General features: G+C 65.0%; 43 protein-coding genes, 1 tRNA gene, 1 pseudogene and 1 CRISPR repeat array (1 of these 46 running past the window's edge). Of the genes and pseudogenes, 25 read left to right on the top strand and 20 right to left on the bottom strand.

Annotation, left to right across the window (positions count from 1 at the left end; genetic code table 11):
- On the bottom strand, positions 1-1,468 hold the 5' portion of the coding sequence (locus Q1M07_RS07745) for an XrtA system polysaccharide chain length determinant (RefSeq protein ID WP_300452724.1). Its footprint begins 95 nt before the window's first position; the window shows 1,468 of its 1,563 coding nt (coding positions 1-1,468); its start codon is at positions 1,466-1,468; its stop codon lies off the left edge, out of view.
- Between the two features lie 98 nt (positions 1,469-1,566).
- A complete protein-coding gene (locus Q1M07_RS07740; protein ID WP_300452722.1) occupies positions 1,567-2,196 on the bottom strand; it encodes an XrtA/PEP-CTERM system exopolysaccharide export protein in 630 nt (209 codons plus the stop codon).
- A gap of 613 nt (positions 2,197-2,809) precedes the next feature.
- On the opposite strand from Q1M07_RS07740, the gene Q1M07_RS07735 reads away from it, so the two are divergent.
- The 13 genes from Q1M07_RS07735 to Q1M07_RS07675 all read left to right on the top strand — a co-directional run bounded on the left by Q1M07_RS07735 (position 2,810) and on the right by Q1M07_RS07675 (position 18,627).
- Complete coding sequence (locus Q1M07_RS07735; protein ID WP_300452720.1) at positions 2,810-3,619, top strand: protein-glutamate O-methyltransferase CheR; 810 nt, start codon at positions 2,810-2,812, stop codon at positions 3,617-3,619.
- A gap of 121 nt (positions 3,620-3,740) precedes the next feature.
- The gene (locus Q1M07_RS07730) at positions 3,741-4,946 is read left to right on the top strand and encodes an OmpA family protein (RefSeq protein ID WP_300452718.1); all 1,206 of its coding nucleotides are present in this window, start codon (positions 3,741-3,743) and stop codon (positions 4,944-4,946) included.
- Between the two features lie 23 nt (positions 4,947-4,969).
- A complete protein-coding gene (locus tag Q1M07_RS07725; RefSeq protein ID WP_300452716.1) occupies positions 4,970-7,909 on the top strand; it encodes a caspase family protein in 2,940 nt (979 codons plus the stop codon).
- Positions 7,910-8,121: 212 nt separating this feature from the next.
- A complete protein-coding gene (locus Q1M07_RS07720; RefSeq protein WP_300452714.1) occupies positions 8,122-8,856 on the top strand; it encodes a methyl-accepting chemotaxis protein in 735 nt (244 codons plus the stop codon).
- Positions 8,857-8,871: 15 nt separating this feature from the next.
- Positions 8,872-10,572 (top strand): phosphate ABC transporter substrate-binding/OmpA family protein, encoded by a 1,701-nt coding sequence (locus Q1M07_RS07715; protein ID WP_300452712.1) that lies wholly within the window; start codon positions 8,872-8,874, stop codon positions 10,570-10,572.
- A 15-nt stretch (positions 10,573-10,587) separates the two neighbouring features.
- Entirely contained in the window at positions 10,588-11,385 is a 798-nt protein-coding gene (locus Q1M07_RS07710) for an ABC transporter permease (RefSeq protein WP_300452710.1), read from the top strand.
- The gene (locus tag Q1M07_RS07705) at positions 11,382-12,248 is read left to right on the top strand and encodes an ATP-binding cassette domain-containing protein (RefSeq protein ID WP_300452708.1); all 867 of its coding nucleotides are present in this window, start codon (positions 11,382-11,384) and stop codon (positions 12,246-12,248) included. The genes Q1M07_RS07710 and Q1M07_RS07705 overlap by 4 nt, the downstream gene beginning before the upstream one ends.
- A gap of 2 nt (positions 12,249-12,250) precedes the next feature.
- On the top strand, positions 12,251-13,123 hold the full coding sequence (locus Q1M07_RS07700) for a hypothetical protein (protein WP_300452706.1): 873 nt from the start codon (positions 12,251-12,253) through the stop codon (positions 13,121-13,123).
- An 86-nt stretch (positions 13,124-13,209) separates the two neighbouring features.
- Positions 13,210-13,917 (top strand): PspA/IM30 family protein, encoded by a 708-nt coding sequence (locus Q1M07_RS07695; RefSeq protein WP_300452704.1) that lies wholly within the window; start codon positions 13,210-13,212, stop codon positions 13,915-13,917.
- A 13-nt stretch (positions 13,918-13,930) separates the two neighbouring features.
- Positions 13,931-15,775 carry an ATP-binding protein gene (locus Q1M07_RS07690; RefSeq protein ID WP_300452702.1) on the top strand — a complete coding sequence of 615 codons (1,845 nt, stop codon included), beginning with the start codon at positions 13,931-13,933 and terminating at the stop codon, positions 15,773-15,775.
- 10 nt (positions 15,776-15,785) lie between these two features.
- Positions 15,786-16,238 carry a TerB family tellurite resistance protein gene (locus tag Q1M07_RS07685; protein ID WP_300452700.1) on the top strand — a complete coding sequence of 151 codons (453 nt, stop codon included), beginning with the start codon at positions 15,786-15,788 and terminating at the stop codon, positions 16,236-16,238.
- 69 nt (positions 16,239-16,307) lie between these two features.
- The gene (gene yfcF / locus Q1M07_RS07680) at positions 16,308-16,952 is read left to right on the top strand and encodes a glutathione transferase (RefSeq protein ID WP_300452698.1); all 645 of its coding nucleotides are present in this window, start codon (positions 16,308-16,310) and stop codon (positions 16,950-16,952) included.
- A 235-nt stretch (positions 16,953-17,187) separates the two neighbouring features.
- On the top strand, positions 17,188-18,627 hold the full coding sequence (locus Q1M07_RS07675) for a DUF294 nucleotidyltransferase-like domain-containing protein (protein WP_300452696.1): 1,440 nt from the start codon (positions 17,188-17,190) through the stop codon (positions 18,625-18,627).
- Between the two features lie 66 nt (positions 18,628-18,693).
- Here Q1M07_RS07675 and Q1M07_RS07670 read toward each other — a convergent pair whose 3' ends face one another.
- Complete coding sequence (locus Q1M07_RS07670; protein WP_300452674.1) at positions 18,694-18,969, bottom strand: ArsR family transcriptional regulator; 276 nt, start codon at positions 18,967-18,969, stop codon at positions 18,694-18,696.
- 184 nt (positions 18,970-19,153) lie between these two features.
- On the opposite strand from Q1M07_RS07670, the gene Q1M07_RS07665 reads away from it, so the two are divergent.
- From Q1M07_RS07665 to Q1M07_RS07650, 4 genes are all read left to right on the top strand, one after another.
- Positions 19,154-19,534 (top strand): group II truncated hemoglobin, encoded by a 381-nt coding sequence (locus Q1M07_RS07665; RefSeq protein ID WP_300452774.1) that lies wholly within the window; start codon positions 19,154-19,156, stop codon positions 19,532-19,534.
- A gap of 85 nt (positions 19,535-19,619) precedes the next feature.
- On the top strand, positions 19,620-21,461 hold the full coding sequence (gene typA, locus Q1M07_RS07660) for a translational GTPase TypA (protein WP_300452672.1): 1,842 nt from the start codon (positions 19,620-19,622) through the stop codon (positions 21,459-21,461).
- A gap of 102 nt (positions 21,462-21,563) precedes the next feature.
- The gene (locus Q1M07_RS07655) at positions 21,564-23,177 is read left to right on the top strand and encodes a 4-hydroxyphenylacetate 3-hydroxylase N-terminal domain-containing protein (RefSeq protein ID WP_300452670.1); all 1,614 of its coding nucleotides are present in this window, start codon (positions 21,564-21,566) and stop codon (positions 23,175-23,177) included.
- Between the two features lie 203 nt (positions 23,178-23,380).
- Complete coding sequence (locus Q1M07_RS07650) at positions 23,381-24,274, top strand: transporter (RefSeq protein ID WP_300452668.1); 894 nt, start codon at positions 23,381-23,383, stop codon at positions 24,272-24,274.
- Here the strand turns inward: Q1M07_RS07650 and Q1M07_RS07645 are convergent.
- The 13 genes and pseudogenes from Q1M07_RS07645 to acnA all read right to left on the bottom strand — a co-directional run bounded on the left by Q1M07_RS07645 (position 24,271) and on the right by acnA (position 40,042).
- Complete coding sequence (locus Q1M07_RS07645) at positions 24,271-24,867, bottom strand: ACP phosphodiesterase (RefSeq protein ID WP_300452666.1); 597 nt, start codon at positions 24,865-24,867, stop codon at positions 24,271-24,273. The genes Q1M07_RS07650 and Q1M07_RS07645 overlap by 4 nt on opposite strands.
- Entirely contained in the window at positions 24,864-25,235 is a 372-nt protein-coding gene (locus Q1M07_RS07640; RefSeq protein ID WP_300452664.1) for a DUF3301 domain-containing protein, read from the bottom strand. Before Q1M07_RS07640 ends, Q1M07_RS07645 begins: the two co-directional genes overlap by 4 nt.
- A 67-nt stretch (positions 25,236-25,302) precedes the next feature.
- Positions 25,303-25,494, bottom strand: coding sequence for a hypothetical protein (locus Q1M07_RS07635; RefSeq protein WP_300452662.1), 192 nt, complete (start codon positions 25,492-25,494; stop codon positions 25,303-25,305).
- Between the two features lie 393 nt (positions 25,495-25,887).
- Positions 25,888-27,663: a CRISPR direct-repeat array (repeat unit 37 nt; unit sequence GTTTCAATCCACGCGCGCCCCGTGAGGAGCGCGCGAC).
- A gap of 179 nt (positions 27,664-27,842) precedes the next feature.
- Positions 27,843-28,133: a CRISPR-associated endonuclease Cas2 gene (gene cas2 / locus Q1M07_RS07630; protein ID WP_300452660.1), complete on the bottom strand. Its 291-nt coding sequence runs from the start codon at positions 28,131-28,133 to the stop codon at positions 27,843-27,845.
- A gap of 11 nt (positions 28,134-28,144) precedes the next feature.
- Positions 28,145-29,173 carry a type I-C CRISPR-associated endonuclease Cas1c gene (gene cas1c / locus Q1M07_RS07625; protein ID WP_300452658.1) on the bottom strand — a complete coding sequence of 343 codons (1,029 nt, stop codon included), beginning with the start codon at positions 29,171-29,173 and terminating at the stop codon, positions 28,145-28,147.
- A gap of 7 nt (positions 29,174-29,180) precedes the next feature.
- A complete protein-coding gene (cas4, locus tag Q1M07_RS07620) occupies positions 29,181-29,804 on the bottom strand; it encodes a CRISPR-associated protein Cas4 (RefSeq protein WP_300452657.1) in 624 nt (207 codons plus the stop codon).
- Positions 29,805-29,814: 10 nt separating this feature from the next.
- Positions 29,815-30,810: a type I-C CRISPR-associated protein Cas7/Csd2 gene (gene cas7c, locus Q1M07_RS07615; protein WP_300452655.1), complete on the bottom strand. Its 996-nt coding sequence runs from the start codon at positions 30,808-30,810 to the stop codon at positions 29,815-29,817.
- Positions 30,807-32,570: a type I-C CRISPR-associated protein Cas8c/Csd1 gene (gene cas8c, locus Q1M07_RS07610; RefSeq protein ID WP_300452653.1), complete on the bottom strand. Its 1,764-nt coding sequence runs from the start codon at positions 32,568-32,570 to the stop codon at positions 30,807-30,809. The genes cas7c and cas8c overlap by 4 nt, the downstream gene beginning before the upstream one ends.
- A gap of 2 nt (positions 32,571-32,572) precedes the next feature.
- Positions 32,573-33,358, bottom strand: a complete 786-nt coding sequence (cas5c, locus tag Q1M07_RS07605) for a type I-C CRISPR-associated protein Cas5c (protein WP_300452651.1) — start codon at positions 33,356-33,358, stop codon at positions 32,573-32,575.
- A gap of 24 nt (positions 33,359-33,382) precedes the next feature.
- Entirely contained in the window at positions 33,383-35,707 is a 2,325-nt protein-coding gene (locus tag Q1M07_RS07600; RefSeq protein WP_300452649.1) for a CRISPR-associated endonuclease Cas3'', read from the bottom strand.
- Between the two features lie 163 nt (positions 35,708-35,870).
- Positions 35,871-36,068: pseudogene (locus Q1M07_RS07595) on the bottom strand (IS21 family transposase); the annotation flags it as partial.
- 36 nt (positions 36,069-36,104) lie between these two features.
- Positions 36,105-37,274: a GNAT family N-acetyltransferase gene (locus Q1M07_RS07590; protein ID WP_300452647.1), complete on the bottom strand. Its 1,170-nt coding sequence runs from the start codon at positions 37,272-37,274 to the stop codon at positions 36,105-36,107.
- Between the two features lie 53 nt (positions 37,275-37,327).
- Positions 37,328-40,042, bottom strand: a complete 2,715-nt coding sequence (acnA, locus tag Q1M07_RS07585) for an aconitate hydratase AcnA (protein WP_300452645.1) — start codon at positions 40,040-40,042, stop codon at positions 37,328-37,330.
- 305 nt (positions 40,043-40,347) lie between these two features.
- Between acnA and Q1M07_RS07580 the strand changes: the two genes are divergently transcribed.
- The 3 genes from Q1M07_RS07580 (at position 40,348) to Q1M07_RS07570 (ending at position 44,251) form a co-directional block, all read left to right on the top strand.
- Positions 40,348-41,784 carry an HDOD domain-containing protein gene (locus Q1M07_RS07580; protein ID WP_300452643.1) on the top strand — a complete coding sequence of 479 codons (1,437 nt, stop codon included), beginning with the start codon at positions 40,348-40,350 and terminating at the stop codon, positions 41,782-41,784.
- A 116-nt stretch (positions 41,785-41,900) separates the two neighbouring features.
- Positions 41,901-41,977, top strand: a tRNA-Asp gene (locus tag Q1M07_RS07575).
- Positions 41,978-42,178: 201 nt separating this feature from the next.
- Positions 42,179-44,251, top strand: a complete 2,073-nt coding sequence (locus tag Q1M07_RS07570; RefSeq protein WP_300452641.1) for a LysM peptidoglycan-binding domain-containing protein — start codon at positions 42,179-42,181, stop codon at positions 44,249-44,251.
- Between the two features lie 59 nt (positions 44,252-44,310).
- Here Q1M07_RS07570 and Q1M07_RS07565 read toward each other — a convergent pair whose 3' ends face one another.
- From Q1M07_RS07565 to Q1M07_RS07550, 4 genes are read right to left on the bottom strand one after another with little or no spacing between them, the layout of a single operon-like run.
- Positions 44,311-46,356, bottom strand: a complete 2,046-nt coding sequence (locus Q1M07_RS07565; RefSeq protein WP_300452639.1) for an ABC transporter ATP-binding protein — start codon at positions 46,354-46,356, stop codon at positions 44,311-44,313.
- Positions 46,353-47,777, bottom strand: a complete 1,425-nt coding sequence (locus Q1M07_RS07560; RefSeq protein WP_300452637.1) for an ABC transporter permease — start codon at positions 47,775-47,777, stop codon at positions 46,353-46,355. The genes Q1M07_RS07565 and Q1M07_RS07560 overlap by 4 nt, the downstream gene beginning before the upstream one ends.
- Positions 47,777-48,754 carry an ABC transporter permease gene (locus Q1M07_RS07555; protein WP_300452635.1) on the bottom strand — a complete coding sequence of 326 codons (978 nt, stop codon included), beginning with the start codon at positions 48,752-48,754 and terminating at the stop codon, positions 47,777-47,779. Before Q1M07_RS07555 ends, Q1M07_RS07560 begins: the two co-directional genes overlap by 1 nt.
- Positions 48,755-48,770: 16 nt before the next feature.
- A complete protein-coding gene (locus tag Q1M07_RS07550) occupies positions 48,771-50,930 on the bottom strand; it encodes an ABC transporter substrate-binding protein (protein WP_300452633.1) in 2,160 nt (719 codons plus the stop codon).
- Between the two features lie 176 nt (positions 50,931-51,106).
- Here Q1M07_RS07550 and fabI point away from each other — a divergent pair, with 176 nt between their 5' ends.
- The 5 genes from fabI to Q1M07_RS07525 all read left to right on the top strand — a co-directional run.
- On the top strand, positions 51,107-51,907 hold the full coding sequence (fabI, locus tag Q1M07_RS07545) for an enoyl-ACP reductase FabI (protein WP_300452631.1): 801 nt from the start codon (positions 51,107-51,109) through the stop codon (positions 51,905-51,907).
- A complete protein-coding gene (locus Q1M07_RS07540) occupies positions 51,904-52,692 on the top strand; it encodes a hypothetical protein (RefSeq protein ID WP_300452629.1) in 789 nt (262 codons plus the stop codon). Before fabI ends, Q1M07_RS07540 begins: the two co-directional genes overlap by 4 nt.
- Before the next feature lie 96 nt (positions 52,693-52,788).
- Positions 52,789-53,169 carry a hypothetical protein gene (locus Q1M07_RS07535; protein WP_300452627.1) on the top strand — a complete coding sequence of 127 codons (381 nt, stop codon included), beginning with the start codon at positions 52,789-52,791 and terminating at the stop codon, positions 53,167-53,169.
- An 86-nt stretch (positions 53,170-53,255) separates the two neighbouring features.
- Positions 53,256-54,803, top strand: coding sequence for an AAA-like domain-containing protein (locus Q1M07_RS07530; protein ID WP_300452625.1), 1,548 nt, complete (start codon positions 53,256-53,258; stop codon positions 54,801-54,803).
- Positions 54,796-57,671 (top strand): AAA-like domain-containing protein (locus tag Q1M07_RS07525; protein WP_300452623.1); only part of this gene is annotated, 2,876 nt, incomplete at its 3' end. The genes Q1M07_RS07530 and Q1M07_RS07525, both read left to right, overlap by 8 nt.

Genomic DNA, 57,671 nt, shown 5'->3' with positions numbered 1-57,671 from the left:
CCTTTCTCTCCCGACGTTTCCTCGCGTCGTCCACAAGCAGCGACACCGTTCCCAGAAGAGGCAGACCACAGGCTTCACGAAGGGAGCGCGAATCGAAAAACACCGGGCGGATTTGACTGGCCGCGAAAGTCACGGCAACCCCGGCGCCGAGCGCCAGCAGCAGCGTCAGAGGCAACAGCAGAGTACGATTCGGGGCCACCGGCTTCGGCGAAACGCGCGGCGGGTCGATCAAACGGAAGTCCACGCCGGCGGTGCTGTCCATTTCGCTGCCCATGCTGGCGGACTCGCGGCGCTGGACCAGTTGTTCGTAGTTCTTCTTGTTGATGTCGTAGTCGCGATTGAGCTGCGCATACTCCGCTTCGATTTGGGGAACCAACGTCACCTGACCTTTCATGCGCTCATAACGCGCCTGATACTCGGCAACGCGTGTCTGCAGGGCGGCCACTCTCGCTTCGGTTTCCGAGAGCGATATCTTGAGCTGCTGCTGAACCGGGTTGATGGTCGTGGTTGACGTCGGATTGCTCGCCGCCGCCTTCCGCCGGGCGGCGATCTCCTCGCGCTTCTTGTCTTCCAGCTCCTTGATCAGACGGCGCGTGCTGACCACATCCGGATGCTTGTCGGTAAAGCGCTGCAACATGGCGTCGAGGTTGCGCTGCAGAGTGTCTATCCGGCTGTCGATCTCGGGAATCGAAACCCCGGCGATCGCCTCCTGGCTCGCGTCGGGCAGCAACGAAGGCTCCTCACCCCCCAGCAGTTGACGCTTCAAGGAATCGCGCGACTGCTCGGCCTCGCGCAATTCCAGCCGGCTCTGCTCGAGCAGGGTGCCGGCCTCGCTCATGCGAGCGAAGTGATCCTTCCCTTCCGAGCCTTGTGCCGCCATGTTGCGAAGCTTGAACTCCTTGAGTCGCGCCTCGGCTTCTTCCAGCTTCTTCTCGTACGCCTTGATTTGTTCGTCGAGGAACTTCCTGGCCGATTCCGAATCCTTGCGCGCGTCGCCGAGGTTGGATTCGACGAAGATGGACACCAGGGACTGCACGACCCGTTTCGCGTGGTCCGGCTGGGTGTCGCGATAGGTGATCGTATAGATGTTGTCACGCGTTGTGTTCTGAATCTTCAGCGACGCCATCAGCATTTCGGCCAGTGCATCACGATCGGCCTTGGACTGGATCTTGAGGTCCAGATCCGCCATGCGGATCAACTTTTCGACATTCGGCCGCGTGATCAGGGTACGACTCAGCATCATCACCTGCTGGTCGACGTTGGGCTGCGTGACAAGGCCGGACATCAGCGGTCGGAGGATCGACTGGGTATCGACGAAGATACGCGCCGACGCCTCATATTTGTCCGGAATGGCGAGAACGGCCGCGACGCTGGCCAGTCCGACGACCCAGGCGACGATGATCCCCAGCCAGCGACGTTTCCACATTCCGCGCAGGATCGTGAGCGCTTGTCGAAGCAGTTCATCCATCGGATTCAGACTCTATCAGTAGCGGTTTGGGGAGCGCCGCAGCTGGGCCGCGACGCGACTAAGCCAACGATCTGGTGTCAGCACGGTCCGAACGTCGTTCAGAACCAGCTCTGCGGAATGATCAGGACGTCACCCGGCTTCACATCGACGTTGGCGGACACATCGCCACGGCGGATCAGGTCGCTCAGCCGGACGCTGTACTGCTTGTTGCCCTCGGCGGCCCGGAGAAGCGTCGCGCCGTTGCCGTCGGCAAAATCGGTCAAACCACCGACGGCGATCATCACGTCAAGCAAGGTCATGTTCTGTCGATAAGGCAGAGCCTGCGGCTTGGAGGCTTCGCCCACCACACGAATCTGCTCGCTCTGGTTTCCCACGAAACCGGTTACCACGACGGTCACCACAGGATCCCGGATGAAGGTGCCCAACGCTTTTTCCATATCGCGTCCAAGCGCCGTCGGCGTCTTGCCCATCGCCGGCATGTCCTCGATCAGCGGTCCGGCAATCATTCCATCCGGACGTACGGGCACCGACATCGACAGCTCAGGATTGCGCCAGACGATGATATTGACGTTGTCTCCGGGGCCGATGAGATAGCGGTAATCAGGCGAGGCCGCGACGGTCGGCGCCGGCGGAAGCGAAGCGCAGCCGACAGCCAGCGCCGCCAGCGCGGCAGCGGCGAACCAACGAAACGCGGCGCCAAGTACCTCATGCAGGCGTGTAAACCACATAACTCTCTCCTTGTTTTGGTCACCAGCTTGGACACGAATTGCTGCCGACGCCCGCCATACATCACCCCGTCAGGCATCACAAAAACGCGCCACAGTATAGTGGAATTGACTCTCGCCACGAAAGTAGCTTCCCTCGCCCCGCCGTACCATGGCTCTCGACGACAGGCAAAGTTCTTTGACCTGCTGCCTTTATGCCAGTGACCCGACGGCCCGCCTGGTCGCCGCCCAGCGACGTTCCTCGAATAGCCGCAGAATACTTGCTTCCACGGCGAGGAGACGACAAATAACGCACACTTCCACGCCCTTACTACGCTCAATGTGGCAAAACAACACTAGCGAGGGCTTGCCCAAGGGAAATAAATCAAGCTCTTTCGACGATGCCCGATGCGCCACGCCCCCCCCGGACAAGGCACCGTGCCTCGCCCGGCATCCGTGGCGACAACCAAGCGGACGAACAGCACCTCGCCCGTCGAAGCGGCGCCCAGGCTTGCGCCGACAAGGATCTTTGCCGCAGGATGACGCGTGCGCACGGCCGAACCGCCGCTGCGCACCCGACAACCACTCGCCCCGCCCGCGGTGCGGCCCGCCGGCGACAGAATCGAGACCATTGCCCATGGACGCACCGGCGATCACCGACCAGGAGTTTTCTCTTTTCCAGCGTTTGGTCCACCAGATAGCCGGTATCAAGCTGGCGGACAACAAAAAAGCGCTGCTGGTCGGCCGCCTGCAAAAGCGGCTGCGCGAACACCAACTCGGCAGCTTCGGGGACTATTACCGGATGGTGTCCAGCGGTCGGCAGCCAGCTGAGCTGCAGACCATGGTCGACCTGCTGACGACCAACGAAACCTACTTTTTCCGTGAAGCTCGCCATCTTGAGTTCCTGCGTGACGAAATTCTCGGCCAGCGTCCGACGGGCGGCACCTTACGCCTCTGGAGTGCCGCCAGTTCGAGTGGCGAGGAAGCCTACAGCCTAGCCATGGTGATCGCCGACACCGTGCCAGGCAACGCCCGATGGGAGGTCTTCGGTTCCGACATCAGCACGCAGGTGCTCGCCAAGGCACGTGCCGGTCGCTACCCCCTGGAGCGCAACGAGGGTATTCCCGAAGCCTGCCGGCGCAAGTACTGCGTGAAAACAAGCGACGATCCGCACGGCTTCCTGGTCGCACCGGCGATTCGCCAGCACGTCCGCTTCGCCCAGGTCAACCTGACCCGGCCGATCGATCCCCGCCTCGGCTTGTTCGACGTCATCTTCCTGCGCAACGTGATGATCTATTTCGACAGCGAAACCAAGCGCCAGGTCATCGCCAACCTCCTGCCCCAACTGCTTCCGGGCGGCTACCTGATAGTTGGCCATTCAGAGTCGTTGAACGGCATCACCGATCGGCTGAAGTCGGTCAAACCGACGATCTACCGTAAACCCTGAGCGACGACCGCCGGAAGCCTGGCCGGCGAGTTGTACAATCCGCTTGCCGTATCGACGAACGCGCTGGGCAATCCTCGGTCAAACGATGACGGAAAACCACGGAAAACCATAGGGAGTATTCATGATGCCATTCCAATCGCGCCTGTTATTCAGCGCTTGCCTTGCTCTAGTAGCCCTGGCCAGCGCTTGCAGCAGCACCGAGGAGAAGCCCACCGCAGCGGCGCCCGCGCCGGCTGCCCTGACCGCCCTGCCCTACGACCAGGCGGTGCGCAAGGCGGCACAAGACCTGCTGGCCAACGCCAATCTGGCCAGGGATCAGAAATACAGCATGGTGGTCGACCCGCTGGTAGACGGTAACACCGGCGTGCAAACCGAAGCGACGGCATCGATGGAGCAGTCGGTCGTTCAGCTGGTGAAGGAAAACTACCAGCAGGTCGATGTCAAGCCCTTTACCAGTGAGACCGTCTCGACGCTGCCCTTGCTGATGGTCGGCACCTTCACGCCGATCAACTTGCAGGGCAAGGCCGACGGCGAGCGCGACGCCTACCGCATCTGCTTCGCGCTTGCCGATCTGAAAACCGGCAAGATCATCAGCAAGGGGCTGGCACGCTCGCTACCCGACGGTTTCGATCCGACCCCACTGCCTTTCTTCCGCGAAATGCCGGTATGGGCCAAGGACACGGCGGTCGACGGCTACATCAAGACCTGCCAGGGAACGAAAGCCGGTGATCCGATCAATCCGGCCTACATCGACGCCGTGCTCGCCGCGTCGACCATCAGCGAAGCGATAAAAGCCTACCAGGCAAGGAATTACAAGGACTCGCTGGCCCTCTACCAATCGGTTCTGAAGAATCCGGCCGGCAACCAGGCACGCGTCTACGCCGGCATCTACCTCGACAACCAGAAACTGGGCCGCAGGAAGCCCGCCATGCAGGCGTTTGGGCAGCTCGTCGAAATGGGCCTGGCGAGCGACCGGCTCGCCGTGCGTTTCGACTTCAAACCCGGCGCGACCGCTTTCAGTCAGGAGCAGGCGCCGCAACCGTATGCCCAGTGGTTGTCGGAGATTGGCCGTCAGTCGCTGCGCCAGAACTCGTGCATCGAAGTCGCCGGACACACCCGGCGCGGCACTTCCGAGCAGATGGACGAAAGACTGTCGCTGCAGCGCGCCGAATTCGTCCGCCAGAAGATGGTGGCGGCCAATCCGGCCCTGGCCAAACGGTCGACGGCCAAGGGTTATGGTTCGCAGCGCGCGCTCGTCGGCACCGGCAGGGGCAACGAGTCGGATGCGCTGGACCAGCGCATCGAGTTCAAGAAGGTTTCCTGCTGACCACGCGGCTGGAATTGAGCGACGTGCTGAGACTTCGGGACTGCCTGCGCCAAGTTCAAGTTCTGCTCTGCGGCTTCCTTCTGATGAGCGGTACGGCTGCCGGCCAAGCGGCGGCAGAAGCCGTACCCAGCCTGCGCATCGAAACCGGCAGCCATGTGGCGCCGATTCGCGCGGCCAGCCTGGACCGTGACGGCCGCTACGCCGTCACCGCCGCCGAGGACAAGACCGCCCGCCTCTGGGATGCCGGTAGCGGCACGCTGCTGTCGGTATTTCGGCCGCCGTCCGGCGCCGGCAACGATGGCAAGCTCTACGCCGTGGCCATGACACCGGACGGCAGCGTCTATGCGGCAGCCGGCTGGTCGTCGGGCAATGACCTCTACCTGGTGCGCCGCCACGACGGCCAGATCATCCACCGCGTGACTGGCCTGCCCGACGTCGTCACCCACCTGTCCTTCTCTCCCGACGGCAGAAAGCTGGTCGCCGGTCTGTGGGGCAGACAGGGCGTACGTATCTTCGCCAGTGCTGACGCCTGGACGGCGGCCCGCGAACTGCCAGGCGACGCGGACTATTCCGACGAAGTGAATGCGACCGCCTGGTCGCTGGACGGCAAGATGCTCGTCGTGAGCAGCGCGGACGGTTTCGTCCGCAGCTACGAAGCAACCGCGAAAGGTCTCCAGCGGCTCGCCCGGAGTACGCCGGCCGGCACCGGGGTGCCCTTTGGCCTTGCTTTTTCGCCCGACGGGCAAACGGTCGCCGTTGGCGCGGCGGACCAGGCGCAGGTCGTTCTGCTCGAGGCCAAGACGCTGAAAGCCTCGAGAACTCTTGCGCCGCCCAGAAGCAGCCCCGGCCGCAGTTTGAGTGTCGTCGCCTGGTCGACCGATGGCCAGCGGATCTACGCCGCTGGTAGCTGGAGCAACGACAAGGGACAGTTTGCCATTTTGACCTGGCCCGACGCCGGACGTGGAGAGCCATCGATACTGCCCGTGGCGCGCAACACGATCACGGCGCTGCACGCCGCGCGCGATGGCCGCCTGCTGTATGCCACGGCCGATCCGGCATGGGGCATGCTCGCCGCCGGAGGACAGGCTCTGCTCAACGTCGGCCATGGCCTGCTCGATTTCCGCAACCAGCGCAGCCGCTTCCGCCTGGCCACCGATGGCGGCGCGCTATCCTTTCAAGAAGCGCGGCCAGGCCGTTCGGCCGAGGCCTTCGACCTCCGCCAGCTCGCCTGGGCAAAACCCGGCAAGGACTGGCAGGCGCCGCGCACGACGGCCGCCAAGACCGTGGTCGACAATTGGTTCGAAAGACAGAACCCATCGATCAACGGCAAGACACTCGTCCTCGACGCCGGCGAGTGGTCGCTGTCGGCCAGCGTGGCCCGCGACGGCGGCCGTGTGGTTGTGGCGACGAATTTCCGGATCCGCCTGTATGACCGCAACGGCAGCGAGCTCTGGCGTGCCGCCGCGCCGGCGACGCCCTGGCAGGTCAACCTGAGCGACGACGGACGCTGGGTCGTCGCCGGTTTCAGCGATGGCAGCTTGCGCTGGTACCGTCAAAACGACGGAAGCGAGCAACTCGTTTTCTTTCCTCAGGCCGACGGACGCCGCTGGGTCATGTGGACGCCAGGCGGTCATTTCGCGGCCAGCCCGGGCGGCGAAACGTTGGTCGGCTGGCAGGTCGACCGAGGTCCGGCGCAGGCGGCCGATTTTTATCCGGTATCGCGTTTCCGCGCCGAGTACTACCGGCCCGAACTGCTCAGCGAAGTGGTCGGCAAAGGCAGCAGCCAGGCCGCCCTCGCCGCCCTGCCGGCGATTGCGGCAACACCGCTCGGCGGCAAGGCGATTCGTGAGCGCCTGCCGCCGACGGTTCGCATCGTCTCGCCCGACGTCGCGCCGACGTCGCGCGGCAGTGAAGTCAAGCTGCAAGTGGCGGTTCGCACGCCGGTGGACGCACCCACGACCAGACTGCGCGCACGCCTGAACGGGCAGCCGGTGGCCGTGCCGCCGCTGGCTTCGCTGCGCACTTCGCGGGCAAGCGACAACGAAACGATCTACGAGGTACCGCTAGCGCTACCGGATTACGATGCGCAGCTCCTGCTGTTTGCCGAAAACAAACATGGCGTGTCGCCCGAGGCAACGCTGCTGCTCAAGCGGCCGCCGGCAGCCGTGGCGGAGCCCGCCAGCCCGTCGCTGGCCACCGGCTCCGCCGACCTGCGGCCTGCGCTCTATGTACTGGCAGTGGGCGTTAGCAAGTACCAGGATCCTTCTATCCAGCTCGAGTTCGCTGCCAAGGATTCGACCGATCTGACGAATTTTCTCAAGACGCAGGAGGGCGGTCTGTACCGCAAGGTCGCAGTTCGCCTGCTGACCGACAACGGCGCCAAACGCGACGACGTTCTGGATGGACTGGAATGGATCCGCCGCGAATTGACTTCACGCGACGTAGCGATCGTCTTCATTGCCGGGCACGGTGTGAACGATGCCGACGGCACCTATTACTTTCTGCCGCAGGATGTCAACATCAAGGCGCTGAAGCGCAGCGGCGTGATCTTCAGCGAAATCCGCAACACGCTCGTATCTCTGCCCGGCAAGGCGCTGTTCTTCATCGACACCTGCCACGCCGGCAACGTGCTGGGCACCGGAACGCGTTCGCTGCGCCTCGACACGACCGCCGTCATCAACGAATTGTCGAGTGCCGACAACGGAGTGATCGTCTTCGCCGCCGCGACCGGACGCCAGTACGCCCAAGAATCGTCCGACTGGGGCAATGGCGCGTTCACCAAGGCCATTCTCGAGGGCTTGCGCGGCAAAGCCGACTACAACAGATCGGGCCGCATCACGCACAAGATGCTTGATCTCTATGTTTCCGAACGGGTCAAGGCATTGACGGAAGGCGCGCAATCACCAGTGACCATCGTCCCGAGCGGCGTCCCGGACTTTCCGCTCGTTTTCGGCCAACGCTAGGCCAGCCGGCAAGGCCGGACTGGCGGGACGAGGCCGCGGGGCGGACCTCGCCGGTTCGCCCGAGCGCAGCTTGACGGCGCCGGCCAAGGACAGAGATACTCTGCCCCTGACGTTTTCCGGGGCTTTTCTGCCATGTGCCGTTTCTTCCCCCTCATCCCCCGAACTCACTGCCAACCCCATCGCACGGCGCTGCCACTCTCCCGGGAGTCGGCATGAAGGGCATCCTGAATTTTCTCGCGCGGGCGAAACTGGTCGAACTCTCGGAGGACGAGAAACTGGTAACCGCCGACCGTGCAGCGGAACCTGGCCCGCACATTGCCGACGCCGGTCCGCCGGATGGACCACCGGACCAAATGCGATCGACGCCAAACGACGTCACGATCCCACCGCCGGCACCGGCCGCCGCTTCACCGGAGCCGATGGCCGGCGAGGACCACGCCACCCCGCTGGCGGACATCTTCACGGCGGCTGGCGTGCCGGGTTCGCCGTATCCGGCCGAGAAGCTGCTGCGCCTGCTCGACGGTTTGCGCGCCATGGACGCGGTAACCCGCAAGGCTGCGGTTCTGGCGATGGACGCGGCGGACGACAACTGGCAGATCGAGGACTGCGTCAGCGATGCCGAGTTCAAGATCGCCGCGCTCGACGCCTACAAGCAACAACTGGCCGTGCAACTGCAAGCCCGCGAGCAGCAATCGGCCGAAGTGATCCAGCACATCAAGCTGGCACTCGACAACTCGACGGCGGCGATTCGCCAGCAGATCAGCGAGCTCGAAGGTTTGCTCGAACGCGAAGTGACGCGCGCCGCGCAGGAAACGACCAGCGTCGAGGCCGGACTGCGGGCGGCCCGCGAGTCAAGCGCCCGCGAAACTCGCCGCATGGACGCCGAAATCGAACGGCTGCGCGAAATTCCGACCAACTTCAAGGCTTCGCAGGTCGCCGCGCACTGAGCAAGGAGAAAGCAGATGGCTCAACTCACACCATTGGCCAAGGGCCTGATCACCGTCATCGTGCTCGGCGTCGCCGGCTCGCTCGCCTGGAATTTCGGCCTCAAGGAACGCTTCGGCGGCAGCGAACCTACAGCCTCGTCGGCAAAACCGTCCGCCGCAACTCCGGAACCCCCCGCCAAGACCAAACCCGCGGCGGCTGCGAACAAGGCGAGCCCGACCGACGACCGCAATGCGCCGCTCGGCAGCCCGGGCAATCCGCTGAAAGTCAGCCTGGTCAGCTTCCACGGCTACGCGCCGGCATTGGTCGCCAACGGCAATTCGCTCGACACCCAGCCGGGATCGATCTACCACAAGAAGGACGTCAATGTCCGCTTCGTGATACAGGACGACATCCCGACGCTGGCCACCATCTTCGAGTCCGGCGCGGCGCAGTGCGCCTGGCGGACTTCGGACTTCTGGGCGCAGGAGCAGCCCAACCTGCGCAACGCCGGCCTCGACGGCCGCGCGGTGATGATCGTCGACAACACGCAGGGCGGCGATGCGGTTATCGCCAGCGATCCGGCGGTGAAGTCGATCGAGGATCTCGCCGGGCGTTCGGTCGCCCTGCTCCAGTTCACGCCGTCGCACGGCATGCTGATCGACGCGCTGGACAATTCGTCGCTTACGGCACGCAAGAAGGAAAGCGTCAAGCTGGTCTTCATCAACGCGGAAGAAGGCACCGCCGGCGTACGCGCCGCGCTCGAATCGGGCCACGTCGATGCGGCCGCGCTCTGGGACCCGGATCTGGCGCTCGCGCTGCGTAACGTCAAAGGCGCGCATGTCGTCTATTCGACGCGCACGGCAACCAACCTGATTTTCGACGTGATGGTCTGCGATTCCCGCCTGCTGGCCAAACCGGAAGGACAGGCGGTGGTGCAGAAATTCGTCGACGGCTGGCTGGAAGGCGTTCCGGCGGCGCGCGCCAACCCCGACAATGCGGTCGAGGCACTGGTCAAGACCGAGGAGTTCTTCAAGCTGCTGGCCGACAAGGAAGGCCGGCCTTTCGTCAAGAGCCTGTTCGCCAACGTCGTGTGGACCGGGGTCGAAGAAAACGCGCGCATTCTCGGTCTGGCCGGAGGAACCAACCACTACGAGCGCGTGTATAAGCGCTTCGACGAGATCTACCGCAAGGCCGGTGCGCTGGCCAATCCGAAGTCGCCGGTCGTGGCACCGCAGGACAGCTTCGACTACCGCTTCGTGAAGGCCATTCTGGCGCGCGACAAACCTGCCGCCGCGGCGGCCGCTCAACCGCAGACCACGTTCACCGAGTCGTCACTCAAAGAGGCGACCAAGAAGGAAGCGATAGTCACCAAGCCGGTGACCGTCGGTTTCGCTTCCGGCAGTGCCGAACTGAGCAAGCGCGCCGAGAAGACGGTCGATAGCGAGATGGTGCCGTTCATCGAAAACAACGGTAAAGCCTACTTCGAGGTGAGCGGCAATACCGACTCGACAGGATCGCGCGAAGTCAATCAGCGTCTGTCGGCGGCACGCGCGCGGGCGGTAGTCGATTATCTGGTGAAGCAGTGGGAATTTCCACGCGAGCGCTTCAAGATCGTCGGCTACGGCCCTGACCGTCCATTGTGCAACGAGGTCAATGCGGCGATGGAAGGTCTGTCGCTCGAAGACTGCCGAGCGATGAACCGGACGACGCGGGTTGCCGTTTTTGGCGGCCGCTAGGGCGGAGACGGACACATGCCGCAATTCTGGAACCCCTACGCGCCAACCGAGGCTCGCCGCCGGCGGCTGCTCGGGGTCGGCTCGGTGCTCGGCATCGTGTTGCTGTGGAGCGCCGTCGCCGCGTCGGATCTGGTCAGCCCAAGCAAGCTGCCGGCGCCCTGGCAGGTTCTGTCGGCGTTCTCGTACCTGGCCTGGAACGACGGGCAAAGCATGCTGCTCACGGCAACCCTGTGGTCGGTCGGCCGTCTGCTCGTTGCCGGCCTGCTGGTGATCGGCATCGGCATTCCGATCGGCATCGTGATGGGTGCCGCGCCGCAGGTCAACGCCGCGCTGTCGCCTCTCGTCGATCCTTTCCGCTCGGCGCCGGTGGTCGCCCTGCTGCCGATCCTCGTCATGTGGATGGGTATCGGCGAGTCAATGAAAATTGCCTTTTTGTTCATCGGCGCGGTCGTGTACCTGATTCCTATGGTCCGTGACGCCATCCAGGCAGTGCCGCAAAGCTACTGGATAGGCGCCCGCGACCTCGGCGCGACACCGTGGGAGTGCATCCGCCGCGCGGTCGTGCCGATGGCTATGCCGCGCATCGCCGACGCCGTAATCGTCGCCTTCTCGGTGATGTGGACCTACATCACGGTAGCCGAGTACGTCAATGCGCGCGAAGGACTGGGTCAGTTGATCCAGAACGCCCGCCGCTTCAGCGCCTGGGATCAGGTTTTCGCCGGAATCATGGTCATCATCGGACTCGCCTTGGCCACCTACCAGTCGATGATCTGGTTGAAGCGCCGCCTCTACCCGTGGGAGACTCAGCAATGACGGACCCGGTCGCCCCGACGCCATCGGCGGCAGGATCCGAAGCGAAGCCGGTTTCGGTCGTCGTCAAAGACATCGTCCAGGAGTACCCCTCGGAAAACGGCGGTGTGACACGAGTCATCGATCGCGTGACCTTGAGCTTCGATCGAACCGGAATCAACATGTTGCTGGGCCCCTCCGGCTGCGGCAAGAGCACGCTGCTGCACATGCTCGGCGGCGTGCGGCCGATGGCGGTCAAGACTCCGACCTCGGGCAGCGTGTCGATCGACGGCAAGGAGTGCCACGACGCCCACGACGATTCGGTGATGGTTTTCCAGCGCTACGCCAATCGCCCCGATCTCTCGGTTTTCGACAACATCGCCTTCCCTTTCCGCCTCAAGCTCTGGAAATCGCGCGTACCGGAAAGCGAGTGGCGTCGGCGCGTCGCCGACATGCTCGAGGCCGTCGGTCTCGCCGACAAGGCCGGCCTGCGCCCGGCGCAACTCTCGGGCGGACAGAACCAGCGCGTCGCACTGGCGCGCGCGCTGGTACTGCGTCCGAAAATCCTGCTGATGGACGAACCCTTCGGCGCACTCGACGCGCAGACGCGCGAGGAAATGCAGCGCCTGCTGATCGATCTCTATCGCTCCTGGCCGTGTCTGGTCGTCTTCGTGACGCACGACGTCACCGAAGCGCTGATGCTCGGCGACCGCGTGATCGTCCTGTCGACCCAGCCGGCGCGCGTCGCCGACGATTTCATGGTCAACGAAGCGCGGCCACGCTCGGCAGCCTGGCAACGCTCGGCCGAAGCACAGTCCCTCGAGGAACGCATCCTCAATCAGCTCCACGCCAGCCCCGGCAAGGGTCAGGTCAGGGTGACGATCTAGCGATGGCCGAGGGCAAACCGCCTTACGTCAGAGAAGTGCTGACCAGTCAGACCAACCTTTACGCACTGCTCGGCTCGCTGGCAACCGGGGCGTTGCTGTCGATTCCCTTCGGCTTCGGCGTCGGCGCGCTGCCGCTGATCGCCTTTGCCGCCGGCGAAGTGCTCGCCGTGCTGCATCTTCCGTCGCTGCCGACTTTTCGCGAAAAGGTCGACCGGCGCTGGCGGGCCAAGGCGCGGCAGGCGTCACGCGAGCAACTCATTGCCGAACTCCAGAAACGCGCCGCCAAACGTGATGGCTTTGCGCTGCGACTGCGCACCTACCAGCGCATGATGGAGCGCGTCGGAGCGCTTTACCAACGCGCCGAGGCCGGCCTGTCGAGACTTGCCTACCGTGACGTCGAACAGCTCGACGACGCGACGGTGGAGTATCTTGCCCTGTGGCTGTCGGCACTGGTGATCGACGACCGCATGGAATCGATCAATCTACGGGAAATCGATGGCAAGCTGGCGAGCATCGAAAAGGAACTCGCCGCGCCACGTCCGGGAACCGATCTCAGACAACTCCAGAAAGCGCGCGGCGACTACGCGGCGCTGATCGAGCGGCACAACCGGATGCAAAGCCGACGCCGGGCGCTCGAGGCGACGATGTTGTCGATGCCCGACCAGCTCGACGAAATCTACCAGACGATCATGACCCTGCCGGCCTCCGAAGATGTCGGCAGCCGGCTCGAGGAAGCCGTCGGCAAGCTGCGCCTGCAGGAAGACATCGAGGCCGATCTGGCGAACGGTCTGGCCGAAGCGCTGCCCGGCATCGCCATGCCGGCGGCGGGCAGTGCCCGGCGGCTGGCGGCGGTCGGCGAGGCCGGCAAAGGCTGAAATTTTTTGGCAGGCCCTGGTGACGATGGGCGTCGGGGGCTCACTCACGTTTCGCCGGGCGACCGGTTTAGGAAAGGGAAAAGGCGATGGCTGACATCAACTTCATGGGACGTCTGTCCAATCTCTGGTCGGGTTTCGTCTCGCTATGGATCACCGACGTCGAAAAGCGGCATCCGGAAATCGCCTACCAGAACGCGATCGATTCGATGATCGAGAAGTACGGCAAGCTGAAGAGTGCCACGGCGGCAATCATGCGCCGCCGGGAGGACATTTCGGCGCGCCTCGAAGGCGAGCGCGGCGAACTGGCAGCAGTCAGCGCCGACCTCAACGTGGCGCTCGCCACCGGCCAGGACGACCTCGGCGTCGTCCTGATCCAGAAGAAGAACGCGCTCGAAGCCAGCATCAAGACCTTGGAGCAGGACATGGAACAGGCGAAGACCGACGCACAGGAGGCCAAGGACTCGCTGATGCAGGTCAAGTCCGAGATCCAGAAACTCAAGGACGAGAAAGACCGTATGCTGGCCCAGATGCTCAGCGCACAGGCTCGCCTCAAGATCCAGAATCAGCTCGACGGCCTGTCGGTCGACGCCGAAGTCCGCGCGCTCGACAACGTCCGCGATCACATCAAGACGACGGTCGCCGAAGCCAAGATGGGCTCCGAGCTGCGCGATTCCGACCTCGACGTCAAACTCGCCAAGCTGCGGCAGAGTAGCGGCGCCATCACCGCCCGACAGCAACTCGACGAGATGAAGCGCGCGCGCGCCGCCCAGGCGGATGCCGGCAAGTCGATGTAGGGCTGGCACGCCCATGACTCCGACTGGCACGCTGCCAAGCGAAACCGCCGGCCGTTTGCCACTGCCGGCCTGGGCCGAAACGCTACGCCAGAAGTATCTGGCCGGCGAGGCTTCCGTCTTCATCCTTTACCGCAACGTTTTCGATCGCTATCCGGTCGGCGATCGCCACTACACCTTGCTGCCCTTCCTCAGCGACGTGCTGCTCAAGGACAACAAGCAGCACATCTTCGAGCTCAGCGTAGACCGTGGCGTGCGCGTCGTCCAGGGAAGCAGCCCGCAAGGCAAGGCCGAGCTGTATCGTCATCTCGAAGGCAAGGGACTGGCCGGCATTTTCGAGTCGCTCGAACGGCAGATGCTCGAGCAGCGCTCGAACGCCTTGCTGATTCCCTACGCCGGGACCATCTTTCCGGCGGCCGAATCACACTTTCTGTCTCTCGACGAGCGCGGGGCCTTCACCGCACTGCACCGCTGGTCGCTCGACGAAGCTTTCGCCGATCGCGACAACGTCGTCATCCTGATCAGTGAATCGCTGGCCGACATCAGCCCGGCACTGCTGACGCATCCACGAGTGGTGGCGATCGAACTGCCGATGCCGGACCGCGCGGCGCGGCGCGGCGCGATCGGCCACTACGCACCGGCCATGGCGGCCGGCGAAAGCGATCTCCTGGCCGACCAGACGGCCGGACTGCGCCTCATCCAGTTGGCCAGCATCGTCGCCAGCGAAGCTCCCCAGGGCCTCAACGAAACGCAGCGGAGAAACCTCATCGCCGAACTGTTGGCCGGTAGCCCGAAAGCCGCCGAGCGGGCACAGCGCCTGGCGGCGATCACCGCCGGAATGACGCCGCCCGAGATCCAGCAACTCGTCGACCCGACACGCGCGCTGCCCGAAGCGGAAGACCCCGCCAGCGAGATGATGGCCGTCGTCCGCCAGCGCAAGCGCGAGCTGATCGAGAAAGAGTGCGCCGGGCTGATCGAGTTCATCGAACCGCGCCACGGGCTGGACAGCGTCGGCGGCAACCAGCACATCAAGAGCGAGTTGCTCGAAATCGCCCGCCTGATCCGCAGTGGCGACCGGGCGCGGGCGCCGATGGGTCTGCTCGCGGTCGGGCCGATGGGCGCCGGCAAGACTTTCGTCATCAAGGCCTTTCTCAAGGAGGCGGGACTTTCCGGAGTGGCGCTGAAGAATTTCCGCTCGAAATGGGTCGGCTCGACCGAGGCCAACCTCGAACGCGTTCTGGCGACAGTCAAGGCGATGGGGCCGATTGCCCTGGTCATCGACGAAGGCGACCGCAGCTTCGGCAGTAGCGGCGATAGCGACGGCGGCACCGGCTCACGCGTCATCGCCCGCCTCAAGGAGTTCATGTCCGATCCCGAAAACCGCGGCCAGGTTCTCTTCATCCTGATGACCAACCGACCGGACAAGCTCGATACCGACATCAAGCGTCCGGGACGGCTCGATCGCAAGATTCCGTTCTTTTACGCCGAAACCGCATCCGAACGCGCCGCGGTCATCAGCGCCATTCTGCGGCGCTACCAGATCGTCCCCGAACTCGCCGACGAAGTGCTGGAAAACGCCTGCCAAGCGCTTGCAGGCTATTCCAACGCCGACCTCGAGGCCGTCGCCCTGCTTGCCGCCGAGTTTGCCGAACGTGAGCGCACGCCGGTGACCGCCGCCCTGCTGGCGCGGGCGATCGACGATTTCATGCCGCCACAGGAGATCGCGATGGTGAGCTACATGGAAATGCTGGCGGTTTCGGAGACCTCGCGACGCTCCCTGCTGCCGCAGCGCTTCCGCTCGCTGACGGTGCAGGAAGTCCAGACCCGGCTCGCCGAATTCCGGCGCCAGATCCACCCTTGAAGGAGTAGCCATGCTTCCCCTATTGATTGACGTTTCGCTTGATACCGACCAAACCGTCGCCGCGACGCAACTCCTGTTGCGCATTGCGCACGTCGATGGCGCCAGGACGGCGGAAGAAGTCGCCCTGATTCGCCAGTTCTACGACGCTTGCCGCAATGGCGCCGACGACTGGCCGGCCTTCGACTCGCTCGCCACCGAAACGCAGAACACCAACCCCGCCGGCGCTTTCAGAAACGCCGCGCAGCGCGATCTGGTCGTCGCCACCTGCCTGCTCGTCGCCTATGCCGACGGCGCGCTGATCGCCGAGGAACTGGCGGAAGTGCGCGTCGTCGCGACCGAGATCGGCATGCCGGCGACGCGCGTCGATGAACTGCTGGCGCTGGTCAAGGATTACATGCTGGCGCAACTCGCCCGACTGCCGGACGCCGCGTCGGTCGCCGCAGTCGCCCGCGAACTGGGCTAAGACTGGACCGAGTGGCGACAGCCCGCCCAGGCATGGGCCGCGCCCAGCTCGGTCGTTAACGAGACAACCATGTTCGATCAACAGCTTACACTCTACGTCGACGCGCACTTCCTCAGTCCGTACGCCATGTCGGCCTTTGTGGCGCTATACGAAAAAGGCCTGCCCTTCGCCATCCGCACGGTCGATCTGGAGGCAGGCGAGAACCATGACACGGGCTATGCGGCCAGATCGCTCACCTGTCGCGTGCCGACTCTCGTGCACGGCGACTTCAGCCTCTCGGAGTCGTCGGCCATTGCCGAGTATCTCGACGAAGCCTTCCCCGCTCCGCAGTACCCTCAGGTCCTGCCAAGCTCCCTGCACGCCCGCGCCAGAGCACGTATGCTCCAGGCTTGGCTGCGCAGTGATTTCCTGCCTCTGAGAGAGCAGCGCCCGACCGAAGTCGTATTTCTGGGACCCTGCGACCAAGCGCTGACCGCCAAAGCCAAGGCGGCGGCCGAAATCCTGTTTGCCGCCTGCGATACTCTGCTGGCCGGCAACGGCAGCCATCTCTTCGGCGACTGGTGCATCGCCGATACCGACCTCGCCTTGATGCTCAATCGATTGGTCATGAACGGCGATGCCGTTCCCGACCGGCTCGTCGCCTACGCTCGGCAACAGTGGCAAAGGCCCTCGGTTCAGCAGTGGGTCGCGCAGGAGCGCCGATCACGCGATTAGCGTGGCGCGGCACCGGCAGCCTCCTCGGCCCGGCTGGCGAATGGCGTCGGGCATGCGCCGACCGGCGCGAAGGATGGCTGCCGGGGTGGCATCCTGGAAGGACAGCGAGATTCCAGTGTCGACCCTGGCCGCCCATGTTAGAATCATGGGATTCGGCCGGACCGGCCACACCTGCCCCCGCCAAGTGTTCGCCGATCGACAAAAACCAGGGCCGAACCACAAGGAGCAGCGACCGATGGCTGAAGAAAGTCAGTTTTTTCGCCCGGTGAAGGATTTTTGCCAACGCACGGTGGTTACCTGCGAACCTGACGACGCGCTGGTCGGTGTCGCCCGAGTGATGCGCGAAAAGAACATTTCGAGTGTCGTCGTCTGCGAAAACAAGCTGCCAAGCGGCATCGTGACCGATCGCGACCTGCGCAACAAAGTGGTGGCCAACGGAACGGATCCGTCGACCCTCGCCGTGCGGGCAATCATGAACAGCCCCTTGTCGGTCATCGGCGAGAACGATCGGCTGTACGAAGCGCTCTACCAGATGTCGCGTCAGAACATCCATCGTCTGGCCGTCGTGGACGGCAAGGGCAAGCTTTCGGGGATCATCACCGACAGCGACATCATCCGCCTGCAGTCGCGCTCGCCGCATCAACTGGTGCTCGACATCGAGCGGGTACAGAACCTAGACGAACTGCGAACGGTGTTCACCCGCATCCAGAGCCTGGTCCTCCACTTGAGCGCCTCCGGCACGAGCACGCGCGACATGGTGCGCCTGATCGCCCACCTCAACGACCAGATCCTGTTGCGTCTGATCACCCTCCTGCACGCCGACCGTTTCGCCGACCTGCCCGGGCGCTTTGCCGTCGTCGTCCTCGGTAGTGAAGGGCGCGGCGAGCAGACGCTGCTCACCGACCAGGACAACGCCATCGTCTATGGCGACGAGCTCGGGGCCGACGAGATCGCGCGCATCGAGGACTTCTCACAGGTGTTGATCGATTCGCTGGTCGCCATCGGCATTCCCCCCTGCCCCGGCGGAATCATGGCCAACAACAAGGAGTGGCGGCGCAGCCTTCGCCAGTGGCAGGACCAGCTCGACCGCTGGCTGCGCTCGCCGACGCCGAGCAATGTGCTCAGTTGTGGGACCTTCGTCGACATCCGCACGATTTTTGGCGACCCCTCCTTCGAGCAGGAACTCAAGACCCAGGTTTACAGCCACGTCCAGCGCGACAAACTGTTTCTCATGCGGATGGTCGAAAACACGCTGCGCTTCGCACCGCCGATCGGCTGGTTCGGCAAGATCAAAGGCGAAAAGGACGGGGCGCATAGCGGCATGCTGGAGATCAAGAAAGCAGGGATTTTTGCCATTTCCGAGGGCGTCAAGGCGCTGGCGATTCAGGCCGGCACGCTCAAGGGCAGCACGCATCAGCGGCTTGAAGCGCTGGTCAGGGACAAGGTGCTAAGCAGGAAAGTCGCCGACAACATCGCCGAAAGCTTCGACTTCCTGGTGTTGATGCGGCTGCGCGCCCAGGTCGAAGCGGTGCGCGAAGGACAAGCGCCGGACAACTACATTTCGCTGGAGCGGCTCAACATGATGGAACTCGGCCGGCTGCGGATCGCCCTGAAAGGCGTCGAGAAGTTCCAGGAGTTCATCAAGGGGCACTTCCATCTGCATCTGCTCCGATAGACGAACCCGCCCCCGGCAACGGCCAGGCCGGAAAAAAACGAATCGCCAACGGCCCGACCAGCCACCTCAGTAGACCGTGGCTTCCGCGTCGTCGTCCTTCTTGACTCCGGGTTTCCGCCCGCGCGCCGGGGTCGGCAGATCGCAGGACAGCCGGCAACTGATGCCCTCGATCTTCCGGCCCTCGATGAAACGGGTGACCTTGCAGCAGATCACGTCGCCGGCTGCCGCCAGTCGCGTGATTTCATCCCGCAGATCGGCAAGCGGAATGTTGAGCGCCTCGGCCATGTCGACATCGAGTTGCTCCGCATTGGCTCGCAAATACGCAAGAATCGCTTCGCTCATCTGACTACTCCCAAGAAAGCCTTCGCCAATCGGAAAACCGACATAGTGTGCGCCGCAGAACCCGTTCTGGCAATCATCCGTCGGGCCGGCCTTGACGACGACGCGCGTTTGCTGCGGCGCAACAAACGAGTTATCATAGCAAGCGACGGGCGATTGTCAAGATTTCCCGCCACCTCACCACATGATGGACGAACAGACACCCTACCAACTGATGGGCGGCGACGGTGCCGTGCGCCTGCTTTGTCAACGCTTCTACGAGCTGATGGACAGCATTCCCCAGTTCGCCACGATCCGCGCCATGCACCCTGCCGACCTGCAATCCTCACGCGACAAGCTCTTCATGTTCCTCTCCGGATGGCTTGGCGGGCCCGACCTCTACGCCCAGCACATCGGTCACCCGATGCTGCGCCGCCGCCACCTGCCCTTTGCCATCGGAAAAGAAGAGCGCGATCAGTGGGTGGCGTGCATGTATCTGGCGATGGAATCGGTCGGCATCGCCGAGCGGTTGCGCGAAAGGCTGCTGGCGTCCTTCTTCAATACCGCGGATTTCATGCGCAACCAGTAGGCGTGAGCCGGTTTTCTGCGGCGCAACAGGGCGCGCCGACGCGCTGTGCTAGAATGGCCGCCCCTCCTGAAAGGCTGGCCTCCTTATGTCCCGTTCCGTCCGCAACATCGCCATCATCGCCCACGTCGACCACGGCAAGACCACGCTGGTCGACAAGCTGCTGGTTCAGGCAGGAACCTTCTCCGCCCACCAGCACATCACCGAACGGATGATGGATTCGAACGACCTCGAAAAGGAACGGGGAATCACGATTCTGGCCAAAAACCTGGCGGTCGACTATCAGGGAGTGCATATCAACATCGTCGATACGCCGGGGCACGCCGACTTCGGCGGCGAAGTCGAGCGTGTGTTGTCGATGGTCGATGGCGTCCTGCTGCTGGTCGATGCCGTCGAAGGCCCGATGCCTCAGACGCGCTTCGTCACCAAGAAGGCGCTCGCTCTGGGCCTCAAACCGATCGTCGTGGTCAACAAGATCGACCGCGACGGCGCCCGCCCCGACTGGGTGGTTGACCATACCTTCGATCTCTTCGACAAACTCGGTGCCAACGACGAACAGCTCGATTTCCCGGTGCTTTACGCGTCGGCGATCAACGGCTACGCGACGCGTGATCTGGCGCAGCCTTCGCCCGACATGCGACCGATGTTCGAGACGATTCTCGAGTACGTCTCCCCGCCCCACGCGGACAACATCGACGGGCCGCTGCAACTGCAGATCTCGGCGCTCGACTACTCGAGTTACGTCGGCCGGATCGGTATCGGCCGCATCCAGCGCGGGCGTCTCAAGCCGGCTCAGCCGGTGGTCGTCATGTACGGCCAGCCCGATGCCGATGGCGGGTTCGCGCATGGCCAGCCGAAGAACGCCCGGGTTGGCCAGGTTTTCGGTTTCCGGGGTCTCGAGCGGGTGACGATGGACGAGGCACTGGCGGGCGACATCGTCCTGGTGACGGGGATCGACGATCTGTCGATCGGCTGCACGATCACGGATGCCGAAAAACCCGAGGCGCTGCCGATGCTGAAGATCGACGAGCCGACGCTGAACATGACCTTCATGGTGAACAACTCGCCCTATGCCGGTACCGAGGGCAAGTTCGTCACCAGCCGGCAGATCGGCGAGCGCCTGCGCAAGGAACTGCTGACCAATATGGCGCTGCGCGTCGAGGAGACCTCGGACACCGACAGTTTCCTGGTTTCGGGACGTGGCGAACTGCATCTGACGATCCTGCTCGAAACGATGCGCCGTGAGGGTTATGAGCTGGCGGTCGGGCGGCCGCGGGTGATCGTCAAGGAGATCGACGGCGAACTGTGCGAGCCCTACGAGATGCTGACCCTGGATATCGAGGAAGCGCATCAGGGAGCGGTCATGGAAGCGCTCGGCTATCGCCGCGGCGACCTGGTCGACATGACGTCCGACGGCCGTGGGCGGGTCCGCCTGGAGTATCGCATTCCGGCCCGCGGTCTGATCGGTTTTCAGGGCGAGGTGATGAACCTGACGCGCGGTACCGGGCTGGTCAGCCATGTCTTCGACGAGTACGCCCCGGTCAAGGGCGAGATCGGCGGCCGCCGCAATGGCGTTCTGATTTCCGGCGAAAAGGGCGAAGCCGTCGCCTATGCCCTATGGAAACTGCAGGAACGCGGGCGGATGTTCACCGTGCCCGGCGACAAACTCTACGAAGGAATGGTGATCGGCATCCACAGCCGTGACAACGATCTCGTCGTCAACCCGATCAAAGGCAAGCAATTGACCAACATTCGCGCCTCGGGAAGCGATGAAGCGGTTCGCCTGGTACCACCGGTCGCCCTGACCCTCGAATCCGCCGTCGAGTTCATCAACGACGATGAACTGGTCGAAATCACACCGAAGAGCATTCGCATCCGCAAGCGGCTGCTTACCGACCACGAACGGCGCCGGGCGGCGCGCGAGGGCTGATCGATCGGTGCCGCGACAGGCGCGCTCGACCCTCCACGATTTGACAACTTCCCGACCGGCCTCATGGCCCGACGAGGCTACGAAGACGACTGAGAAACAGCAATGACTCACCGCCAAACAACGCCCGCCTCATCCGGTACGCTGTCGAGCGGCGCCGAGTACCGCGATTCCTTGCGCCGCTACCGGCCTCGAGTTTATGTCGATGGTGTGCTGATCGAATCGGTTGCCGACGCACGCGAACTGCAACCCGGAATCAACGCGCTCGCGGTGAGCTACGATTTCGCTCTCGACCCCGCGAAAGCGCCGCTGATGACCGCCGTGCCAAGCTCCCGCGGCCGGACGGTCAACCGGATGCTGCACATCAACGAGTCGGCCGGCGACCTCCTGAACAAGCTCGAGGCGGTGCGCCTGCTGTGCCAGGAAACCGGTTGCGCGCAGCGCTATCTGGCGCACGACGCCTTGAACGCGATCCAGCAGGTCAGCGCCCGGATCGACGACGCGCACGGCAGCCGGGAACATCGTGCCCGTTTCGCGGCTTACCTGGAATGGGTCCAGGAGCGCGACCTGGCACTCGGCATCGCGATGACCGACGCCAAGGGTGACCGCTCGCGACGGCCGCAGCAGCAAGCCAACCCCGATACCTACGTGCACGTCGTCGAGCGGACGGCAAGCGGCATCGTCATCTCGGGAACCAAGGCGATCGTCACCGGCGCGCCCTACATGCACGAGCTTCTGGTCATGCCAAGCCGCAACATGGGGCCAGCAGACGCCAATTTCGCCGTCTGCTGCGCGCTGCCCATCGATGCTCCGGGAGTGACGATCGTCGCCCGCCCGGCAGGCCGCCCCGGCGAGAAGGTCGAGCACGGCGCCGCGCTCTTTTCCCGGCGCTATGGTCAATCCACCGCGGTCGTCGTTTTCGACCGCGTCTTCGTGCCCTGGGAGCGCGTCTTCTTCGCCGGTGAATGGGAACATTCGGCATCGCTGACCTATGACTACGCGACGCACCATAGACACAGTTGCATCGCCGCCCGGGCCGGTTTCGGCGATCTGTTGATCGGCGCCGGGGCGCTGATGTGCGAGGCCAACGGCTTCGACCCCGGCAGGAAAGCCAGCCTGCGCGAACCGATGGTCGAACTGATCAAAATCACCGAGGGCTTCTTCGCTTGCGGCGTCGCCGCCAGCGTCTATGGCCAGCCCGACGAACACAGCGGCAGCTTCATGCCGGAGCCGGTCTTCGCCAATATCGGCAAGCTACTGCTCGCCACCCAGATCTACGACATGCATCGCCTGGCGCACGAAGTCTCGGGCGGCCTGATCGTCGCCCTGCCCGGTCCGGACGAAGATCACAACCCGGCGACCGCGGCCACCCTCGCCGAGGTGCTGCGCGCCAACCCGGACGTACCTTACGACAAGCGGATCGAAGTCGCGCGCTTCATCGAGGACCTCACCGCTTCCTACCAGGGCGGCTGGTACTCGGTGATCAGCCTGCACGGCGGCGGCTCGCCGGCAGCAATGAAACAGGAGATCTGGCGTAACTACCCGCTCGGCAGCAAGGTCGAACTGGTCGAGAGGCTGCTGGATCGGGGCGTCCTGCACGACGACAAGCGACCCATCACCCGCCAGCGGCAGCCGGGGCGCTGTTGTGACGCGGGCTGCTCGCCGCCCGGACAGGCGATCATGGTGCCGCTATCGTCGGGGGCCGGGAAAACCTCCTGAAACCGCCCGCCGGAACGCGCTTCGCGCCGCGACGGGAAAACCCTCGGCACACACGACGGGTCGCCACGGCCGCTCTTCCGCCGGAACATCGACCGCAGTGATACCATTGCCGGCTGGCCGCCGGACGCGGTCGATCCTTGGCCCGACAAGGGATGGCGCGGCGGCGGGCGAGGCAACAGACAATCAGGGGAGAGAAAAGACCAATGCGCAAAGCCCAACGACTTCTACTGCTGGCCGTGCCGGCGCTGTTCACCAGCGCCGCCGCGGCGCTCGAGGGTCCGGACCAATATCCGAACGGTTCCGAGAACTTCATGGCCGGCGCCCTGCCGCCGCCCGGGAACTATTTCATCAACTACCTGGGCTACTATCAGGGCGACTACCGTGACAACCGGGGAGACAAGGTTCCCGGACTGAAAGTCAACGCCACCTTCGACGCGCTGCGCTACATCCACGTCACCAACCAGAAGATCTTCGGCGGGGACTGGGCCATGCATGCGATCGTGCCGCTGGTGTACCAGAAGCTGCACACGCCGATCCCGGCGATCGGCACCGGCAGCACCTTCGGCCTGGGCGACATCGTCATCGACCCGATCATCATCGGCTGGCACTTGCCGCCCGACTGGCACCTGACCGTTGGCCTCGACATCTACCTGCCAACCGGCAAGTACAACCGGAACGACCCGACCGAGAGCATCGGCGCCAACTACTACAGCTTCGAACCCATCTTTGCCTTCACCTACCTCAACCAGAGCGGTTTCGAAGCCACGGCGAAGCTGATGTACAACATCAAGACCAAGAACCGCGACACCGATTACGAGTCGGGCGACAATTTCCACATGGACTATCTGCTGGGCCAGCACTTCGGCCCCTGGGCCGTCGGCCTCGCCGGCTACTACCTGACGCAAACCACCGACGACCGCATCGACGGTCGCCAGGTCGGCCCGGACGGCAGACGCGGCAAGGTCTTCGCCTACGGCCCGGCGCTCAAGTACGACTACAAGGGAACGAGTTTGGTCGCCAGTTGGAGCCACGAAAGCGGCGTCGAGAACCGATTTCAGGGCAACAAGTTCTATTTCAAGTTCGTCACCGGCTTCTAGGCCGGCCGCGGCAGCCGAAACGATTCCGCGAAGTCCATCGCGGCCGGCAGGAACTCCACGAAATCACCCTCGAAGCCGCGATAGTTCAGGGCAAGCTCGCCGCCGGCTCCGCGCAGAGGATTGCTGCGCCTGACCCGGTGCTCGCCGATCCGGTCGAGCGCCCAGCCGATCGCGGCTGGTTCGCGATAGCCCGCGAGCCAGTCGCCGGCGCGCATCGCGGGCAGGATTTGCGCCAGCCGCTCGGGCAGCGCGCGTTCGCCAAGCAAGGCATAGACACCGGCCGTAAAGACTTCGAGCGGCTCGGGCGAGTAACGCTCCCAATGCGCGGCAAGGAAATGATCGTAAAACAGGTCGACGAGGATGCCGCTGTAGCGGCGACGTTCGGCGCTGACCCGCTGCCGGCTTCGCTGGAACGCCGGATGGGAATCCGCATAGCTGTCGATGCGCCGGTGCAAGACGATGCCCTGCACGACGGCTGGTGCCAGGCCCGGTGGCGGCGGCCAAAGCGGCCCCTTGATGAAGTCGCCAAGCAATCCACCGAGGCGGCAGTCCGCATCGTCGCCGGCCAGTAGTGCATGCGCCAGATAATTCACTGCGGCGAGCGCGGCGACGAGCGATCCGCGTCGCCGCCGACGACCGACAGCGACGACTGCCGCACGAACTGCGGCCCATGCGGCAGGTGCAGCATCGACAGTTCATTCCCCAGCAGCGTCACGTAACCGTTGCGACGATTGTCGCCCGTGTCGCTGTATTCGAAGTGGTAGACACGGCGCAGCCGCAACCGGCCTTGCTCGTCACGCTGCGGCCGGAGCGAACCGAGTGCCACGGTATCGTCGAGCAGCAGCAGTCGCTCGGCGTCGCAGGCCGAACTCGCGACGCGGATTGCCGCGTCGCGCGCCTTGAAGCTGTCGAGCCAGAACCACACGCCGGCCAGCAAGGCCAGCAGACTGAGTGTCTCCATCCAAGGTATCAATGCCGGGCATCCCTGTGGCTTTAATTGAAGTTCGGCCGCGCTCGGCCTTCATCGCTCAGAAGCGGCTGAGCGACAGCGCGGTGCCGGGGGGATTCCGGCCGTTCATCCCGCCGCTTGGCCACCACCGGCTGGCACAGGAAGTCAGAGCCGTCTCCAGTTCCCTTCGCCACGATCCGTAACCCTTCTTCGCCTGGCCCTCGGGCGGTGGCGTCGCCAGATCGGCCCTTGGCTGACTTCTCCACGACATTCGTCCTCCGCAAACGCCCAGCTTCGACGCTCCGACCGGGCTTCCTTCAGCCTTCCTTGCCGCAGCGCCCTTGTCCATCTCCAGGTGCCGGACTTAGCCGACGAAGCAAAGCGCCATGCCCGACGCGCACGAAACGCACAACCCACCGCCATCGGCAGGCGAAGTCCGCTTAGAGAGGTCAGTTCACGCGCGGGTTCCCAGTACAACCCCTTCAGGTGACGAATGACCTCACCCACAGTATGCGCCCCAGGCGCTGACAATTCCATGGCCAATCCTCCCGCCGCCTGCGAACTCGAACTATGAGAGCTTTCCGGTCGCCATTGCCCTTTGTTCTTGCTACGTCAGCACGAACAATTCCTACCCTGCGAGGTGCGCGCCCACATCCCACGCATCGTTTCAATCCACGCGCGCCCCGTGAGGAGCGCGCGACGCTGGTCGCAGTATAGCTTCCGCCAACTGGAGAAGTTTCAATCCACGCGCGCCCCGTGAGGAGCGCGCGACCGCACTCTCGCGGATATGGCCTCGTCGTGCTGCAGTTTCAATCCACGCGCGCCCCGTGAGGAGCGCGCGACACTGCGCCAAGCAATTGATGATGTACGAACTCACATGTTTCAATCCACGCGCGCCCCGTGAGGAGCGCGCGACGCCAGCAAACCGTCGACGGCATGCTTCCATCGCCGTTTCAATCCACGCGCGCCCCGTGAGGAGCGCGCGACGCACCAGGAATAACAATCTGCCCATCCTGGTAATGTTTCAATCCACGCGCGCCCCGTGAGGAGCGCGCGACGCACAAGCCCGCTGATCTTGAACAAATTCACTGAGTTTCAATCCACGCGCGCCCCGTGAGGAGCGCGCGACGGCCGACGAGAAATCCCAGCGTCCCGGTGCCGCTGTTTCAATCCACGCGCGCCCCGTGAGGAGCGCGCGACGATCATCGAGGCTCTGTCGGGGTTCTGGCCTGATGTTTCAATCCACGCGCGCCCCGTGAGGAGCGCGCGACCGTGAGACTGGCGTCGGTCATGTCGACCGGGTCGGTTTCAATCCACGCGCGCCCCGTGAGGAGCGCGCGACCGGGACGCGACGCTTAACAGTGTGAACCTCAGCGGTTTCAATCCACGCGCGCCCCGTGAGGAGCGCGCGACCGTCGCCCACCCCTCGCCACGGGCCGCGCACGAGGTTTCAATCCACGCGCGCCCCGTGAGGAGCGCGCGACCTCGTTTCATCGGGGAAGGAGTAAGCATGCCCATGTTTCAATCCACGCGCGCCCCGTGAGGAGCGCGCGACGCCGAGATTCTCAGTACTGCACGACTCTCCACTGGTTTCAATCCACGCGCGCCCCGTGAGGAGCGCGCGACGCAGCGGCTCAGGGCCCTTTCGTTAGTGATCCATGTTTCAATCCACGCGCGCCCCGTGAGGAGCGCGCGACATGAGACAGAGGAGAAATGATCTCTTCCGTCCATGTTTCAATCCACGCGCGCCCCGTGAGGAGCGCGCGACCAAGATGAGGACCCTTATGATAAGCCTTACCTCTGTTTCAATCCACGCGCGCCCCGTGAGGAGCGCGCGACTGCCGAAGGCGAAGATTGACGACCGCAGCGCAAGCGTTTCAATCCACGCGCGCCCCGTGAGGAGCGCGCGACCTACAAGACGCTGAAGGCGGAAGTATTCCCAGGAGTTTCAATCCACGCGCGCCCCGTGAGGAGCGCGCGACAGCGAATCAATCGGCTTCGCCGGCCGATCGATGAGTTTCAATCCACGCGCGCCCCGTGAGGAGCGCGCGACGCTTGGCAATGCTAGGCACGGCACGGAAAGGCGAAGTTTCAATCCACGCGCGCCCCGTGAGGAGCGCGCGACGTAGAAGGCTGGAAGCCTGGCGTATTCCCGCGCGCTGTTTCAATCCACGCGCGCCCCGTGAGGAGCGCGCGACCGCGCGGCTTCAACAACAGGCCGAGCGGCGCCGTAGAGATGCCCGGTCGGCACGAGATGTTTCAATCCACGCGCGCCCCGTGAGGAGCGCGCGACGGAGTATGCGCGGAGGTGGGCGGCAGAGCGTGGGCTGTTTCAATCCACGCGCGCCCCGTGAGGAGCGCGCGACGATGATGTCGTCGGGCATGGGTAGATAATCAGATCATGTTTCAATCCACGCGCGCCCCGTGAGGAGCGCGCGACTCTTCGCGCGTAACAGCATGTATTGTCGACAAAAGATTCATGGCCAACGCAAACGTCCTCATTAGCGGGAGCCAGTGACGGCGCCTCTTCCGTTGTCGGCATGCTTTCATATGAAAAATCATGGCGTTACTGACTGCGCGAACTATCCGCGATATCACCAATCACTTGGCGTTCGCGCTTCATATTACCAGTGGCCCGTCAAAATCCGTAGCTTTGAATCGTCCATACTCGTGCACTTCACATCCGCGCGTGTTGGCCATCCGATAGAGGCGCAAGCAGTCTTCATTGACCTGAATCTCGGCCAGCAGACGACGTTCCAGTTCATCGAATTGCATCTGATTGACCTGGCATTCAAAGACGGATTTCTGGACACGTTGCCCTGTGCTCTCACAGATCTTTGCAACGCGCCGGAGGCGGCGGCGCCCTTGGGAGGTTTCGGTGTTTACGTCGTAACAGACGATGACCAGCACCGCGGTGATCCTCAGCGCATTACAAACGGCATATAGCCGTCGGATTCACCGCGGATGGCGCGGGCCAGCAAGCGAGCCTGCACGAGCGGAATCACGCCCAGCGGAATCGACTGGGCCAGCAGAGGATGCGTTATGGTTTCCTGCTTTCTCTCCTGAAAGGCCACCACCACAGCCTTGCGGGCATCGCCATGAAGCATGACGGCACCTCCTTCGCGAACGATGAATCCATCCGGAGCGACCTGCCCGCGATTGATGAGGGTCAGAACCAGGCGATCTGCCAAAGGCCGGAATTCTTCTTGCAAATCAAGCGCCAGAGCGGCACGGCCTGGGCGGACGGCATGCAGAAAGCCGATCTGCGGATCAAGTCCTGCGGCCTCGACAGCGGAACGGCAGTCATTCATCCACATGGCGTAGACGAATGACAGCAGCGCGTTGAAGCGGTCGCGCGGTGGTCGGCGTGTGCGGCCTTCCATGGCGAAATGGGTACGCAAGTCCGGCCGCACGATGAGAGTCAGTACGGCGAAGTACTCCCGAGCGGCCACACCTTCAAATCCGCGTAGAGCGTCAAGACTGTCGGCCACAGGCAAGCCGCGCAGGGCGGCGGCGAGATCATCCGCAGCGCGCGTGAGGGCCGCTCCATCCGTGCTTGACTTGGCTTCGCGCGCACCGCGTAGCAGCACCTGTCGCGCGTTCTTGATCTTGCCAGCGACGCAGGTACGGGCGGTGTCGAGCGCAAACATGGCATCATCGGCGCGGCGGTGATGGGCTTGACGCAACAGAACATTGCCGGACGTTCCTCCTTCGAGCCTGGCCTTGAAGCGCCCATGGTCATCCAGCAGAACCAGCGCGATGCCCTCATCGGCCAGACGATGCATGAGCGGCGCCGAAAGACCGACATGTCCGAAACACACGACACTGGCCAGATGGTGCAGCGGTACCCGCAGGCGCAGCTTGTGTTCGATTTCGACGCACAGGGTATCGTTCTCCAACCGCAGATAGCTTTCGGGCTGAGTGACGTATAGCGTGTTCAGTAATTGCATGCCGTTCTCAGCGATCCGGGTCGAACAAATCTTCGCGCCGCAAGCTCTTGAGATTGCCCAGCGCCTGCGGCTGACACAGGTCGATCAGCGAGCACTCCCGGCAGCGCGTATCGTTGATCAGGGGCGGCGGCATTATCTGGGCCATGAGCATTTGGCGAATTGAAGCGACGGTTTGTTCGGTGGCTGCGCGCAACTGGCTGGTGAACATCACGTCGCGACGACGCTTGCTCCTGGCGTGAAAGATGGCTCCTCGCAGGATCGTCCTGCCGAACATCTCTTCCAGGCACAACGCTTGTGCCGCCAGTTGCAGGTCATCGTTGTCGTGCTGCTTTTTCGCGCCGTGCTTGTATTCCACGGGGTAGATCGTCCCGTCTGGCCAGAATTCGACCACATCCCCCTTGCCGATCAATCCCAGGCGTTCGCTCCAGATCGGCAGGGCATACTCGACACGCGCGCCTTCCCGATTGCTGGCATGCGCCACGCGATCGACGCGAGCGTGCTCGGCGTTGCCGCTCGCCGTGTGCCGATTCTCCGCGAATTCGTTTTCGAGATAGATCAGGGCACAGCGGCGCGGGCAATACGCGTACTGGTTGAGCGCCGATACATTGACCGGCTCCAGATCGTCAGTCACGGTTGCCGCGCTACGCCTTCACCAGCCGCTGCTCGGTGAAGCTCCAGCGCCAGAGTTCGACGCCCTTGGGCACGCGATCCAGATGCACCTTCACGTCGTAGTCGGCGTAGCGGCGAGGCAGCTTGCCCTGATCTTTCAGGGCGGGAACTTCGATGACGCGGCCGAGATCGAGCAAGTGATGCGCGGGCGCACAACCGAGCATGGCTTGCCGTTCCTGCGCCAGCGGATCGCCGTTATCCGCACCGACGTGCTTGAACACGAACAGGTCACGGCAGGACATCACGCCTTTGGACGCGGAACGGTCGTGGTCGTACATGTTGGCCAGCGCTTCCCATAGCTCGGCGAGGTCGGCCTCGGAGAACTTCGTGCCTTGCGCCAGATGCGCGGAAACGAAGCCTTTGGTCACATAGAGGCCGTACGAGATGAGGGACTTGCGGCCCATGGTGCGCAGGCTGTCTTCCTGCTGCTGTTCTTCCCACTTGACGTAATCTGCTGCCGTCTTTGCATCCTTCACTTTTTCCGCCACCGCCATGCGCGTTATCGCCGAATCCATCGGCAGGATCGGGTCGATGGATCGAGAAAAAGCCACCTGGACCGGCCCACGTACCTGGCCAGCGTTCGCGCCGGTCGACATCACTGCGCCAAACGTTCGCACATCGTAGAACTGCTGGCACATCCAGTCGCGGGCCTTGGTCACCTGCGAGCGGTTACCGCCACCGGCCGGTGCGCCATGGGTGGCTTCATGCGCGGCAGCTATGGGGCGATTGAGGTTAGTGGAGTGCTGAACGAAAATCGCGTGGCCCTCACAATTGCCATGCTTGGTCTGCACGTAGTTGCGTACCCGTCGTTTGATGGCCACATCCGATACCAGCCCGTGCATGTCTTCGGGGTCGATGCGCGGGCTATTGCCGGCGTCGGGATCGCCGTTCGGATTGCCGCGTTCGCAGTCAAACAGATAGAGAAATTCGTAGCGGTTCTTGATGGCTGTCGGGTTGTCGTTGCTCATGGCTGTTCTCCGTTGTGCTCGTCGTGTTGTGCGTCTTTCTTCGGGCTACGCAGGGCGGCCAGTTGCTGGTAATAGCCCAGCGCGAAAAGACCTTGCCCTTCGAGGTCCAGTGTGCGCGGCAAGCCGTCACCGAAGCACCCCATCACTTCGCCAATCTGTTGCTCGTACCAGAAGGACAGTCCGCCCTCGAGCTTGCCAAGATGGTTGCGCGCATTGGCGACCAGCCGCCCCAGTGTGAGCCCCGGAGCGGTACTTGCGGCTGGATAGAAACGCTGCACAACTCCAGCGCCGACATCGCCGAGCGCCGCGTGCTGCAGTCGTGCAAGGACGGCCAACAGACGCCCGCAGTGATAGGCCGGATCGGGATGGTCCGGGTTGAGATAGGGCTTCATATGCTGTCCTCCTGAGGGTTTGCGAACAAAGTAGGCTTTGATAAGACCCATGCGGGCGTGATTGAAGGTGTCACCCTTGATGAGAGCAGAGCGAAAGCGATCCAGAGCCTGCGCCATGAGTGACTGTGGTATCGCTTGTCCGGCGACGGCGGCACGCCACAGGGCCGCCGTCGTGGAAGCAGGCAAGTCCTTCAGCTCTCGCACCAGCGCCCCGCCAACGGCGAGGAACCTGGGATCGGGCGCCAGACGCTCACTACTGTCGCGATGGGCAATGGATAGATCGGTGAACCAGGCTTCGATACAGGACAACAGCTGCGCGAACTGCCCTTCCATCCAGTCGCGGACCATCACCCGGCCGGAGGCACCGGACAGCGTCATCGCGTAATAGTGGTTGTGCCCGAGTTGCGCTCGCTCCCCGGTATGAATGGACTCAAGCAGCTTGCGCGCCTGACCCAGAGCGGAGGCGGTTTGCTGTTCTTCGGTTTGCATGCCGTAAAGCATGGCGAAAGGGTCATCCTCAGGAGGAATACGCTCGCCAAACCAGTACACCATCAGGGCGTTGGTTCGGCGCGAGGGATTCTTGCGCGTTGCCTCTTGCTGCTCTTTGATCAGGTGGTTGATTGCATCAACGTATTGCTGGGCCGCTGCCGCCCCCATAGCGGCATTTGATGATTTTTCCAGCCCGAACGACCGGAAGGCTGCCTTATCGAAACCAACCACCACATCGCCCATGGCTAGTCCACCGACACCCGCAAGGCCTGTCACCTTGGGCTGGGTGAACAACGGCTGGGCGAGTTCGCCAGTCAGAAGACACACCATTTGGCCGGACAACTTGGGGGCATCTTCGTCATTGCGAAGAAGATCTTGATGTCGCCGCGCCCGCCACCATGCCTGAACATCCGCTTGGGCACACGGATCGGATTGGCCGATTTGCCATGTCAGCCAATCGGCGGGTTTCACGCGCTTTTCGACCATCATCAGGCGCAGTGATTCTCGCGTTGCACTGTCGCTTAGCAGTGATGCAGCCGCCTGCAATAAGCGAACTTCAAGAGCCGACTGGGTCAGCATCTCAACGTAGAAACGGTGACGGCCTTCAGCCGAGACAATTCTCTCGCGCGATTCGTCGGGTTTGAAGTGACACGCGATGGTCTGCGCCGTTTCAATCAGAAAGTGGGCCTTGCCTCCCGAATTCATGGCGTGCATGTCCGGGCAGCGTTCGATCTGAATGCCGGACCGGCCATCTCCCAAGGGCACGATGTTGAGCAGATTGCCTGCTTCAGATAGTTGAATGCACCAGCGAACTTCTCTCGACTTGAAGCCTGGTTCACCGCCAAGCTTCTCTCCATACTCTCTCAGCGCTTGCAACATGCCTACGCTCTCCCCGGTTTGCGAACCGCACTGCTGCCGTACTCCGGCACCTCCAGCACACCATTTTTCACCGTAGCGTCGAAAACCGAAATGAATGGCGTACCGTCCAGTTTTGGTGCTTCGTTGGCGAGGTCGAACACGTCGTAGAGCATCCAGCCAAGGTGCTGATTCAGGGGCACGGCTGGTGATGTTGACGTTCCGGGTGGGATGTACTCGAAAAAGGCCACGAATTCGCGACAGCCGAAATACGGTTGCTGGAAGCATTTGCCGTGCTGCGCCCGGCGCAGAAAGCAGGCATTGAGCTTGCCGAGTTCATGTCGGTGAGTGGCATGCGGCACGATGCGCGCGGTGATGCGGTAGCGAACGTTTTTGAGAGCAACCGTCTGGCGCTGGGTGCGGCCGGTGGTTTCATCATCGCCATCCGCCCAGAGCGGCTCTGGACTTTCTTTTCCATTCATCCACTTGTTCAGCGTTGTCATCCCGGGTACGGTGCCTTTTACTTCGTTGCGGCGCAGCGCGATGAAGCGCGGCATTTCCAGGACTTCGACGCGCGCGACCTGCCAGTAGAAATAGGGGCGAATGATCTCGCGCACGCTGTTGCCGGTTCGTCGCTCGTCCCGCTTTCCGTCCCAGTAGATGGCATCGAAGATGCCTCGCGCAGCCGATGGCGTGATGACCGGATAAGAAAAACGCTCGACCTTCATTTCGGGGCGGGTGAAGCAGGCGAGGTCACCCCAGACTTCCAGCGTATGGGTGTTCGGCGGTGTATCTTGCTGTCCATTTGGCATACATGTCTCCCTTTACGACATCGCTCAGGCAATCATGACGATTTGATTTTGGGGCAACTGTAACCCCAAGGTCTCGTCGTAGTACTGGCCGCTCGGATCTTCGAGCACAAACCATTCATCGGATACGCCGCCGCGCCGGAACGGCGCGGGAATGAGGCAACCCCAGGCCGGGTGGTCAGGCCTGGGGCGGTAGATGCTGACGGACAGCGTTTGCGCCTCGCGCATCCATTTTCCGGTGACGCCGTCAGCGGCTTGGGCGCGCAGTTGCTCGTACTGCGCAATGCCGCCCTGCCAAGGCACGACGATCTGGATCGCATCTTGGTCGATGAGGCGATAGCGCTGGGCGATCTCGGGGAAGTCGAGTTCATCGATGGCCCTGTTCAAGTCGCGGTTTTGTTCAGCGGGACGGCTGACGCCATACAGGGCTTGGTAATAGCGCCGGAAGACGTCGGGGTCGTTAATGTCCAAGACGCCGCCGGACTCACGCAGCAGTGAGGTGGTGACTTCGCTGGCCTGAAAGTAGGCGAAGTTGGGATACATGCGTCGGCGCTCGCCGGTGTCTGGTGCGGGTTCGAAGACTCGCACCCGCCCAAGCTGGCCGTTCGCGTTCATGCGTCCCTCGCGATTGCAGCGCCCGGCAGCCTGCACGATCGCTTCCAGCGGACCCATGGCGCGATACACCAATGGAAAATCGAGGTCGACGCCGGCTTCAACGCACTGCGTCGAAACCAGTCGGCAGGGCTGCGGGTGGGCGGGGTTCAAGCGCACGCGCACTTCGTCCAGCACGGCACGCCGGTGAGCCGTACACAGATTGGTGGATAGATGGAAAAGGCCTTCCGTACCCTGCATGGCTTCAAGCAAGGCGTGAGCATGGCGTTTGAGGTTGAGCACACACAGGGAGTGTGGGGCAGCCTTGTCGCGTAACGTGGTGGACAGATCGCCCCAGTCTAGGGCCTCGCCTGGCGCAGGCCATACAGCTTCCACCCGTTCCAGCTGTTTGAACATTCTGCGGTGCGTGGGAACGATCTCGCGTGGTTGCCAACCCGAAACGGCGTGTTTTCGTACGCCCTCATCCAGCGTATCGAAGGCGGGTTGCGTGGCGGTGGCGAAGACGATACTGGTGTTGTAGGCGTGGGAGAGGTGCGAGAGCGCTGCCAGTGTCGGCACCGCGAGATGCTGCGGCAGGCTTTGCGCTTCGTCGAAGAGAAGCACCGCATCGCGCAATTTGTGCAGTTTGCGACAGGCAGAGGGGCGGTTCGCGAACAGCGATTCGAGCAATTGGACGTTGGTGGTGATGACGATCGGGGCGTCCCAGTTTTCGGCATACAGGCGGCGCTGGCGCTCGTTGTCATCAAGCTTCTGGGCATCGGTAGTCGCTTCCCGAATTCCTGCGAGGCTGTGGTGCTCCAGGATGAAATGTGCGGGCTTTTCTGCAAAGACCTTGCGATATTCGCGCGCCGTTTGTTCAATGATCGTGAGATAGGGAACGGCCAGGACCACACGTTTGAGCTGGTTTTTCCGCGCGTGAGTCAGCGCGAACTGCAGCATAGCAAAAGTCTTGCCCGAACCTGTCGGCGCGGTGAGCGAATAGACGCCGGTCGCGCCTGCAGCGGCCTCCGTGACTGCCTTCCACAGGTCCGCACGGACCGCGGTGACGGCATCACTTGAGTGGTTTCGCCCACGCACCGCCCGGGCCATATATCTGTCGAGGCCCAGAGCGGCCTCTTCAGCGTCCAATGACAAACCCGTGGCGCGATAGCGTTTGCCTTCCGGGCCGCCCTGAAAGTGCGCCTCTGTATCCAGGTAATCCGCATCGACCAGGCACGAAAACAGCATGCGCACATCAACCATGCTGGCGATGGCGTATCTCAAGGCATTGGGCCGAAAGGGGAGCGCCACGCGTTCTGGAGCGTCGGGGTGGATTCCATCGGTGCTGGCGCGCGCCAGTAGTCGAGTGATGTCGGGGTCAGACAGGCGGATGTGGTGCCCCATGGGTGATGCGCCACGGCGGACCATGGCCATGCGCGAGGTGACGGCGTCGAGAGAAGCGCATTGCAAACCGATGTGGTGCCCCTCGATCGCCAATGCCGATGCCATTGACTTGAAGTGCACCAGCGCCGCATAGGCGCCTGCACTCCAGTGGTCCAGGCCGCTCTCGGTACCGTCTAGTCGCTTCTGGAACAGGTCTCCGTATTTCCCTAGGTCGTGGAGTCTTCCTGCCAGATCGGCTTCTTGGCGCCAAACGGCATCGCCCGCGCGCTCGCCCGCAAGCCTAGCCGCGGAAAGCAGATGCGTCGCCAGCCGATGGCGTGCCGAGTAGTCATTTTCGCTATGCGCCCAGTAGGTCATGTCTTTGCCCGTCAGTCAGATCCAAGCAGATTTTTCGCGCAGGATAGAGTATTGGGGGCTCACCAAGTGCGCCCGTGTCGGTCGCGTAAAGTTATTTTGGTAATCTCCGATCCGTATTGATGACTTGGCCGAGCCCCGTCAGTGGTCGCAAGCCACAGGGATTGGCGCAGTCGAGAAAGCCGGCGTGAGAGCGATGTTCGCCTGGGCCGTCGACGTCGCGTTCGAGAACAACGGCCTTCATGTTGTCGTAGAGCAGGCGCCTGGCCACGCCATTGAGCGCCTCAAAGGCAGGCTGGTGGCAGTCGATCAGGGTACGGACCTTCATGTCGGTGGCGAATTCGACGTAACTCGCCCGGCTGTAAGCGCGATAGCCGGCGACCTGGCGCACGGCCACGCTTCAGTCCGACGGCGGTAGCCAGCCGTCGCGCCGAAACGGCAGTTGATCAATGGCCCCGGCGCGGTAATCGGCAACCGCCTCGCGCTGGAGTTGCAGATGGCGGCCGATCAGCGCGTGCATCCGGGCATCGCCGAGCCAGTGCGCCGACTGCACGACGGTCGGCACGAAGCCGCGCGCGAGTTTGTGTTCGCCGCCGGCGCCGGGTTCGAAGCGACGCAGGCCATGACGCAGGCAATAGGCGATCCCCTGGTAGAAACAGAGTTCGAAATGCAGGCTGTGGTAGTGGCCGAGGGCACCCCAGTAGCGCCCGTAGAGCGCCTCGTCGCTGCGGAAACAGAGCGCGACGGCGACCGGACGCCGGGCATCGCGGGCGATGAAGACGACCATGCGGTCGCCCAGCGCCGCCGCCAGATCGGCGAAGCAGGCGGCGCCAAACGCGGCGTGATTGCCGAACTTCTCGAAAGTCGCGGCATAGAGGGCGTGCAGCAGAGGCCATTCGGCGGCATCGATCTCGTCGCCGTGGCGCGTTTCGAGGCACAGTCCGCTGGCCGCGACGCGTCGCCGTTCCGCCTTGACCTTGCGCCGCTTGGCGGCACTGAAGCTTGCCAGGTAGCCGTCGAAGTCGCCACAGCCGGCATCGACCCAGTGGAACTGGACGTCGTGGCTGAGCAGCAGGCCCTCGCCTTGCAGACACTGCGCGTCGCTCTCGCACGGCAGCGCGACATGCCAAGACGATGCGCCCAGATGGCCGGCCAACTGGCGCGCGCCATTGACCAGCGCCGAGCGGACGCCAGCCGCTTCGGGTCCGTCGGCGACCAGCAGTCGGGGCCCGACCACCGGCGTATGCGGCAGGCAGCTCATCAGCTTCGGGTAGTAGCGCAGGCCGCACTGCCGGTAGGCGGCGGCCCATGACCAGTCGTAGATGAAATCCCCGTGCGAATGGCTTTTGACATAAAGCGGCAGCAGACCGACGACCCGCTCCCGATCGTCGCTTGCCACCAGGTGACAGGCCATCCAGCCACTGGTCCCGGCGGCGGCGCCATGATGCTCACTGATCGCCAGAAAATCCGCGTTCAGAAACGGGTGGCCGGCCGGACACAGGCGCTCCCACGTCTGGCGTGGAATCGCGCTGGCCGACGCAACGCTACGGATCGAGACCGCGGACGCCAACCGGGCTCCCGGCGCCGAATGGGCGCCCATAATTCTGCACGCTCCGGGCCGGTTCAGTCAGCCGACGGCCGATCACCGAGCAGCGAGTCGAGAACGAAAGGCAGGATGCCGCCCGAGCGGTAGTACTTCACTTCGATCGGCGTATCGATCCGGCACAGCAACGGGCGTTCGACGCGCTGTCCATCCGCCCGCTCGATCGCCAGCGTGAGTTTCTGCATCGGCAACAGACCGGCATCGAGGCCGCGGATGTCGAAGGTTTCGTCACCGCGCAGCGCCAGCGAGGCCAGCGAATCGTCGCCGACGAACTGCAGCGGCAACACGCCCATACCGACCAGATTGGCGCGATGAATGCGCTCGAAGCTGCGCGCGATCACCGCGCGCACGCCGAGCAGGCGCGTCCCTTTGGCCGCCCAGTCGCGCGACGAGCCGGTGCCGTACTCTTCGCCAGCGACGACGATGGTCGGCGTGCCGCGCGCGACATACGCCGTCGCCGCGGCAAAAACCGTCGTCGGCTGGCCGTCGAGCAGCGTGTAGCCTCCCTCCGGCCGCCCTCCGTCGGCACCGGCCGGCAGCATCAGGTTGCGCAGGCGGACGTTGGCGAACGTACCGCGCATCATCACCTCGTGGTGCCCGCGTCGCGCACCGTAGGAGTTGAAATCGCCGCGCCCGACGCCCTGCTCCTTGAGCCAGATGCCGGCCGGCGTGGTTTCGCCGAAGGAGCCGGCGGGCGAAATGTGGTCGGTCGTCACCGAGTCGCCGAGCAGCAGCAGCGCGCGTGCGCCACGAATGTCGCCGGCCGTCTGTTGCGGCAGTTCGAAAAACGGCGGCCGCGCGATATAGGTCGATGACGGCCAGCCGTACACCTCGCCGAGCGGAGCCGGAATCGCTTGCCAGAGTTCCTGGTCGGCGGCCACGTCGGCGTAGCGCCGACGGAAGACTTCCGGGTCGAGCGCGAACGGCAGGAGCGCATCGATTTCGTCCGACGTCGGCCAGATGTCGCGCAGATAGACCGGCTGACCATCACCACCGGTTCCCAGCGGCTCGCTGTCGAGGTCGATATTGACCCGTCCGGCCAGCGCGAAAGCGACCACCAAAGGCGGCGAGGCCAGGTAGTTGGCACGCAGGCTCGGATGGATTCGCGCTTCGAAGTTGCGATTTCCCGAAAGGATCGCGGCGGCCACCAGCTGATGCTCGGCGATGGCCTGGTTGAACGCCGGGTGAAGGTCGCCGGCGTTGCCGATACAGGTCGTGCAGCCGTAACCGGCGAGCGCGAAACCGAGTTCGGCGAGCGGCGCCAGCAACCCGGCGCTTTGCAGGTAATCCGTCACCACCCGTGACCCGGGCGCCAGCGAGGTCTTGACCTGCGGCCGCACGCGCAGCCCCCGGGCCACCGCTTTGCGGGCAAGCAGACCGGCGGCAATCATCACCGCCGGGTTGCTGGTATTGGTGCACGAAGTAATGGCGGCGATCAGTACGTCGCCGTGGCCGAGATCGATTCCCGGGAAATCGGTCGGGTAACGTTCGCTCAGCGTCTCCGCCGGACGCCCGAAGCCATCGGCCGACTCGGGCGCGCTGAGCCGCGTATTGAAACTGCTGGCCATCGCCGGCAGCGCGACGCGATCCTGCGGGCGCTTCGGCCCGGCCAGCGAAGGAACGATGCTCGACAGATCGAGGCGAACGATGCGTGAATAGTCGATCTGCCCCAGCCGCGGCATGCCGAACAATCCCTGGGCACGGAAATACGCCTCGAACAACACGCAGGATTCTTCGCTGCGCCCGGTCGAGCGCATGTAGCCAACCGTCTTCTCGTCGACCGGAAAGAAACCCATCGTCGCGCCGTACTCGGGCGCCATGTTGGCCAGCGTCGCCCGGTCGGTGACCGACAGGGTCGACGCGCCGTCGCCAAAGTACTCGACGAAGGCGCCCACCACCTTCTCGCGCCGCAACAGCTCGGTCACCGTCAGCACCAGGTCGGTCGCCGTGATGCCCTCGCGCAGGCGGCCGGAGAGTTCGACACCGACGACATCCGGCGTCAGGAAGTAGACCGGTTGACCGAGCATCGCCGCCTCGGCCTCGATACCGCCGACCCCCCAGCCGACGACGCCGAGCGCGTTGATCATCGTCGTGTGCGAGTCGGTACCGACCAGCGTATCGGGAAAGCACAGCCGCCCGCCGGCCATATCGCACTGGCGTACACCGCTGAACAGGTGCTCGAGATTGACCTGATGGACGATGCCGACGCCGGGCGGCACGACGCGGAAGGAATCGAAAGCCTGCATGCCCCACTTCAGAAACTGATAGCGCTCGGCGTTACGCTCGAACTCGCGGCGCATGTTCTGCGTCAAAGCCTGCGGCGTACCGTAGTAGTCGACCTGCACCGAATGGTCGATGACCAGGTCGACCGGAACCAGCGGTTCGATACGCCGCGCGTCGAAGCCGCGCGCCCGCGCGACGTCCCGCATTGCCGCCAGATCGCAGAGCAGCGGCACGCCGGTGAAATCCTGCAGCACGACGCGCGCCACGACAAAGGGAATCTCCGCGTGGCGCGGCGCACGCGGCCGCCACTCGGCAAGTTCGAGGACGTGAGCCTCGGTGACGCGCTGTCCGTCGCAGTGACGCAGCAGCGCTTCGAGGACGATGCGCAACGAAACCGGCAACCGGGCGACGGGAATGTCCGCCTCGGCCAGCGCAGGCAAGGAATAGAAGAGAAGCTCGGGCTGACCGGGAGGGGTGAAACGGGAAAGCGTATTGAACGGCGAGTACGGCATCGAAGGACTCCTTACGGATACGCGCGGCGCGCAGATACTCAGGCACAGACATCGCGCCGGCATGCTCGTTCCCCACGCCTCGGCGCAGCCCGTACGGCAGCCGGTCGATCTGTCGCGCCGGTCGTCGGCCGCGCGCCGTGCGAAGCTTCGCCGATCGCCGTTCGCCGCACGACGATCGGCATTGACGGCGGCCGGTCGAAGCCGGGATACTTCCGCTCTTGGCCGTCGGGCATTTCATCCGTCATTGGTCGCCCGAACATCGTCGAACGGCGGCGCAACCCGCCGCGCAAGGAGCGAGGCTGCGCATGGGACAAGTGGAGCTGACTTTGGGCGACGCGTCGCTGATCACGCTCACCTTCCTGTTTACCGACATCGAAGGGTCGACCAGCCTCTGGGAGCGCGAATCCGAAGCGATGCGCACCGCCTTGCAGCGCCACAACGCACTGCTCTCCGGCGCCATCGAAAACCATCGCGGCTGCGTCTTCAAGACCGTCGGCGACGCGTTCTGCGTCACTTTCGACGAGGCCGCCGACGCACTCGCCGCCGCCTGCCAGATCCAGGCCGGCATCGGCGCCGAAAAGTGGCCGACACACGCACCGCTGCGCGTGCGCGTCGCGCTGCATACCGGCCCGGCCTACCTGTGCGAAGGCGACTACTTCGGCACCACGGTCAACCGCTGCGCCCGGCTGCTGGCCGTGACACGGGGCGGCCAGACGCTGCTCACCTCGGCCACCGAATCGCGGCTGCGCGGCGCTCTGCCCAAAGGGACCAGCCTGCGCGACACGGGCATGCTGCGCCTGCGCGATCTGCCGCATCCCGTACACGTCTTCCAGTTGATGCATCCCGGACTCGCCCCACAACTGCTCGAACTCGGCGACATTTCGGGCGGCAACAAGCGCGAAGCCGAGCCGGTGGCGCGTTTCAAGCCGCTCGACCTGTACGAAGTACCGACCCTGCCGACCGTCGTCCTGCAGGCGCTGCGCGTGATGCAGGATCCGGGCAGCGACGCGCGGGCGGTCGAGCGGGTCATCGTGCACGACCTGGCGCTGTCGGCCAAAATCCTGCGCGTCGCCAACTCGGCCTTCTTCGGTTTCGCGCGCCGTGTGAAGACCATCGCCGAAGCGCTGCGCGTCCTGGGTTTCACCAATGTGCAGGGAATGATCATCTCGGTCGGCGCCTTCGACGCTTTCCGGACCGAGCGGCTGAATCTGCTGGACTTCTGGAGGCACTCGATCGCCACCGCAACCGCGGCGCGCTTTCTCGCCACCCGCCAGCCGTTCTCGCCCGACGAAGCGTTCATGGCCGGCCTGCTGCACGACATCGGTAAGCTCATCTTCGCCGTCCAGGCCGAACCGGCTTACCAGCGGGTACTCGAACTGTGCCGTGGAACGGCGATGAGCAGCCTGGACGCCGAGCGGACGCTGTTCGAGTTCACCCATCCGGAAGTCGGCGAAATGGTCGCCGAGCGCTGGGCCCTGCCGGCGCGCTACGTGGCCGCCATTGCCCACCACCACGACCCCGCCGCAGCAGGCGACGAAGGCACCTTCTGCCGCCTGATCGGCCTCGCCGACCAGGCCGCCTACGCCGCGCTTGCCGTCGACTGCACGCCGCACCCGAGCAACGCCGAAGTCAGCTCCCGACTCGACGCTCTCGCCCTGCCAGCCAGCTACTGGCAGGACTGTCTGCAACACCTGCGGCAAGCCAGGCCAACCATCGATGCCTTCGTCGGCGCCATTCAATGAGTTGGCCAGCGTCGACCAACAGTTGCCGAACTGCCTCTTGTCTGCCCCGCAAAAACCGTTATAATGCGCACCTCACCTGATACGCCGCAAGTGCAAGGCGGCCATTCGGGAAGCACGGAGTGGTAGTTCAGTTGGTTAGAATACCGGCCTGTCACGCCGGGGGTCGCGGGTTCGAGCCCCGTCCACTCCGCCAGCAAGAGGCAGCAAGAGCCCACCCGACAGGGCTTTTTTTCTCGCCGGGCTCACCGCCCGGCAGTGTGCCGAGAATGCCGTCCACTTCGCTCGCGCCTTTGCTCTATAATCCTCGATCTGCACGCAAACCATTCGACCAGGCGATCCCGCGCCGCCGCGGGATGAACTGGCACCCGCCCGATCACGAGAACAGGAACTACGGATGACGCCACGCATCGCGTTCGCTATCGCTTTTTCTCTTTCCTGCGGTGCCGCTTCTGCCGAGGAAGCGACTGGACAGGGCTTTCGCTCACTCCTCGCCACACCGCCGGAGCGCAGCGCCAACCGCGCCGCAAGCGGTGACTCCACACTGCAGATCGGTACCGACGGCGCTTTGCCGGTCATCGAACTGGTCGCGCCAAGCGCGCTTCCCGAGACCATCGACCTGACCTCCGAACCCGAAGAGCTCTACCAGCGCATTCGCCAGGGCTTCTCGATGCCCAACATCAACAACTCGCTGGTCCTCCACCACCAGCAGTGGTATCTCAACCACCCGGAATCCCTGCGCCGCATGGTCGAGCGCAGCAGCCGCTACCTGCACCACATCGTCGAGGAGATCGAGAAGCGCGGCATGCCGATGGAACTTGCCCTGCTGCCGATGGTCGAGAGCGCCTACAACCCGACCGCCTATTCGCGCAGCCACGCGTCCGGCCTCTGGCAGTTCGTCCCGGCAACCGGCCGGCAGTACAAGCTCGAGCAGAACTGGTGGATCGACGGCCGGCGGGACATCGTCGCGTCGACCGCCGCCGCGCTCGAGTATCTGCAATACATTTACGAACTGCACGGCGACTGGCACCTGGCGCTGGCCTCGTACAACTGGGGCGAAGGCGCCGTCGGCCGGGCGATCAGCAAGAACGCGGCGCAAGGACTGCCGACCGATTACCTGAGCCTGAAAATGCCTGAGGAAACCCGGCAATACGTGCCCAAACTGCAAGCTCTGAAGAACATCTTCAGCAACCCGAACATTCTCGCCAACCTGAACATCCGCGGCGTTCCCAACCGCCCCTATTTCGCGACGGTCACCAAGACCGCCAACATCGACGTCAAGCTCGCCGCCGAACTCGCCGGGATGCCGGTCAAGGAGTTCGTGGCACTGAACCCGGCGCACAATCGGCCGGTCATCAAGTCCGAAACGCCGATGGTCATTCCGGCCGACAAGGTCGACACCTTCATCAGCAATCTCGAAGCCCACGAAGGCAGCGACAAGCCGCTCTCGTCGTGGCAGGCCTACACCTTGCGCGCCGGCGAGAAGCTCGAACAGGTCGCGCCGCGCTTCGGTATGACGGTGGCCAACCTCAAGGCGGTCAACGGCATCAACGGCCGCATCAAGCTCTCGGCCGGCCAGACGCTGTTGGTCGCCGGGTCGGAGGGTGCGGAGGCCGCCGATCTGGCCGGTCTGCCCGAACAGGAAGTGGCTCCCGAGCCACCGGCACGCGCCGCCGCGGAACCACGCCTGCCCAAATTCGAACCGGCGCCCGTCGCAGCGACTCGCTCGCATACCGTGGCCAGAGGCGAAACGCTGGTCAAGGTGGCGCAGCGCTACGGTCTCAGTCTGGCCGAGCTGAAGCAGCTCAATGGCTTGCGGGCCAACCAGGTGAATGCCGGCACCCGGCTCACGGTCGCCGCCGCTGCTGAAACGAACAGTCGGCCGGCGCCGGCGACGCGCGCCAGCGCGCTGGCGGCCGTGGAGAGCAAGCCGGCCGCCACGCGCAGCGAAGCGGCGCCGGTCGTCGCGCCGACGAGGACGCATGTCGTGCAGAAGGGCGAGACGCTGAGCGAAGTCGCCAAACGCTACGGAATGAGTCCGTCCGAACTGAAACAGATCAACAGACTGCCGACGGAGCGGCTGACCGCCGGAAGCCGGCTGGCGCTCAACGCGCCCGAACCGGCCGGCAAGGCGTCGGCGGCGGGCAGCAGCAAGGCGCGGCAAGAAGCGCCTGAAGTCGCCACCGCCAGTCGCCCCGGCAAGGCGACCGCCGACAACCGTCAGAAGGTCGCCGGCAGCGACGCCAAAGCGGGCAAGAAGGCCGATACCGCGACCGAGCCGGCCAAGCCGAACGCCCGCAAGTCGACCCGGCTCGCCCAGTACACGATCCGCCGGGGCGACACGCTGGTCTCGATCGCCCGTCAGTTCAAGGTCGAGAAAGACGACCTGCTGCGCTGGAACCGCCTGCAGCCGACCGACATCAAAGCGGGCCAGACGCTGACCATCCAGCTCGTCCAGAACACCCTCTGAGCGGCCCGCCGCGCCGTGGGCAGCCTCGACCATGGCCGAGAGGGTGACCCCGGCCACGCCTACGGATAGAGGTGGCAGCGCACCGTGTGCGTCGCCGACAAGGCGGTGGGCGCGGGATAGCTGTCGCGGCAGATGGTGCTGGCCTGCCGACAACGCGGGTTGAAGTGACAGCCGCGTGGCGGATCGGCCGGCGACGGAATCTCCCCCGGCAAACGGATGAAATCGACTGGCGCGCCGAGCCGTGGGCTGGGCACCGCCGACAGCAGGGCGCGCGTGTAGGGGTGATGCGGCGAACGCAATACCTCGTCGACCGTCCCGCGCTCGACGATGCGCCCGAGGTACATCACCGCCACCTCGTGCGCCAGATGGTCGACGACCGCGAAGTTGTGCGTGATGAACAGGTAGGCGAGCCCCATCTCGTCCTGCAGCCGGCCGAGCAGGTTGAGGATCTGTGCCTGCACCGAAACGTCCAGCGCCGAGGTCGGTTCGTCGCAGATCACCAGATCGGGTTGCACGGCCAGAACGCGCGCTATCGCGATACGCTGCCGCTGCCCCCCCGAGAACTCGTGCGGGTAGCGCCCGGCGGCGGCGCCGTCGAGCCCGACCTGCTGCAACACGGTGGCGATCGCCGCCGCCCTGCCCTGCCCTTGCACCGCGATGCCCAGCGCCTGCATTCCCTCGCCGATGATCTCGCCGATCGACAGGCGCGGATTGAGCGACGCGAAAGGATCCTGGAAGATCATCTGCCAACTGCGCCGCAACGGCCGCAGCGCGCGGCGCGGCAGGCCGCTCACTTCCTGGCCGAGCAGGCGGACGCTGCCGCCGCTGCTGGCGATCAGTTGCAGGATCGCCTTGCCGACCGTCGTCTTGCCGCAGCCCGACTCGCCGACCAGCGCCAAAGTCCGGCCGCGTGCCAGTTCGAGCGAGACGCCATCGACCGCCCGCACGTAGCCGACGGTACGTTGCAGGATGCCGCGGCGGATCGCAAAGTGCACGCGCAGGTCGTCGACCGCGAGCAGCGGCGGCTCCGCCGTGGCCTGCCGGGCCACGACGTCGGCGCCAGGCAGAATATCGGCTGCCGCGGCGCCGCTTTCACCGCCCGGATGGCCGGCGAAATGACAGCGCACCAGATGCCCGTCCGCCACCTGTTGCCAGACCGGCGACTGGTGTCGGCAAATCTCCTGCACCTGCGGGCAACGCGCGGCGAAACGGCAGCCACCGGGCATTTCCGACAGCCGGGGCGGCTGCCCGGCGATGGTCGCCAGCCGACCGCGACGCCGTGCCAGATCGGGCAGCGCGGCGAACAGCATGCGCGTGTAGGGATGGCACGGCGCGCCGAAAAAGACGTTGCGCGGCGCCTGCTCGACGACTTCGCCGGCGTACATGACGCCGACGCGCGTCGCCATCTGCGCGACGACGCCGAGATCGTGCGTGATGAGCAGCATGCCCATCGCCCGTTCGACCTGCAGGCGGCGCAACAGCTCGAGGATCTGCGCCTGGATGGTGACGTCGAGCGCCGTCGTCGGCTCGTCGGCGATCAGCAGGCGCGGATTGCCGGCCAGCGCCATGGCGATCATCACGCGCTGCTTCATGCCGCCCGAGAGCTGGAAGGGATACTCGCCGAGACGGCGCGCCGGGTCGGCAATGCCGACCGCGTTCAACAGTTCGAGCGAACGCTCGCGCGCCGCGGCGCCGGCCAGCCCGAGATGGCACGCGAGCACTTCGGCGAGCTGACGACCGACGGTCGAGACCGGATTGAGGCTGGTCGCCGGCTCCTGGAAGATCATCGCCAGGCCGCCGCCGCGCACACCGCGCATCGCGGCCTCGGGCAGGCGCAGCAGATCGCGCCCGGCAAAGCGCACGGCGCCGCCGACGATCCGGCCGGCGGCCGGCAACAGGCGCAACAAGGCAAGCGCCGTCGCCGACTTGCCGCAGCCTGATTCGCCGAGCAAGGCCAGCGTTTCGCCGGCGGCGATCTCGAAATCGACGCCGTCGACCGCCGGCAGCAGCGCGCCGGCTGCCCCGCCAACGAAGGCGACACGCAGCGCGCGCACCTCGAGCAGCCGCCCGGCGCCGCTATCGTCCACCGCCGACGCCGGGCTCATGCCGCCCCCGCCAGGCGGGGATCGAAAGCGTCGCGCACCGCGTCGGCCAGCAGATTCGCCGCCAGCACCAGCGCGAACAGGAAAACGAAGGCCGCCGCCAGCGACCACCAGACCATGGGTTCGCGCGCCAGCTCGAGACGCGCGTTGTTGATCATCGTGCCGAAGCTGATCATCGTCGGATCGACGCCGATGCCGACGTAGGACAGCACCGCCTCGGCCAGCACCAGGCTCGAAAAATCCATCACCAGCGCGATGATCACCAGATGCATCAGATTGGGCAGGATGTGGCGCCCGATGATGCGCAGGTCGGCCACGCCGAAGGACTGCGCCGCCTGGATGTACTCCAGTTCGCGCAGCTTCAGCGTCTCGCCGCGCAGCAGCCGGCACAGGCCGGTCCAGCTCGTCAGCCCGAGAACGAAACACAGCGCCAGCAAACGCAGGTCGGCGCGCTCGGCGGCCGTGGCGAACCACTGCGGATGCGTGTCGATCAGCACCTGCATCATGAGCACCGCGGCGGCGATCAACAGAACCCCGGGAATCGAACTCAGCGTCGTGTACAGATACTGGATCAGATCGTCTACCCAGCCGCGGAAATAGCCGGCCAGGACGCCGAAAACGATGGCCAGCGGCAGCGTGACCAGCGTCGTCAGCAGGCCGATGACCAGGGCCGTGCGCACGCTCTTGAAAATCTGGTAGAGCACGTCCTGGCCGACCTTGTCGGTGCCGAAGACGTGATAATCGACCGCCAGCGTCGCGATCGACGAAGCGAGCAGCAGGAGCGCCGCGCTGGTGGCGAGCACCGCGTTCCAGGCGAAGTCGCACTCGTTGCGCCAGATTCGCCGCCACGCCTCGCCCGGCGAAGCGCCCGCGGCGCGCGCCAGCGCGGCCGTCGTCGCCGCCGCCACGGCTGACCAGACGACGAGCGCGATCGCCAGTCCGCGCCACAGCCGCTGGCCGACGTCGGCGTCGCGTCGCGCCTCGTCGGCACCCAGGTGCGCGCCACCATACTTGAGGCGCGGATAGTCGCGCCGTTGGCGCAACTGCCCGTCGGCGTCGCGGCTGTCGATCGCTTCCTTGGCGTAGGCGCGCGTCGCCAGTGGCGCGGAATAGGTTTTCTCGCTGCGCGTGCGCAGCGGTGTCAGCAACGCGTCGAGCAGCGACAGCACCTCGACGGCGTAGGCCGTCGGCTGGCCGGCGCGGCTTTCCAGGCGCGGCCGGTAGTGCAGGGAATCGAGCAGGCCGACGACGACGAAGACGATCAGCACCGTCGCCGACGCCATCCCGGCGCGGCTGCGGCCGACCCGCCGCCAGGCGGCGCGCAGCAGCGGGTTGCGCGCCGACCACCCGCCCAGAACGAGCGCCGCCAGCACCAGCAGCCAGATCAGCAGGTCGGACCAGAGCAGGATCGGGAGAAAGTCCATCAGTGGAAGCGAATCCGCGGATCGACGAAGGTATAGGAAACATCGGTCAGCATCAGGCCGACGATGTAGAGCAGCGAGCCGATGAAGACCATCGCGCGCACCACGGCGAAGTCCTGCGCTTTGATCGCGTCTATCGTGTAGCTGCCGAGGCCGGGAATGCCGAAGAACGATTCGCTGAGCAGCGAACCCAGGAAGAGCAGCGGAATGACGACGACGACACCGGTCAGGATGGGAATCATCGCATTGCGCAACACATGCCGGAACAGCACGTTCAGCTCGGACAGCCCCTTGGCGCGCGCCGTGCGCACATAGTCGCGCGAAATTTCCTCGATGAAGATCGTGCGATACCAGCGCGTCGACGAACCGATGCCGGAAACGACGCCGATCGCCAGCGGCAGGATGAGAAATTTCCAGGCTTCGAGGCCGCCGCCGTAGCCCGAGATCGGCACCAGCTTCCACAGCTTGCTGACCAGGTACTGGCCACCGATGATGTAAAACAGACCGGAGATCGACATCATCGCCACACAGACGACGACGCCCCAGAAGTCGAGATAGCTGGCGCGAAAGAAGGTGAGAAGCAAGGCCAGCGAAACGGTGACCAGCAGACCGAGAACGAAGGTCGGCAACGCGATGGCGAGCGACGGCCCGAGGCGCGAGCGAATCTCGCGCGCGATGTCGCGGCCGTCCTCGGCGCGCCCGAAATCGCCGGCGAACATGCGCACCGACTTGGCGAAGAAGATCGTTTCGGTGAGCACGCCGAGACCGGCCGCCGCAGGATTGACGAAGAGCGGCCGGTCGTAGCCGCGTTCGGCCTTCCACTTGGCGATCGCTTCCGGCGTCACGCGCTTGACGCCAAGCTGCAGGCGCGCCATGTCGTCCGGCGTATTGACGACGAAGAAGAGCGCGAAGGTGATCAGGTTCACGCCGACCAGGATCGGCAGTGCGTAGAGCAGGCGGCGAACGAGGTAGGCGAACATGGCGGGCCGGCTCCTTTCAGGCCGTGCCGCGTTCGCGGCGCCAATAGCCGAGCAGCGCCGGCAGGACCAGGCCGAGCAGAACGAGCGCCGCCGCGGCCAGCGGCCAGAGCACTGGCCGATTCCATTCCTGGCGCAGACGCTGGCGCTGCGCGACGTCGATGCGCTGGTACTTGAGGACGTTGTGGCCGACGTCGTTCGGCTTGCGGTTGTGCAGCCAGACGTGGCCGAGCGTGTAGGTCGTCGGATGGAAGCCGTAGATCCACGGCGCATCGTGCTGCAGCAGGGCGACCGCCTGGCGGATGATGGCCAGCCGCTCGGCGCCGCTCGGCCCCTCGCTCTCCATGTTCTTCATCCGTTCGAACAGGCGGTCGAACTCGGGATTGACATAGTTGGAAGCGTTCTCGCCACTCTTCGCCACCTTGCCCTCCGGCCCGGCGAGCAGGAAGAGAAAGTTCTCGGGGTCGGGATAGTCGGCGTTCCAACCCAGGTAGTAGAGCTGCACCGCACCCTTGCGGATCTTCTCCTGAAAGCGGTTGAAGTCGGTCGAGCGCACGACGAGCTGCACGTCGAGCTTGGCGAACTGGCGCGTCAGCCAGTCGAGGCGCGACTTGTCGCCCATGCCGCCGCTCGTCGTGTCGAGGTAGAGCACCAGCGGCTCGCCGTTCGTCGCGTGGCGGCCATCCGGCCAGCCCGCCTCGGCGAGCAATCGCCTGGCGACCGCCAGCGGCTTGCGCTGCGGCTTGCCGTCGACCCAGTCATAGACCACCGGGTTGTTGCCCGCCTCGCCTTCGAGATAGCCGAAAATCCCCGGCGGCAGCGGGCTGGTGGCGGCGATCCCGCGACCGTTCATGAAGATCGAGATGAACTCCTCCTGGTCGATGGCGATCGACAGCGCCTGACGCAGCTTGATCGCCGGCTCGGCCAGGCCGCCGACGACCGGGTCGAGCATGTTGAAGCCGAGGTAGAAGATCGACGCGCGGACGCTGGTCAGCAAGGTGATCCCCCTGTCGCGCATCTCGTCGGACACCTGCACGTCGCCGCCGACGCCGAGACGGACGGCCTGATCGAAACTGTCGGAAGAAATTCCCGACGCGTCGTAGTAGCCCTGCAGAAACTTGTTCCAGTACGGGATGCTCTCCTTCTCGCGCGTATAGACCGCCTGGTCGATGAACGGCAAAGGCTGGCCGCAGTCGGCGAGCAGGCCGGCCGCCTCGTCCTGCGGTTCGCCGACGCAGGGGTAGGTCTCGCCATGGAAGTTCGGGTTGCGTTCGAGCACCAGGCGACTGTTCGGATTGTTGTCGGTCAGCATGAACGGGCCGCTGCCGACCGGATACCAGTCGAGCGTCAGATTCTTCTCGGCCATTCCCGGCTGACCGTAGAAGCGGTCGACCTCGCGCGGCACCGGCGCGAAGAAGGGCATCGCCAGCCAATAGACGAACTGCGGGTACTTGCCGCGCAGCGTGAAGCGATACGTGTAGCGATCGACGCGCTGCACGCCGGGCAGCGGATACTGGTCGAGGTCCAGCCAGGCGTCGGCCGGCAGCGACCGCGCGGCGGCCTGCAGCGCGGCGCCGAGTTCGCGCAGGCCGACGATGCGCTCGGCCATCATGCCGAAGATCGGCGAATGCAGGCGCGGGTGCGCCAGGCGCTTGATCTGGTAGATATAGTCGTCGGCGACCAGTTCGCGCGTCCCGGTCAGCGGAAAATCGGCCAGCCGCTCGATGCCGCGCAGGCGCTCGCGGTCGAGATCGCGATAGAGCGGCTCGCCGGCCGCGTCGGTGGCGAAAGCCGGATGCGGCTGATAACGGATTCCCGGCCGCAGGCGAATCTCGTAGACACTCAGCGCGATCTGCGCCGCCGGTGCGTCGGCCGCCAGTTCCCGGCCGCGCTCGTCATAGTAGCGCGCCACCGGCACCGCCTCGCTGGTCGCCGGAATCAGCGTGTAAGGCCGCTTCAGATAGTGGTACTGCAGCGGCGGCTCGTAGATTTGCGCCGTGAAAGTGATTTCGTCCTCCGTGTACGACTGCACCGGATCGAGATGCTTGGGACGCTCGGAGAAACCCGCGTAGAGAATGTTCCTGCCGCGCTCGCCGGCCGGATAGGGATCGTTCTGCTCGCTGCCGCAAGCGGCGAACAGCAACGACAGGGCGGCGAAGAAAAAACGGAACCACGGCATGGCGCGCAGTGTAGCGCGAAGTCGGCGTCGCGGGCCCCGGCGGCGGCGGCGGCCGATCTCCGACCGCTCGCCAGACAATCGCTGGCATCGGGGGCAATTCCTTTATAATGCGTGGGTTAAAGCAGACTCGCAGAGCAGCGCGACCAACCAGAACAATTTCAGTCACAGGAGAACTCATGGGATTCCTCGCCGACAAGCGCATCCTCATCACGGGCGTGCTGTCCAAACATTCGATTGCCTACGGCATCGCCCGCGCCTGCCATCGCGAAGGCGCGCAACTGGCCTTCACCTACCAGAACGAGCGCTTCCAGGATCGCATCGGCAAATTCGCCAAGGAATTCGACAGCACGCTGACCTTTCCCTGCGACGTCGCCGACGACACCCAGATCGACCGTTTGTTCGCCGACCTCGCCGGGCATTGGGACGGCCTCGACGGCCTCGTCCATTCGATCGCCTACGCCCCCGGCGAGGCGATCGAAGGCGACTTCCTCGAGGGCATGACGCGCGACGCCTTCCGCATCGCGCACGACGTCTCCTCCTACAGCTACCCGGCGCTCGCCAAGGCCGCCCGGCCGCTGCTGCTCAAAGGCCGCCAGCCGGCCCTGCTCGCGCTGTCCTACCTGGGCGCCGAACGCACGCTGCCCAACTACAACACCATGGGACTCGCCAAGGCCAGCCTCGAAGCCGCCACGCGTTACCTCGCCTTCTGCCTCGGGCCGCAGGGAATCCGCGCCAACGCCATTTCGGCCGGCCCGATCAAGACGCTCGCCGCATCCGGAATCGGCAGCTTCTCGCGCCTGCTGGCCTACAACGCGCACAACGCGCCGCTGCGCCGCAACGTGACGATCGACGAAGTCGGCAACGCCGCCGCCTTCCTGCTCTCCGACCTGGCGAGCGCCGTCACCGGCGAGATCATGTACGTCGATGGCGGCTTGAACACGACGGCGCTCGGCAATCCGGAACCGCTACCGGGGTGAGCGGCAGGCCATCGGCGAGCGCGGCGCGGCCGGTCGCTCACCGCACGGCTTGCCGGCCCGCCGCTCCGGCCGGCGCGCGCCTCCTCCTCCTCGCCCTGCTCGCCGCCCTCCTCCTGCTCACCGGCTGCGCCACCCGCCTGGGCAAGGACGGGCGCAGCGAGACCGACGTGCATGCCCGTTACCTGGTCAAGTCCGAAGCCGACCGCCTGGCCGACACGGTGCGCCGCGAAGTCGAGGAAGGGCTGCTGCGCATCGCCGACAAGCTCTACAAGCGCAACCCAAGGGAATGGAAGAAGACCGGTCTGGCGAACCGCGACGCGGCGCTCGAGCGTCTGCGCGCGCGTCGCAGCGGCGGCCTGCCCGAACTGGGCGGCGCGCGCGAAGGCCCGGCCGCCCAGTTGGCCTTCAGCGAAACCTACGCCGGCGACCGCGTCGCCGCGCTGTCCTTCGGTCTGCTCAGCATGGCCGACGCCGCATTCGACGACAAGACCGATTTCTACCTGTTCGACAGCCTCGACGAAACGAAGCTCTACCGCTGCGCGCGCAACCTCGAAGTCGCCGTCTGGAAGCTCGGCAACGACCGCACGGCGGCCGGCGAACCGTTCCTGCTCGCCAACGAACTCGACCCGGCGCGGCCCAATCTCTCCTTCGAACGCGAGTTCGGCCGCCAGATCGGCCTGCTCGATCTGCTGGCCAGCGTCGTCGCCGACCGCCAGGGCCGCGCTCTCTCGCGCCTGACGCAATCGGCCGCGGTGATGGTCTTTCTGCCGATCGGCGGGCTGTAGAACGAAAACGAACGAAGAAGCCGCGCCGACCCGTCATCGCTCGCCCCCAACCAGGCGGGCAGCCAGTTTCTCCCCGGCCAACCGGAGGTAAGCCCCATGAGTTCCCGAATCAGCCAGTCGCTGTTGGCGGTCATCGCCCTCCTTCTCGTCGCCCACCTGTTCGCCCGCTCCGACCGGCTCGCCGGCGCCGAGGCGGCGCCGGTTCACGACGTCGTGCGTGCGCGATCGATCGAAATTCTCGCGCCCGACGGCCAGATCGTCGCGCAGATCCACGCCGCCGACGACGGCGCCGGGCAGATCCGGCTGCGCAGCGGCAACGGCGAGGTGCGCGTCAAGCTCGGCGCGACCTCCGACGGCTCGGCACTCGTTCTGCTGGACGGCGACACACAACCCGCCGTATGGCTGGCCGCCGACCGCGCCGGCAGCCGGATCACGCTGGCCCAGAAAGGCAAGGAAAAGCACGTACTGGCGCCCTAGTTGGCGACGCCGCCCCGTCCTTTGGCGCGCCAGGTCTTTTGTGACAGAATCGTCGGCGCCCCCTTCCGCCTTTCCGAGAGACGCGCATGGCGACGATATTCATCAGCTACAAACGCGGCACCGAACTCGACGAGCCACTCGCCGGCGAACTCTATCGCCGCCTGAGCGCGGCCGGTCACCAGGTCTTCCGCGACCAGGACAGCCTGATCGTCGGCCAGCCCTGGGCGAGAGCGATCCAGGCGCATCTCGAAAGCTGCGACTACCTCGTCCTCCTGCTCTCGGCCGCCGCGGCGGCGAGTGAAATGGTCGCCGAGGAAGTGCGCCTCGCGCGGCGCGCGCAAGCGGCGCGCGGCATCGTCGACGGCATCCTGCCGGTGCGCGTCGCCTTCGCCGGCGAACTGCCCTACCACCTCGGCGCCGCGCTGTCCGGCATCCAGCACGCGACCTGGAGCGGCCAGCCGGACACCGAACACCTCGCCGCCGCGCTGCTCGACGCCATGGCGCAAGGCGGGCCGGGCGCCGGCGACGACGTCTGGCGCCGCTCGCCGGCGATTCCCCCGGCCGGCCCGGCCGACGCCGCGGCCGGCCGGCCGGCCGCCGCCTGCAACCCGATTGCGCCGCTCGAACAGGCCGGCGCCGCGATGCCCGACTCGCCTTACTACGTCGAGCGCCACGCCGACACGCTGGCCGCCCGCGAGTGCCGGGCGCACGCCTTCACGCTGGTCATTCGCGGCCCGCGCCAGGTCGGCAAGAGTTCGCTGCTCGGCCGCATCCTGGGCGATGCGCGGCGCGGCGAGCAGGCGGTGGTGGCCATCGACCTGCAGCGCTTCGCCGACGCCACGCGCGCCGATGCGGATACCCTGCTGCGTGAATTCTGCGCCGAGATCGAATACCAGTTGCAGCTCCCATCGAACGTCGATGACTTCTGGGAGACGCACGCGCGGCGCGATCCGGGAACGCGCGCGACGCGCTATCTGGAGCGCGAAGTCTTGCCGGCGCTGGGCGGCCGCAAGCTCGTCGTCGGCCTCGACGAATGCGACACCCTGCTCGATCAGCCGGGCGGCCGCCTGTTCTTCCCGCTGCTGCGCTCCTGGGTCAACCAGGCGCGCGGCAAGAACCCGCCGCACTGGGCGCCCTTCAACCTGATGATGGTCGTCGGCACCGAACCGGCGATGCTGATTTCCGACCTCAATCAGTCGCCGTTCAACGTCGGCACGACCATCGAGATCGACGACTTCGACCAGCGCGAAGTCGACGCGCTGCAGGCGCGCTACGGCGCACCCATCGCCGCCGCGGCCGATCGCGCGCGCTTCTACGAACTGCTGCGCGGCCACCCCTTCCTGACCCGGCTGGCGCTCAACCAGATCGCCGAAGGCCGCTGGCGCTACCCGGCCGAAGACGGCAACGCCGATTCGGAAAGCGGGATCTTCGGCGACCATCTGCGGACACTGCTCGCGCGCGTCAACTTCGCCGGCCTCGGCGAGGCGCTGCGCCGCCTGCTGGCCGGCCAGCCGGCGCCCGACGACCACCGCCGCCGCCTGCTCGAGGGCGGCCTGATCGTCGAACGGCAAGGCCGCATCGCCGCCCGCAACGGACTCTACGGGCGCTATTTCGGCCGCGTGCTGAATGCCTGAAGCGCGGCTCGCCAACGCCGGCGGCGCGCTGCCGCCCGACGACCCGTTCTACGTCGAACGCGCGGCCGACGCGCAACTGCTCGAACTGTGCCGCGCCGGCACCTTCTGCTACGTCCTCAGCTCGCGCCAGATGGGCAAATCGAGCCTCGTCGCGCGCGCCGCGCAGGCCCTGCGCGACGAGGGAACGACGGTCGCCGCCCTCGACCTGTCGCCGTCCGGCAGCACCGCAGGCGGCGATGCCGAGCGCTGGTACCTCAGCGTCCTCGACCGTATCGAAGCGGCCTGCGCGCCGGCGACCGAGCTCTACGACTGGTGGGACCGGCGCCGCCGCACGCTGACGCTCGGCGACGGCTTCGTCGCCTATTTCCGCGAAGTCGTCCTGCCGGAAACCAGCGGCCGCCTCGTCGTCTTCGTCGACGAAATCGATTCGACGCTCGGACTCGATTTCACCGACGACTTCTTCGCCGCCATCCGGGCGATGCACAACCTGCGCGCCATCGAGCCCGCCTTCGCCCGCCTGTCCTTCGTGCTGATCGGCGTCGCGACGCCGGCCGAGCTCATCCACGACGCCTTGCACACGCCTTTCAACATCGGCGTGCGCGTCGAACTGAACGATTTCGAGCCGGACGAAGCGCGGCCGCTGGTCGCCGCCATCGGCCTGCCGGCGGAAGACGTCCCACGCGTCCTGCAGCGGGTGCTCCACTGGACCGGCGGCCAGCCCTTCCTGACGCGCAAGCTGTGCGGCCTGCTGCTTGTCGACCAGCCGAACGCCGAGGCCGACATCGACCGGCTGGCGCGCCGCTCGCTGCTCGGCGAACAGGCCAAGGGCGACCCGCACTTCCAGTTCATCGCCAACTACCTGACGCAGGCGCCGAAGGAGCAGCTCAGCGCCTTGTTCGAAAGCTGCTCCGCGCTGCTCGCCGACCGGCCGCTGGCCTGCGACGACCAGTCGCCGATACACAACCGGCTGCGCCTCGCCGGCCTCGCCAAACGGGTCGACGGCCGGCTGGTCATGCGCAATGCGCTTTATCGCGAGCACTTCGACCGGCAATGGGTGAGGCGGCACCGGCCGACCTTCTGGACGGCGGCGAACAGGAGGCTCGCCGGCTTCGCCGTGCTGAGCTTCGCCGTCGCGCTGGCGATGACTTATCTGTGGCAGCGGGCGCAGGACCTGCAGCATGCCGCCGAGCAACAGGCGCGATTGGCGCGCTCCGGCGAGCTAGCCGCGGCGGCCGAATCGCGGCGCGCACTGGGCGATCACGACACGAGCCTGCTGCTGGCGCGCGCCGCGCTAAGGGTGAGCGCCACGCCGTCGGCCTTGCAAGCGGCGTTCCATGCCGAGGATCTGCCGGCCCGCGCCGCGCTGCGCGGCCACGGCGATTCGGTGAACAGTGCCGCCTTCAGCCCCGACGGGCGGCGAATCGTCACCGCCAGCGGCGACAAGACCGCACGCCTGTGGGATCTTGATGGCAAGCTCCTCGCCGAGCTGCGCGGCCACGGAAATTCCGTGAATAGTGCCTCCTTCAGCCCCGACGGGCAGCGCATCGTCACCGCCAGTAGAGACAAGACCGCGCGCCTGTGGGATCTTGATGGCAAGCTCCTCGCCGAGCTGCGCGGTCACGGCTCTTCGGTGGAGAGTGCCGCTTTCAGCCCCGACGAACGATGCATCGTCACCACCAGTGGGGACCAGACCGCGCGCCTGTGGGACCTCGACGGCAAGCTCCTCGCCGTGCTGCGCGGCCATCGCAATCGGGTGGAGAGTGCCGCCTTCAGCCCCGACGGGCGGCGCATCGTCACCGCCAGTCAAGACCAGACCGCGCGCCTGTGGGGCCTCGACGGCAGGCTCCTTGCCGAGCTGCGTGGCCACGGCGATTCAGTGTGGAGTGCCGCCTTCAGCCCCGATGGGCGGCGTATTGTCACGGCCAGCTTCGACAAGACCGCACGCCTGTGGGACCTCGACGGCAAGCTCCTTACCGTGCTGCGTGGCCACGATGACGGAATACTTAGTGCGGTGTTCAGCCCTGATGGGCGGCGCATCGTCACGGCCAGCTTCGACAAGACCGCGCGCCTGTGGGATCTCGATGGCAAGCTCCTTGCCGAACTGCGCGGCCACAGCTCTTCGGTGGAGAGTGCCGCTTTCAGCCCCGACGGGCGACGCATCGTCACCGTTAGCGACGCAAATGCCGCACGCCTGTGGGACCTCGACGGCAAGCTCTTGGCCGTGCTGCATGGCCACGGCAATAGGGTAAAGAGTGCCGCCTTCAGCCCCGATGGGCGGCGTCTCGTCACCACGAGCAGTGACACCACGGCGCGCTTGTGGGACCTTGAGAGCAAGCTGCTTGCCGAGTTGCGCGGCCACGACGATTCGGTGTCCAGTGCCGCCTTCAGCCCCGCCGGGCAGCACATCGTCACCGCCAGCAATGACAAAACCGCGCGCTTGTGGGACCTCGACGGCAAGCTCCTCGCCAAGCTGCGCGGCCACGGCGCTTCGGTGAACAGTGCCGCCTTCAGCCCCGACGGGCGGCGCATCGTCACCGCCAGTCAAGACCAGACCGCGCGCCTGTGGGGCCTCGATGGCAAGCTCCTTGCTGAGCTGCGCGGCCACGACAATTCGGTATGGAGCGCCGCCTTCAGCCCCGACAGACCGCGCATCGTCACCGCCAGCAGCGACAATACCGCGCGCCTGTGGGACCTCGACGGCAAGCTCCTCGCCGTGCTGCGCGGCCACAATGATTCGGTGATTAGTGCCGCCTTCAGCCCCGACGGGCGGCGCATCGTCACCGCCAGTCAAGACAAGACCGCGCGCCTGTGGGGTCTCGACGGCAAGCTCCTTGGCGAACTGCGCGGCCACAGCGCTCGGGTGAGCAG

The sequence above is a fragment of the Accumulibacter sp. genome, assembly GCF_029255285.1.
GTDB lineage: Bacteria > Pseudomonadota > Gammaproteobacteria > Burkholderiales > Rhodocyclaceae > Accumulibacter.
Note: the sequence above shows the minus strand (reverse complement) of the source record. Positions and strands in the feature narration are given on the sequence as shown.

What these genes read in the sequence shown, in the direction of transcription:
- Q1M07_RS07705 (WP_300452708.1), top strand. Translation starts at nt 11,382, where the DNA reads ATGACGGACCCGGTCGCCCCGACGCCATCGGCGGCAGGATCCGAAGCG.
- fabI (WP_300452631.1), top strand. Translation starts at nt 51,107, where the DNA reads ATGGGATTCCTCGCCGACAAGCGCATCCTCATCACGGGCGTGCTGTCC.
- cas5c (WP_300452651.1), bottom strand. Translation starts at nt 33,358, where the DNA reads ATGCCAAATGGACAGCAAGATACACCGCCGAACACCCATACGCTGGAA.
- Q1M07_RS07640 (WP_300452664.1), bottom strand. Translation starts at nt 25,235, where the DNA reads ATGGAGACACTCAGTCTGCTGGCCTTGCTGGCCGGCGTGTGGTTCTGG.
- Q1M07_RS07570 (WP_300452641.1), top strand. Translation starts at nt 42,179, where the DNA reads ATGACGCCACGCATCGCGTTCGCTATCGCTTTTTCTCTTTCCTGCGGT.
- typA (WP_300452672.1), top strand. Translation starts at nt 19,620, where the DNA reads ATGTCCCGTTCCGTCCGCAACATCGCCATCATCGCCCACGTCGACCAC.
- cas1c (WP_300452658.1), bottom strand. Translation starts at nt 29,173, where the DNA reads ATGCAATTACTGAACACGCTATACGTCACTCAGCCCGAAAGCTATCTG.
- Q1M07_RS07710 (WP_300452710.1), top strand. Translation starts at nt 10,588, where the DNA reads ATGCCGCAATTCTGGAACCCCTACGCGCCAACCGAGGCTCGCCGCCGG.
- Q1M07_RS07580 (WP_300452643.1), top strand. Translation starts at nt 40,348, where the DNA reads ATGGGACAAGTGGAGCTGACTTTGGGCGACGCGTCGCTGATCACGCTC.
- Q1M07_RS07735 (WP_300452720.1), top strand. Translation starts at nt 2,810, where the DNA reads ATGGACGCACCGGCGATCACCGACCAGGAGTTTTCTCTTTTCCAGCGT.
- Q1M07_RS07675 (WP_300452696.1), top strand. Translation starts at nt 17,188, where the DNA reads ATGGCTGAAGAAAGTCAGTTTTTTCGCCCGGTGAAGGATTTTTGCCAA.
- Q1M07_RS07715 (WP_300452712.1), top strand. Translation starts at nt 8,872, where the DNA reads ATGGCTCAACTCACACCATTGGCCAAGGGCCTGATCACCGTCATCGTG.
- Q1M07_RS07685 (WP_300452700.1), top strand. Translation starts at nt 15,786, where the DNA reads ATGCTTCCCCTATTGATTGACGTTTCGCTTGATACCGACCAAACCGTC.
- yfcF (WP_300452698.1), top strand. Translation starts at nt 16,308, where the DNA reads ATGTTCGATCAACAGCTTACACTCTACGTCGACGCGCACTTCCTCAGT.
- Q1M07_RS07670 (WP_300452674.1), bottom strand. Translation starts at nt 18,969, where the DNA reads ATGAGCGAAGCGATTCTTGCGTATTTGCGAGCCAATGCGGAGCAACTC.
- Q1M07_RS07740 (WP_300452722.1), bottom strand. Translation starts at nt 2,196, where the DNA reads ATGTGGTTTACACGCCTGCATGAGGTACTTGGCGCCGCGTTTCGTTGG.
- Q1M07_RS07720 (WP_300452714.1), top strand. Translation starts at nt 8,122, where the DNA reads ATGAAGGGCATCCTGAATTTTCTCGCGCGGGCGAAACTGGTCGAACTC.
- Q1M07_RS07690 (WP_300452702.1), top strand. Translation starts at nt 13,931, where the DNA reads ATGACTCCGACTGGCACGCTGCCAAGCGAAACCGCCGGCCGTTTGCCA.
- Q1M07_RS07565 (WP_300452639.1), bottom strand. Translation starts at nt 46,356, where the DNA reads ATGAGCCCGGCGTCGGCGGTGGACGATAGCGGCGCCGGGCGGCTGCTC.
- Q1M07_RS07555 (WP_300452635.1), bottom strand. Translation starts at nt 48,754, where the DNA reads ATGTTCGCCTACCTCGTTCGCCGCCTGCTCTACGCACTGCCGATCCTG.
- Q1M07_RS07695 (WP_300452704.1), top strand. Translation starts at nt 13,210, where the DNA reads ATGGCTGACATCAACTTCATGGGACGTCTGTCCAATCTCTGGTCGGGT.
- Q1M07_RS07665 (WP_300452774.1), top strand. Translation starts at nt 19,154, where the DNA reads ATGGACGAACAGACACCCTACCAACTGATGGGCGGCGACGGTGCCGTG.
- Q1M07_RS07600 (WP_300452649.1), bottom strand. Translation starts at nt 35,707, where the DNA reads ATGACCTACTGGGCGCATAGCGAAAATGACTACTCGGCACGCCATCGG.
- acnA (WP_300452645.1), bottom strand. Translation starts at nt 40,042, where the DNA reads ATGCCGTACTCGCCGTTCAATACGCTTTCCCGTTTCACCCCTCCCGGT.
- Q1M07_RS07655 (WP_300452670.1), top strand. Translation starts at nt 21,564, where the DNA reads ATGACTCACCGCCAAACAACGCCCGCCTCATCCGGTACGCTGTCGAGC.
- Q1M07_RS07530 (WP_300452625.1), top strand. Translation starts at nt 53,256, where the DNA reads ATGGCGACGATATTCATCAGCTACAAACGCGGCACCGAACTCGACGAG.
- Q1M07_RS07700 (WP_300452706.1), top strand. Translation starts at nt 12,251, where the DNA reads ATGGCCGAGGGCAAACCGCCTTACGTCAGAGAAGTGCTGACCAGTCAG.
- cas8c (WP_300452653.1), bottom strand. Translation starts at nt 32,570, where the DNA reads ATGTTGCAAGCGCTGAGAGAGTATGGAGAGAAGCTTGGCGGTGAACCA.
- Q1M07_RS07635 (WP_300452662.1), bottom strand. Translation starts at nt 25,494, where the DNA reads ATGTCGTGGAGAAGTCAGCCAAGGGCCGATCTGGCGACGCCACCGCCC.
- Q1M07_RS07550 (WP_300452633.1), bottom strand. Translation starts at nt 50,930, where the DNA reads ATGCCGTGGTTCCGTTTTTTCTTCGCCGCCCTGTCGTTGCTGTTCGCC.
- cas7c (WP_300452655.1), bottom strand. Translation starts at nt 30,810, where the DNA reads ATGAGCAACGACAACCCGACAGCCATCAAGAACCGCTACGAATTTCTC.
- Q1M07_RS07650 (WP_300452668.1), top strand. Translation starts at nt 23,381, where the DNA reads ATGCGCAAAGCCCAACGACTTCTACTGCTGGCCGTGCCGGCGCTGTTC.
- Q1M07_RS07535 (WP_300452627.1), top strand. Translation starts at nt 52,789, where the DNA reads ATGAGTTCCCGAATCAGCCAGTCGCTGTTGGCGGTCATCGCCCTCCTT.
- Q1M07_RS07560 (WP_300452637.1), bottom strand. Translation starts at nt 47,777, where the DNA reads ATGGACTTTCTCCCGATCCTGCTCTGGTCCGACCTGCTGATCTGGCTG.
- Q1M07_RS07730 (WP_300452718.1), top strand. Translation starts at nt 3,741, where the DNA reads ATGATGCCATTCCAATCGCGCCTGTTATTCAGCGCTTGCCTTGCTCTA.